The sequence below is a fragment of the Chromobacterium sp. Panama genome (assembly GCF_003052555.1).
Taxonomy (GTDB): Bacteria; Pseudomonadota; Gammaproteobacteria; order Burkholderiales; family Chromobacteriaceae; genus Chromobacterium.
In genome coordinates this window covers 4,471,831-4,528,118 of sequence record NZ_QARX01000001.1, presented here as the reverse complement: position 1 = coordinate 4,528,118, position 56,288 = coordinate 4,471,831, and the positions used below count along the sequence as shown (strand labels likewise).

Sequence of the window (56,288 nt, the reverse complement as noted above, 5' to 3'; positions counted from 1 at the left end):
GAACACCATAATCATGCCGAAGCCGAACACCACGGCGGAAGAACCGCTGGTGGATTTCTCCTGGAAGGCGGAACCGGTCCACGCCAGGGTGTAGCCGTCGGGCAAGGTGTCCTTGGCCACGGCTTCCAGCACGTTCAACGCCTCGCCGGAGCTGAAGCCGGGCGCGGGACCGCCCACCAGCTTGGCCGCCGGGAAGATGTTGAAACGCTCCAGGCTTTCCGGACCGGTGGTGTGCTTGATGGTCACCAGCGCCGTTAGCGGGATCATATTGCCGTCCTGCGAACGCACATAGATGTTGCGCAGGTCTTCAACCCGGGTGCGGAAATCCGCCTCCGATTGCAGCTGCACGCGGAAGGTGCGGCCGAACTTGTTGAAGTCGTTGACGTACAGCGCGCCGAAGGTGCTCTGCATGGTGTCGAACACGGTGTTGACCGGCACGCCCAGAGACTTGGCCTTGGCCCGATCCAGCTTGACGTAGATCTGCGGCACGCTGGCGGAGAAGGTGGTTTGCACCCCTTTCAGTTCCGGGCGTTTGGCGGCCGCGGCCACCAGTTTCTTGGTGACTTCGCCCAGTTCCACGGAGCTGGCGCCGCCGCGGCTTTGTACATAGGCCTCGAAACCGCCGGTGTTGGACATGCCGGAGATCGGCGGCGGGTTGAAGGCCAGCACGATGCCGTCGGTGATGCCCATCATGCCCTTGGCGAAGGTGTCGCCCACCACGGCCTGAGACGACAGGTTGGGCGTTTTGCGCTCATCCCACGGTTTCAGGGTGATGAAGGACACGCCGGCGTTGGTCTTGTTGCCGCCGGTCAGGATGTCGAAGCCGGCGAAGCTCATCACGTCCTGGACCGCCGGGTTCTTGCTGGTCATCGCGTCCAGTTTGGTCATGGTGGCCGAGGTACGCTGCATCGACGCGCCGTCCGGCAGGAAGGCGGCGGCGATGATGTAGCCCTGGTCCTCGTCCGGCGCCAGGCTGGACGGGATGATGCGGAACAGGCCAACGCAGATGGCGATCAGGCCGGCGAACAGCAGGATGCCCACCGCGCTGCGCTTGATCAGGAACACCACGCCGCGGGAATAACCCTGGGTCAGGCGATCGAACCAGTTGTTGAACCAGACGAAGAAGCGGGCCGGATGCTGATGGCCTTCCTTCAACAGCAGCGCGCACAGCGCCGGGGTCAGGGTCAGGGCCACCAGGCCGGAAATCGACACCGACACCGCGATGGTGATGGCGAACTGCTTGTACATCTGGCCGGCGATGCCGCCGAGGAAGGCCACCGGGATGAACACCGAGCACAGCACCAGCACGATGGCCACCAGCGCGCCGGACACTTCATCCATCGCCTTGAAGCTGGCTTGCAGCGGCGACAGCTTTTCCTGGGTCATCAGGCGTTCGACGTTTTCCAGCACCACGATGGCGTCGTCCACCACGATGCCGATGGCCAGCACCAGGCCGAACAGCGTCAGGGTGTTGATGGTGAAGCCGAAGGCGTACATGCCGGCGAAGGTGCCGATGATGGAGACGGGCACCGCCAGGCAGGGAATCAGGGTTGCGCGCCAGTTCTGCAGGAACAGGAACACCACCAGGAATACCAGCACCATGGCTTCGGCCAGCGTGGAGTACACCTCTTTGATCGACACTTCCACGAACTTGGTGGTGTCGTAAGGGATGGCGTAGTTCAGGCCTTTGGGGAAGCTCACCGCCAGTTTCTGCATCGTCTGTTCCACGGCTTGCGCGGTGGCCAGCTGGTTGGCGCCGGGCGCCAGGAAGATGCCGATCGGGATGGTGGGCCGGCCGTTGTGCGTGCCGGTGAAGTCATAGGACAAGGCGCCCAGTTCCACGCGTGCCACGTCCTTCAGCCGCACGGCGGAGCCGTCCGGGTTGGAGCGCACGATGATGTTCTCGAACTCTTCCGGTTCGGACAGGCGGCCCTGGGTGGTCACGGTGTAGGTGAAGTCCTGCTTGCCTTTGACCGGCTCCGCGCCCACCTTGCCGGCGGCGAACTGAGCGTTCTGCTCGCGGATGGCGGCGGCCACGTCGCTGGGCGTCAGCTTGAGCTGGGCCAGGCGATCGGGCTTCAGCCAGACGCGCATCGAGTAGTCCTGGCCGGCGAAGTTGATCACGTCGCCCACGCCCGGCACCCGCTTGAGCTCGTCCACCACGTTCAACAGCGCGTAGTTGCTGATGAACAGGGTGTCGTAGGTCTTGTCCGGCGAGAACAGCGAAATCACCTGCAGGAAGGCCGAGGATTTCTTGGTCACGTTGACGCCCTGCCGGCGCACTTCTTCCGGCAGCTGCGACAACACCGACTGCACGCGGTTGTTGACGTTGATGGTGGCCTGGTCGGCGTCGGTGCCGATCTTGAAGGTCACGCTCAACGACAGCTTGCCGCTGGAGGAGCTGGTGGACTGCACATAGAGCATGTCGTCCACGCCGTTGATCGCCTGTTCCAGCGGCGAAGCGACGGTGTTGGCGATCACCTCGGCGGAGGCGCCCGGGTAGCTCGCGCTCACCGAGATCATCGGCGGCACGATTTCCGGGTACTGCTCAATGGGCAATGCCTTGAGGGCGGCCAAGCCGGCCAGCGTGATCACGATGGAGATCACGCTGGCGAAGATGGGCCGCCTGATGAAAAAGGCGGAAAACATGAATGGTTACCCCTTTGCCTTATTGTTTGGGCGCGGCGGCGGGCGCGCTGGCGTCGGCCTTGAACGGATGCGGCTTCACATCGGCGCCCGGGCGCAGCTTGATGATGTTGTCCACCACCACTTTGTCGCCGGCTTTCAGGCCGCTTTCCACCAACACGTTCAGACCCACGTCCTGGGACACGGTGATGGGACGCGGCTGCACCTTGTTGTCGGCGCCGACGACCCAGACCATCTTGCCCTGCTGCGAGGTCAGCACCGCGCGCTGCGGCACGGCGATGGCGTTGCTGCGTTGGGCGCCTTGCAGGATCACGCGCACGAACTGGCCGGGCAGAATGCTGCCGTCCGGGTTGGCGAAGGTGGCCCGCGAACGGATGGTGCCGGTGCTGGCGTCCACCAGGCTGTCGGTGAAGTTCAGCCGGCCGCTCTTGCCGTAGGTGGAGCCGTCGGTCAGCTTCAGCTGCACGTTGAAGTGGCCGTTGGAGGCCAGCTTCAATTGGCCGGAGTCCTGCATCTTGCGCAGATTCATCATGTCGCTGTCGGACATGCTGAAATTGACGTAGACCGGGTCCAGCTGGGACACCTTGGTCAGCAGGCTGCCGTCGGCGCTGGTGGACACCAGGCTGCCTTCGGAACGGGTTTCCTGGCTGGTCATGCCGGAAATCGGCGCGGTGACGCGGGCGTAGCCAAGATTGATCTTGGCCTGCTGCACCTGGGCCTGGGCGGCGGCGACGGAAGCCTTGGCGGCTTCATAAGCGCTGACCGCGTCGTCGCGGTCTTTCTGGCTGACCGCGTTCTCTTTGAACAGCGGGCTGATGCGGTCGAAGTCCTGCTTGGTGCGCACCAGCTGAGCCTGTTGCACTTGCAGATTGCCCTGGGCCTGGTCCAGCGTCGCCTTCAACGGCTCCGGATCGATCTGGAACAACAAGTCGCCCTGTTTGACCGGCTTGCCTTCGGTATAGGCGCGCTTGAGCAGAATGCCGCCCACACGGGCGCGTACTTCCACTTCTCGCGAGCCTGCCGCCTGGCCGACGAATTCGAAGGAGACCGGCACATCGCTAGGGGTGATTTCAATCACGCCTACCGGCACCGGCGGCATGGCGCCGGCGTGCTGGTCGTTTTTTTGACCGCAGGCCATCAGGCTGGCGGCCAGAGCGGTGAGCAACAGCCAGTGCCCGCCTTTCTGGGCGAAGGTGTTTCCTTGCATCTTCATGGGATGTCCTCAGGAATGTGGGGGTATGAGTGTTATAAGTAAAAGGTACTGCAATTTTTCTTTGATAGTGGGAATTGATCGATCTTGAGTCGCGACATTTTACATACATGCGTGTACGTATGTAAAATGCTTCCAGCGACGCATTGTGTTATGGTGCGGGCTTCCGACAGACCCCTTTGATCAGCGATACGTTCAACATGGCACGCAAAACCCGGGAAGAAGCCGAACAAACGCGGCATCTGCTGCTGGATACGGCGGAGCAGCTTTTTAGCGAGAAGGGTGTCTCTAAAACGACACTGGCAGACATCGCCAGCGCGGCGGGATTGACGCGCGGCGCGGTGTATTGGCATTTCCAGAACAAGCTGGACTTGTACCGGGCGATGCTGGACAGGATGGGCGGGCAGTTTGATGACATCTGCGAGCAATTGTTGAGAACGGCACACTCGAGTCCGGCTCTGGCCTTGTGGAACCATAGCCACCGGCTGCTGACCATGATTGGGGAGAACCAACAGGTTCGTCGTATATTACTCATTCTGTTTATGCGTAGCGAGCATGTCGGCGAACTGGCTCCCATTCACGACGAGTGTGTTGCGCATATGCAAGAAACCCGCGAGCAATTGACCCTGGTGGTGCAGATGGCGGTGGATGCCGGCCAGACCTTGCCCTACGTGACGCCGGAGACGGTGGCCGAGGTGTTGCAGTCCATGCATCACGGTCTGATCAACCGCTGGCTGGCGGACGGCAGCCAGACCAATCTGGGCGAGAATGCCACGCAACTGTTGCAATATGTCTACCGTGGAATATTCCTGCCGGAAGTGATGGAAGAACTCTCCCCCTCAAGCGTAGCCCAGCGCTATAATTGACCTTTTTTGTCAAACCATTAGCGCCGTTGGCGGCTTTAGCCGCGCGGCGTTGTCGGTGTTACCTCTCTCATGCCCCAGGCTATTGAAATTCAGGCGGTGAGCAAGCGCTATGGCCAGCTGCAGGCGCTGGACCAGGTCGGCTTTACCGTTGCCCCCGGCGAATTCTTCGCCCTGCTCGGCCCCAACGGGGCCGGCAAGACCACGCTGATTTCCGCGATGGCAGGTTTGTCGCGGCCGGACAGCGGCAGCATCCGCATCATGGGCCACGACGTGGTCGGCGATTTCCGCGCCGCGCGCAAGGCGCTGGGCGTGGTGCCGCAGGAACTGGTGTTCGATCCCTTTCTGTCGGTGCGCGAAACGCTGCGCTTCCAGTCCGGCTACTTCGGCCTGGGCCGCAACGACGACTGGATCGACGAGTTGCTGTTCAAGCTGGGCCTGGCGGACAAGGCGCACAGCAATATGCGCGCCCTGTCCGGCGGCATGAAGCGCCGGGTGATGGTGGCCCAGGCGCTGGTGCACCGCCCGCCGGTCATCGTGTTGGATGAGCCCACCGCCGGCGTGGACGTGGAGCTGCGCCAGAGCCTGTGGGTGTTCGTGCAGGAACTGAACCGCGCCGGCCACACCATTGTGCTGACCACTCATTATCTGGAGGAGGCCGAGGCCTTGTGCTCGCGCATCGCCATGCTGAAGAAGGGCCGGCTGGTGGCGCTGGAGAACAAGGACAAGCTGCTGGCGCACAGCGCGCGCCGCGAAGTGGCCTTGCTGCTGTCCGGCGATTTGCCGGCGGCCTTGCTGCCTTTGAAGCTGCGCGACGAGGACCGCCGCGTGGTGTTGCAGCTGGAGCACCTGGGCCAGCTGGAAGCGGTGCTGACCGCGCTGCGCGAAGCGGCGGTGGAAGTGCGTGAACTGAACGTGGTGGAGACGGATCTGGAAAGCGTGTTCGTCAAGATGATGAATGGAGGGCCGCAGCCATGACCGGCTTCATGACCCTGTTCAAGAAAGAGTTGGTGCGCTTCTGGAAGGTGGCGTTCCAGACCGTGGCCGCGCCGGTGTTGACCGCGTTGATGTATCAACTGATCTTCGCCCATGTGTTGTCGCGCCATGTCGAGGCCTATCCGGGCATCAGCTACACCGCCTTCCTGATTCCGGGTCTGGCGATGATGTCGATGGCGCAGAACGCCTTCGCCAACAGTTCCAGCAGCCTGATCCAGTCCAAGATCACCGGCAACATCGTGTTCCTGCTGCTGCCGCCGTTGACCGCGCTGGAATTCTTCGGCGCCTATCTGCTGGCCTCCGTCGTGCGCGGCCTGGCCGTCGGCGCCGGGGTTTTGCTGATCACCGGCTGGTTCGGCCTGCCGCTGCCGGCTCAGCCGCTGTGGGCGCTGACCTTTGCCGTGCTGGGCTGCGGCGTGCTGGGCGCGCTGGGCATCCTGGCCGGCATCTGGGCGGAAAAGTTCGATCAACTGGCCGCCTTCCAGAACTTTCTGATCATGCCGCTGACTTTCCTGTCAGGCGTGTTCTATTCGATCAACAGCCTGCCGCCGTTCTGGTACGCCGCGTCTCATCTCAACCCGGTGTTCTACATGATAGACGGCTTCCGCTACGGCTTCTTCGGCCAGGCCGACGTCAGCCCCTGGCTGTCGGCCGGGGTGGTGGGCGGCAGCTTCGCCGTCTTGTCGGGCCTGACGCTCTGGCTGATCAAATCTGGCTATAAACTGCGCCATTGAGCGCATCCACGGGATTTCTCATGATTACTCCGCAACAAGTCAAACAGTACATCGAGGCCGGCCTGGCCTGTACCCATCTGGAAGTGGAAGGCGACGGCCACCACTTCTACGCCACCATCGTGTCGGCGGCTTTCGAGGGCAAGCGCCTGATCGACCGCCACCGCCTGGTCAAGGAGGTGATCGCCACCCGCCTGGCCAGCAATGAAATTCACGCTCTGTCCATCGTCAAGGCCGCCACGCCGGACGAATGGCAAAAACTGCAAGGCTGATCCGTCATGGATAAATTGAAAATCATCGGCAACGGTCCGATCAACGGCGAGATCCGCGTTTCCGGCGCCAAGAACGCCGCCCTGCCCATTCTGTGCGCCAGTCTGTTGACCGGCGACACCATGCGCTTCACCAATGTGCCGATGTTGCGCGACATCGCCACCACCCAGAAGCTGCTGCAAGGCATGGGGGTGCGGGTGATGACGGACAATGTGCACGAGATGGAAATCACCGCCGGCCATCTGGACAGCCTGGTGGCGCCGTACGATCTGGTGAAGACCATGCGCGCGTCCATCCTGGTGCTGGGCCCGACGCTGGCGCGCTTCGGCGAGGCCACGGTGTCCCTGCCGGGCGGCTGCGCCATCGGCAGCCGGCCGGTGGATCAGCACATCAAGGGCCTGGTGGCGATGGGCGCCGAGGTCAGCATCGAGCACGGCTACGTCAAGGCCAAGGCCCGCCGCCTGCGCGGCGCGCGCATCATCATGGACATGGTGACCGTGGGCGGCACCGAGAACCTGTTGATGGCGGCGACGCTGGCCGAGGGCACCACCGTGCTGGAAAACGCCGCGCGCGAACCGGAAGTGACCGATCTGGCCAACTGTCTGGTGGCCATGGGCGCCAAGATCAGCGGCATCGGCACGGACCGGCTGGTGATCGAGGGCGTGGAGCGTCTGCACGGCGCCGATTACGCGGTGATGCCGGACCGCATCGAGGCGGGCACCTTCCTGGTGGCCGGCGCGATGACGCGCGGCCACATCGTGCTGCGCAACGCCGCGCCCAAGAGCATGGAAGCGGTGCTGGACAAGCTGGCCGAAACCGGCGCGGTGGTGGAGTGCGGCGACGACTGGATCTCGCTGGACATGAAGCGCCGTCCGCAGGCGGTGAACTTCCGCACCTTGCCTTACCCGGCTTTCCCCACCGACATGCAGGCCCAGCTGATGACGCTGAACTGCGTGGCCGAGGGCGCCGGCGTGGTGACTGAAACCATTTTCGAAAACCGCTTCATGCACGTTCCCGAGCTGAACCGCATGGGCGCCAATATCGAAGTGGAAGGCAACACCGCCATCATCAAGGGCGTGGAGAAGCTGTCCGGCGCCACGGTGATGGCCACCGATCTGCGCGCGTCGGCCAGCCTGGTGATCGCCGGCCTGGTGGCCGAGGGCGAGACCATCGTCGATCGCATCTATCACCTGGACCGCGGCTACGAGCATATCGAGAAGAAGCTGGGCGCGGTGGGCGCGCTGATCGAACGGATCAGTTAAGAGTCTGTTTACGAGCTGCTGCGCGTCGGCGATACGGCGTTGAAACCGTCTTCGAAATGCTCATGTACCGAATGTACATTCCGCTTTCTCAGCCGCAACGCCTGGTCTCGCTCTAGCTCGCGAGATCGTAAACAGGCTCTAAGCGATAAGCTTGCTTTTGCAATGAAAAACGCCACGGCTCAGGCCGTGGCGTTTTGTTTTGAAGCGCGGAATTTACGCTTTCTTGACGAATTCGGACTTCAGGCTCATCGCGCCGATGCCGTCGATCTTGCAATCGATGTCGTGGTCGCCGTCGACCAGGCGGATGTTCTTCACCTTGGTGCCCACTTTCACCACCAGGGAGGAGCCTTTGACTTTCAGATCCTTGATCACGGTGACGCTGTCGCCGTCCTGCAGCACATTGCCGTTGGCGTCCTTGATCACGCGGGCTTCTTCGGACGGCGCGGCCTGCTCGTTCCATTCGTGCGCGCACTCCGGGCAGACATACATCGCGCCATCCTGATAGGTGTATTCGGATTTGCATTGCGGACAGGCTGGCAGATTGCTCATGGCGTTTCCTGTTGATAAGTAAAAAGGAAGGCCGCCGGCCAGTGGCCGGCGGCGGAGAGAGTGGCTTTACTGCGCGGCGGAGGCCGCTGTCTTGTCGCCGGGCGCCGTCGCGGCGGGCGAGTCGACCAGTTCATCCAGGCTGAAGGTGTCCGCCGGCTGGGTGGGGTTGGGCAGGCCCAGCTGCTGCGCGCGCAACTGCATATAGGCGTCGCGGGTGTAGCTGTACGGATCCAGCGCCGCGGTGCTGAGCATGGCTTCCACGCCCAGGTAGCGGGCGCGGGTGTTCACGCCGTACAGGCCGTAGAAGCCCACCGCCTGCCAGGTGGTGTCGTAGAACATTTTTTCCGGGCCCGGGCCGGCCAGCGAGGCGGTCAGGCCGGCGCCGTCGCGCACGGTGGAGGGGCCGAAGAAGGGCAGCACCAGATAGTTGCTGTCGTGCCAGCCCCAGGCGGCGAAGGTGTCGCCCAGCGTGGTCTTGTTGTTCTTCAGGCCGGCCTGGCTGGCGATGTCGATCAGGCCGAACAGGCCGAAGCCGGTGTTCATCGCCACTCGCATCACGTCGTTCAGCGCTTTTTCCGGCTCGGCGCGCAAGGCGTTGGACAGCGCGCTGTAGACGTCTTTGAGATTGTCGAAGAAATTGCTGACGCCGGTGCGCACCGGCGACGGCGTGACGGCCTTGTAGCCCTCGGCCACCGGCTTGATCACGTAGCGGTCGGCGGTGTCGTTGACTTGGTACATGGCGCGGTTATAGGGCTCGAAGCGGTCGTAAGGCACCGTCGGGTTGCTGGCGCAGCCGGCCAGCAGCAGCGAGAGCGCCAGGCCGGTCAGCGCGGGTTTCAGGGACGACATAAATCCTCTCCGCATATCAATCCGCCGCCGGGGCGGACAGCAGCTCCGCCAGCGAGTAAAGGTCCAGCAAGGCGCTGAGCCCGCTCGGCCAGTTTTCCAGCGACAGGGCGTGGCCGGCGGCGTCGGCGGCGCGGCGCGCGCCGAGCAGCAGGGCCAGCGCGGCCGAGTCGGCGCCGGTCACGCCGGACAGATCCAGGCGCAAGGGCGCTTCGCCGGCGAGCTTGGCCAGCGGCGCGGCGAAGGGGCCGCAGCTGTCCATGTTCAGTTGGCCGCTGAGCCGGGCCTGGCCGGGGGCGGTGCGTTCCAGCATCAGGCGTTGCCCTTGGCGGGCGCGGCGGCGGCCGGCGCCGCGTTCTTGTTCTGCAGCAACTTGATCAGGCCGTCCACGCCGCTTTTGCGCACTTCTTCGTTGAAGGAGTTGCGATAGACGGTGACCAGGCTGGCGCCTTCCACGCTAACGTTATAGATCTTCCAGCCTTGCGCGCCCTTGTTCAGCGAATAGTCCACCGCCACCGGGTTGGCGTTGCCCGGCAGGGTCACCGTGGTTTTCACGGTGGCGTCGCGGTCGCCGTTGCTCATCAGCGGGTTGGGCTTGACGTCGACCTGGGCGGTCTTGAAGCGGGTCATGGTCGCGGAATAGGTGCGCACCAGCAGGGTCTGGAATTGTTGGGTCAGTTGCGCGCGCTGTTCGGCGCTGGCCTGACGCCAGCCCAGGCCCACGGCCAGCGCGGTCATGCGCGGGAAGTCGAACATCGGCACCGCCACCGCTTCCGCCTGCAGGCGGATTTGCTTGGTGTTCTTGCCGTTGTCCTGTTTCAGCACTTCCAGCACCTGGCGGGAAGCGTCCTTGATCACGTCGGTGGGGGTGTCGCCGGCGGCTTGGGCCGCGGCGGACAGGCCGAACAGCAGACAGCAGAATGCGAGCAGTTTTTTCATCTTTTTTCCAATCGATTGCGAGTGAGCCGGCGGCGCGGGCAGCGCGCCGGCCGGCAGTGTGTTGCGGGGTACCCCGTCTTTGTGCCGCGCTATTTGTCAGCGCTCTTGTTGCTATCGGTAAAGCCCGTTATGAACTTGCCGATCAATTGTTCCAGCACCATGGCCGAGGAGGTGATGGTGATGGTGCCGCCCGGGGCCAGATTGGTTTCCGAGCCGCCTTGCAGCATGCCGATATATTGTTCGCCCAGCAGGCCGGCGGTTAGGATGGACGCGCTGGCGTCGTCGCTGATCTGATAAGTCTTGTCAATATTCAGAGTCACGCGGGCGCGATAAGTTTTCGGGTTGAGCCGGATGTCGGCCACGCGTCCGATCACCACGCCGGCTTCCTTGACCGGCGCTTTGACCTTCAGGCCGCCGACGTTGTCGAAGTCGGCGTAGAGCACATAGGTCTGGTTGGCGCTTTGCGGGACCAGATTGGCCACTTTCAGCGACAGAAAGGTGACGGCGGCAATGCCCAGCGCCACGAAAATGCCTACCCACAAGTCAATAGTAGAGCGTTTCATTCGGGTTTTTCCTAGAACATGAAGGCGGTCAGGATGAAATCCAGCGCCAGGATGACCAATGCGGAGGTGACCACGGTCCGGGTGGTGGCGGCGGACACGCCGCTGGCCGTCGGAGTGGCGTCATAGCCTTCGAACACGGCGATCAGGGTGACGGCGACGCCGAAGCACAGGCTCTTGATCAGTCCGTTGACCACATCGAAATGCAGATCGACGTTGGCCTGCATCTGCGACCAGAAGGTGCCGACGTCCAGGCCTATCATCACCACGCCCACCAGGTAGCCGCCGAAGATGCCGACCACGTTGAACAGCGCGGCCAGGATGGGCATGGAGATCACGCCGGCCCAGAAGCGCGGCGCCACGACGCGGGCGATCGGATCGACCGCCATCACGCTCATCGCGTCCAGTTGCTCCGTGGTTTTCATCAGGCCGATTTCGGCCGTCATCGCACTGCCGGCGCGGCTGGCGAACAAGAGCGCGGCCAGCACCGGGCCCAATTCGCGCAGCAGGGCCAGCGCCACCACCGCGCCCAGCGCGTCGGAGGAGCCGAATTTGGCGAGGGTGCTGTAGCCCTGCAGGCCCAGCACCATGCCGACGAAGAGGCCGGACACCAGGATGATGATCAAGGACATCACGCCGGCGAAGTAGACCTCGCGTATGGTCAGTTGCGGCCGCAGCAGGCTTTGGCCGCTGCCCCGCAGGATGGCCACCAGAAAGCGGCAGGCGAAGCCCAGCCGCCAGACGGCGTTGATGGCGAGATGGCCTAGTCTGCGCAAGGGCGCGGCGATCAGGTCAAGCATGGCGGCCTCCGTTGAGTCCCAGGTCGTCGGCGAGCGAGCGCTCCGCCGGATAGGCGTAATGCACCGGGCCGTCGGCCTCGCCCCAGATGAATTGGTGCACCCATGGCGAATCCGAATTGCGCACCTGGTCCGGCGTGCCCTGGGCGACGATTTCGCCGCCTGCGACGAAGAGCACGTGGTCCACGATCTCCAGCGATTTGTGCACGTCGTGGGTGACCATCACCGCGGTGGTGCCCAGCGCGTGGTTGAGCTTCTTGATCAGGTGGGCGATCACGCCCAGCGAGATCGGGTCCAGGCCGGTGAAGGGTTCGTCGTACAGCATCAGCTGCGGGTCCAGCGCGATGGCGCGCGCCAGCGCCACCCGGCGCGCCATGCCGCCGGACAGTTCGGCCGGCATCAGCTGCTGGGTGCCGCGCAGGCCGACCGCTTCCAGCTTCATGGTCACCAGGTCGCGAATCATGCTGTCCGGCAGCTTGGTGTGCTCGCGAATGGGGAAGGCGACGTTGTCGAACACCGACAGATCGGTGAACAGCGCGCCGAACTGGAACAACATGCCCATGCGGCGGCGGTGTTGATAAAGTTCGGCGGCGCTCATTTTGGCGACGCTTTTGCCGTCCACCAGCACCTCGCCGCTTTGCGGCCGGTTCTGGCCCGAGATCAGCCGCAGCAGCGTGGTCTTGCCGCTGCCGCTGCCGCCCATGACGGCCACCAGCTTGCCGCGCGGAATCGCGAGGTTGAGGTTTTTCAGAATGGGCCGTTCGCCATAGGCGAAGCTGACGTTTCTGAACTCGATGAAATTGTCAGAAGACACAAGTTTTCCAGATAGCATGCGTGAAGCCGCGGACGGCTTCGGTTGAAACGGCGGACCCGGAGCGGTGCGATGGCGGGCCGTTCAGGCAAAGCGGCTCTTGAAGCCCGTCGCCCAAGCCCTGGCGTTGCGCTGCGCCTTGGCTGGCGGCGCTTCGCGGCCTGGGCTGAGCGGTGCTTGGAGAGCGGCCGCTTTTTTGCCGACTCTTTTCGAACTGGAGATTTTATAGACTTGTCGTGGACTAGCCAAATTTCAACAGCATTCGCGATGCAAATATGCTGCATTGCAGTGCGGCCGGAGACGCCGAGAGGCGACGACGGAGGGGAGAAAAGGCGGACGGCGGGCGAGCCGACCGTCCGCCCGAGCCGGCGGACGGCGGGGCCTTACACGCCGCGCAGCAGCTCGTTGATGCTGGTCTTGCTGCGAGTCTGAGCGTCCACTTTCTTGACGATCACCGCGCAGTAAAGGCTGTGGCTGCCGTCCTTGCTGGGCAGGTTGCCGGACACCACCACCGAGCCCGGCGGCACGCGGCCGTAGCTGACTTCGCCGGTTTCGCGGTCGTAGATCTTGGTGGATTGGCCGATGTAGACGCCCATGGAGATCACCGAGCCTTCGCCTACGATCACGCCTTCGACGATTTCCGAACGCGCGCCGATGAAGCAGTTGTCTTCGATGATGGTGGGGTTGGCCTGCAGCGGTTCCAGCACGCCGCCGATGCCGACGCCGCCGGACAGGTGAACGTTCTTGCCGATCTGGGCGCAGGAGCCTACGGTGGCCCAGGTGTCCACCATCGCGCCTTCGTCGACGTAGGCGCCGATATTGACGTAGGACGGCATCAGCACGGTGTTCTTGGCGATGAAGCTACCCTTGCGCGCCACCGCGCCCGGCACCACGCGGAAACCGGCTTTCTGGAAGCGGGCCGGGTTCCAGTCGGCGAACTTGGTGTCGACCTTGTCGAAGTAGCGGTTGACGCCGTCGTCGGAGATTTCATTGTCGCGGATGCGGAAAGACAGCAGCACCGCCTTCTTCACCCACTGGTTCACCACCCAGTCGGCGCCCTGTTTTTCCGCCACGCGCAGGCGGCCGGCGTCCAGCTCGGCGATCACCTGGCCGATGGCGGCCTTCAGTTCGGTGGAGACGGTGGCGGGCGTGATCTCGGCGCGCTTCTCAAACGCTTCTTCGATCAGGGTCTGGATCGGATGCATGGTGTTCAGTCCTTTGGCAATGTGGATGGAAGTCGTCATTCAATTCGCTTTCAAGCGGCCGCGCCGGAGGCGGGCCGCGTGGATTCAGGGGGTCTGGCGTTGCCGGCGCTCGGCGAAGGCGACGATGCGCTCGACGCCGGCCACGCATTCCTCCAGCGTGGCCACCAGCGCGACGCGGACATAGCCGGCGCCGGGATTGACGCCGTGGGCCTCGCGCGCCAGGTAGCTGCCGGGCAGCACGGTGACGTGTTCTTCGGCGAACAGCGCCTTGGCGAAGTCTACATCATTCCCGTCCGGCACCTTGGCCCACAGGTAGAAACCGGCGTCCGGGCGGCGCACTTCCAGCCCCATCGCCAGCCGCGGGGTGACCGCGTCGAACTTGGCGATGTATTGCGCCCGGTTGGACTCGACGTGATCCTCGTCGTTCCAGGCCGCCACGCTGGCCGCCTGTATCGTCAGGCTCATCGCGCTGCCGTGGTAGGTGCGGTAGAGCAGGAATTTCGCCAGGAGCGCCGCGTCGCCGGCGACGAAGCCCGAGCGCATGCCGGGCACGTTGGAGCGCTTGGACAGGCTGGTGAACATCAGCAGCCGCTCAAAGCCGCGTCCCAGCTTGCTCGCCGCCTCCAGCCCGCCCAGCGGCGGCCGGCCGAAGTGGATTTCGGAATAGCACTCGTCGCTGGCGATGACGAAGCCGTAGCGGTCGGACAGCTGAAACAGGGTTTCCCAATCGGCCAGCGACATCACCGCGCCGGTGGGGTTGCCGGGGCTGCACACGATCACCAGCTGGGTGCGTGCCCACACCGACTCCGGCACCTGGCTCCAGTCCGGCTGGAAGCGCTGTTCGGCCAGGCAGTTGACATAGTGGGGCTCGGCGCCGGCCAACAGTGCCGCGCCTTCGTAAATCTGGTAAAAAGGATTCGGGGATATCACTACCGGCGCAGGCTCCGCGCTTGCGTCGATCACCGTCTGCACAAAAGCAAACAAGGCTTCACGGCTGCCGTTGACCGGCAGTATCTCGCTTTGCGCATCCAGGTTCAGATCATAACGCCGCCGCATCCAGGCGGCGCAGGCCTGGCGCAGCGCTTCGCTGCCCAGCGTGGCCGGGTATTGCGACAAGCCGCCCAGATTGGCTATCAGCGCCTGTTCCACCAGCGCCGGCGTCGGGTGCTTGGGTTCGCCTATCGACAGGTTGATGTGCGCCTTGTCCGCGGGTGGCGTCGTGCCGGCGAGCAGGGCGCGCAGGCGTTGAAACGGATAGGGCTGCAATTGGGCCAGGCGAGGGTTCACGGGTATCTCCAGGAAAGCGGGCGCAAGCAAACGAACAGCGAACATCTTAAGAACAGCAATGACACCTGTAAAACAAAAGTTTCTGGCCACCACCGGCATTCTGACCACCGCGCTGGTGTGGGGGCTGATGTGGTATCCCTTCCGCAGCCTCAATCAAAGCGGAGTCAGCGTGGCGATGACCTCGCTGGTGGTCTATCTGGTGGCCATCACCCTGGGCGTGATCATCTTTTTCGACGTCTACCGCCGCCAATTCCGGCTGCAGCCGGTGTTGCTGGTGCTGACCGCGGTGTTCGGCTGGTGCAACTACAGCTATACCTGGGCCGTGTCCGAGGGACAAGTGATGCGGGTCTTGCTGCTGTTCTACCTGTCGCCGCTGTGGACGGTGTTCCTGTCGCGGCTGATCCTGAAGGAGCGCCTGACCCGCAGCGGCTGGCTGGTGGTGGCCCTGTCGCTGCTCGGCTGCTTCATCTTCATCTATCGTCCCGGCCTGTTCGCCGGGGAGCTGCCGCTCAGCCATCGCTACGAATGGCTGGCCTTGTCCGGCGGCATGGCCTTCGCGCTGGGCAATGTGATCAGCCGCGGCGCCCAGTCCATTCCGGTGCCGGTCAAATCGGCGTCGATCTGGTTCGGCGTGGCGTCCATCGGCGCGATCAAGCTGGCGCTGGCCGGGCAGCTGGGCGGCATTTTGCAGATACCGCCGCAAAGCTGGCTGGTGCTGGGCATCCTGGGCGTCACCTTGCTGTGCACCAGCGTGATATCGCAGCACGGGGTTTCCATTCTGCCGGCGACGCAGACGATGACGTTGATGCTGATGGAGTTGTTGTTCGCGGCGGCGTCGGCCTATTTGCTGGCCGGCGAGGCGATGACGCCGCGCGAATGGGCGGGCGGCGCCTTGATCGCCAGCGCCAGCCTGTTGTCCGGACGTATGACCAGAAAGCCGGGGACGGCGCAATTGAAACAGGAGGCAGCATGATTACGATCAGACCGATGAACGACGACGATTTCGATCGTTTCTGGCCGGTGTTCCACGCAGTGGTGGCGGCCAGGGAAACCTACGCCTTCGATCCGGAGATGACGCGGGGGCAGGCGCGCGAGCTGTGGTTGCGGCTGCCTTTGCACACGCTGGTGGCGGAGGAGGACGGCGCGCTGCTGGGCTCGTATTTTCTCAAGCCCAACGCCGCCGGCCCGGGCGGCCATGTCTGCAACTGCGGCTATATGGTGGCCGAGGCGGCGCGCGGCAAGGGCGTGGCGCGGCTGATGTGCGAGCATTCGCAGCAATTGGCGCGCGACAGCGGTTTTCTGGCGATGCAGTTCAATTCCGTGGTGGCCAGCAATGAGGTGGCGGTGGCCTTGTGGCGCAAGCTGGGCTACGAGCAGGTGGGGCGTTTGCCGCGCGCCTATCGTCACGCGCGGCTGGGTCTGGTGGACTGTCTGGTGATGTACAAATGGTTGGGCGACGCCGCGCCGGACATGCCGGAACCGGCGCCGCTGATCGGCCGCAAGAATATCGAGGCGACGGTGTCGCGTCGCAAGGGCCACCGCTAGCGCCTGTTCCAAGCCTGCTGCGCATCGGCGGGATAATGAGATACAGGGTGTTGAAACCGCTTCGAAATACTTATGCGCCACGTGCGCATTCCGCTTTCTCAGCGGTTTTCGCCTGGTCTCGCCTTAGCTCGCGAGACGTTGAACCGCTTCTAAGCCGCCGCCAGCTCAATAATGCGGCGGAACCTCGTCGCGCAGGCTGAGGCCGGACGCGGCGTCGTCCGGCTGGGCCTGACGGAATTGCTGGTAGAGCAGACGCATCTGCTGTTGCAGCAACTCCATGTCTTTTTGCTGGCGCGCCACGGTGGCGTTCAGCGCGTCCAATAGTTCGTCCTGGAAGGCGAGCTTCACTTCCATTTCGGCCAGGCGGGCATCGATTTGATCATCCATGCCGGCCATTCTACAACACCATGGCCGCGATCCAGCCGGCCGCCAGCACAGGCAGGTTGTAGTGCAGGAAGGTGGGCAGCACGGTGTCGCGGATATGGTCGTGCTGGCCGTCCACGTTCAGACCCGAAGTCGGGCCCAGCGTGGAGTCAGAAGCCGGCGAGCCGGCGTCTCCCAGCGCGCCGGCGGTGCCGATGATGGCGACGGTGGCCAGCGGCGAGAAGCCCAGGTGCATGCACAGCGGCACGTAGATGGCGGTCAGGATGGGCACGGTGGAAAAGGACGAGCCTATGCCCAGGGTCACCACCAGGCCCACCAGCAGCATGGCGAAGGCGGCCACGCCCTGATTGCCGGCGAACAGGCCGGCGCTGGCGGTCACCAGCGCGCCCACCTGGCCGGTGGCTTTCAGTACCTCGGCGAAGCCCTGGGCGGTGATCATGGTGAAGCCTATCATCGCCATCATCTTCATTCCCTCGTTGAACAAACCGTCCGCGTCTTTCCATTTCACCACGCCGGTGGCGAGGAAGAGCAGAAAGCCCGCCAGCGCGCCCATGATCATCGAATCGGTATACAGCTGCACCGCGAAGGCCAGCGTGATCGCCAGCAGCGCGGTGGCCAGCGATTTGCGGCTGACCTTGGCGCGGGTGCGTTCGGCGTTTTCTATCTTGCCCAGCGCGTACTGGCGCGGTTTGCGGTAGCTGACCAGCACCGCCCACAGCAGGCCGGCCAGCATGCCCAGCGCCGGTATCGCCATCGCGTGCATCACATTGACGCCGCGCACGTCCATGCCGGATTTGGCGATGTTGCCGAGCAGGATCTGCTTCAGAAAGATATCGCCGAAGCCCACCGGGAACACCATATAGGGCGTGACCAGGCCGAAGGTGATCACGCAGGCGACCAGGCGGCGGTCCAGGTGCAGCCGCGCCATCACATAGAGCAGCGGCGGCACCAGCAGCGGGATGAAGGCGATGTGGATGGGAACCAGGTTCTGACTGGCGACGCTGACCAGGGCCAGCAACAGGATCAAGGCCCATTTCAGTTTGCCTTGCGCGCCGCCTCGTTCCAGCCGCTTGATCGCCAGATCCGCCATCGCGTGGGGCAGGCCGGATTTGGCGATGGCCAGCGCGAAGGCGCCCAGCAGGGCGTAGGACAAGGCCACCGCGGCGCCGCCGGTGATGCCGTTGTTGAAGGCTTCCAGCGTGCGGGACAGGGACAGGCCGCCGCTAAGGCCGCCGATCAAGGCGCCGAGCAGCAGGCTGATGACGACGTGGGTGCGCAAGAGCGCCAGCCCGAGCATGACGATGACGGCCAGAAGAACTGCGTTCATTTGTATATACAGATCAATAGGTTGGGCGGATAGGCCGAGGGCGCGCAGCGTAGCGGGTTTCGGTTTTTCTGTCGATAGTTTTGCTGGCAAGGACGGGGGGAGGGGCGCGAGATGACACCAGCCGCGGCGGCGGGGGCGGCGTCTTGTTTTACCTTGAGATTTCAAAGGTTTGCCGAGTCGTCGTCGCTGAGGATGACGCGATGGGACCGCTGCGGCATTTATATATTTATTGGAAATAAAAAACTAATTTTATATATCTTTACTGCGCCATTACATCGGCTTAGAGTGAGGACATGTCAAGGCGGCGTGCCGCGCCGCGCGAGAAGGAGGTGGCTGATGAACGCTCTGCTGATAGGCGCGGACAGCTTGGGGAATATTCCGGCGGTTCTGCAAAGCTACGATATCCGGATTTCCCGCCACATCTGCGGGCGCAACGTCGCGCATCAGCGCAAGGCGCCGCTGCCGGGCAAGCCGGATCTGTTGATCCTGCTCACCGATTTCCTGGGACACAATGTGATGCGCAATTACCGGGACAGCGCCCACGCGCTGGGCATTCCGGTGGTGGCCTGCCGCCGATCCGCCACCGCGGTGGAGCGGCGTTTGCAATATGAGGGCTGGAGGAAGCTGCCATGATTTTTTCAGGCAATGAAAATTGGTTGGACAGCCTGGCGCGCGCCGAGGGCTCGGCGCTGCCGCTGCGCGAGGATTCCGTCACGGTGGAATGGGCCGGATTGGCGCCGCCGCCCTTGCCGCCGCCCTTGGCGGCCCAGGCCTCGCCGCCGGCTTGATCCGCCAGCGTCCGTCTATTCGCGATGGTAGGGGTGGTTGTTGAGAATGGAATAGGCGCGGTAGATCTGCTCGGCCAACATCACCCGGACCATGCCGTGCGGCAGCGTCATCGCGGACAGTTGCAGCAGCACGTCGGCGCGTTGTTTCAATTCCGCGGCCAGGCCGTCGGCGCCGCCGATGATGAAGGCCACATCGTCGCCGCCGGCCATCCATTCCTTCAGGCCTTCGGCCAGCCGCACCGAGGTCCAGTTCTTGCCGCGCTCGTCCATCACCACCAGCCGCGCGCGCGACGGAAGGGCGGCGAGCAGCCGCTCGTGTTCGGCGGCGATGCCTTTTTCGGCGGTGACGCCGCCGCCGCGTTTCTCCGGCTTGATTTCCTTCAGTTCCAGCGTGATGTCGCGGCCAAAGCGCTTGGCGTAATCGCCGTAGGCTTCGTCGACCCAGCGCGGCATCTTGGTGCCGACGGCGAGAATAGTGATTTTCATCGTGTGTGAGCCAGGAAGTAAAACGCAAACGGGGACTTGCGTCCCCGTTCTTGATGGCGGCTTAGCGCAGCCGGATCAGGTCGCCGACCACGGACGGCCGCCGGCCGGCAGGAAGCTGGGCTTCTGACCGCCCCACAGCGCTTCGATGTCGTAGTAGTCGCGCACCGCGGGCAGCATCACGTGCACCACCACGTCGCCGGCGTCCACCAGCACCCATTCGCCGCTTTCGTGGCCTTCGCTGCCGACGATGTCCACGCCGGCTTCCTTCAGCTTCACGTGCACGCTGTTGGCCAGCGCCTTGACCTGGCGGTTGGAGTCGCCGGTGGCCACGATCATGCACTGGAACAGCGAGGTCAGCTTGCTGGTGTCCAGTTCGATGATGTCCTTGCCCTTGACGTCTTCCAGGGCTTCGATCGCCAGCTTGGCAATGTCTTGCACTTCCATAATGTCCTTTTCCTATGCGGGGTCCGCGTCGGCCAGAGCCGGCGCAAAGCGGCCGCAAAATGGCGGGCGGGCCGGCGCGCGCAAGCGGCCGGCAGACCCGCCGTATTGCTTTTAAAGTGAATCGCTGCCGGCCGTCTGCTGACGGCCTGGCGGAAAGTGGCCGGACACGGCGGCTACACTGTCTGGTATAGCCGGTGTTGGCGGATATAGGCCAGCACCGCGGGCGGCAGCACATCGTCCACCGCGTCGCCGCGCGCCAGGCGCTGGCGGATGTCGGTGGCCGCGATGTCCACCGGCGGCAAGGCCAAGGGGCGGATTGTACCGGATGCGGTTCGATTTGAAAAATCAGAGACTTGCCGGGCGCGCCACAAGGGCCGCACCGGCGCGGGCAGCGAGGCGGGATCGAAGCCGGGGCGCAAGGCTACGGCCAGGTTGGCGAAACGCAACAGTTCGTCCCAGCGCTTCCAGGTGTGCAGCGCGGCTAGCGAGTCGCCGCCGATCAAAAACCACAATTCGGCGGCGGGGCCCAGCTCGGCGCGCAGTTCTTCCAGGGTGTCTATGGTGTAGGCCGCGCCGGGGCGGCGCACTTCGCGCTCGTCCACCGTCAGCCGCGGATGATCCGCCGCCGCCAGCTCCGCCATGGCGAGGCGCTGGGCCGGCGCGGCGTACGGGCCGTGGCTGCGATGATAGGGCCGGCCGGCCGGAATCAGCCTGACCTCGTCCAGCGCCAGCTCCGCGGCGAAGGCGTCGGCCATGCGCAGGTGGGCGTTGTGGATGGGGTCGAAGGTGCCGCCGAACAGGCCCAGACGCACCGGCTTACTCCGGAGCGTCGTCGTTCTGGTAGCCGTCGACGATGACTTCCAGCCGGCCGGTGGACGGATGGATCACCATGCCGTGCACCGGAACGTCCTTGGGCATCAGCGGATGGTTGCGGATGGTGTGCACGGTGTGGCGCACGCTGTCGGACACGTTGTCGAAGCCCTTCAGCCAGCCGTCCAGGTCGATGCCGGCCGCGCGCAGCGTGGCGATGGTGTCTTCCGACACGCCGCGTTCCATCGCATGGTCCAGCACGCGCTGCGGATCGACCGCGCGCATGCCGCAGTCGCGGTGAGCGACCACGCAGATCTCGTCGGCGCGCAGTTCGTATACGGCCATGATCAGGCTGCGCATCACCGAACCCCACGGGTGGGTGATCAGCGCGCCGGCGTTCTTGATCAGCTTGGCGTCGCCGTTCTTCAGGCCCATGGCCTTGGGCAGCAGTTCCACCAGCCGGGCGTCCATACAGGCCAGGACGGCCAGGCCTTTGCCGGGGAATTTGTCGGTCTTGAACTGCTCGTATTCGCGGTTTTCCACGAAGTGGCGGTTGTGTTCGAGCAGAGCGCTTAATCTATCCATGATGGCAATCTCCTACTGAGAGTCTGTTCATGAGCGTTCTGGCGCGGAGACGCAAAAGGATCATGGACAGGCTCTGACGCTGCATTGGGTCGTTTAGAGAAAATACTCGGTTGCGGGCGCATCCTACCACTGTTGTTCCGGCCGGTCTTGTGTTTTCGCAAACCAGGGATTTCCCTGACTACAGCAGGGAATTTCGATGAACTCCAGACAATGGCGGCGAATGGGCGCTGGCGCGCCGCATCGAGCGGGCTACGCTCACCAACGCGACAGATGGTCCTCGGTCACGCCGAGCAAGTCGTCGACCACATGGACGGCGCCGTCGTCCGGGTCGCGGATCTGGCCGTTGAAGCGGCCGATAGGCTGCACATAGCGGCTGGCGGCGATCAGCAGATTCTTGTCTTCGCGGCGCGCCCCCTCAGGGGCGAAGCTCAGGTCCAGCAAGCCGTTGTCGCTCTGCATGCGCCAGCCCAGCAGCGGATCCTCCGGCTGGTAGTCGAAGCGCACCGGCCCCAGCCGGATCAGTTTGCCGCGCAGCCAGGCGGCGTTCTCGGTGTCGCCCATATAGCCTTGCTGCAGATTGAAGCCCAGTTCCAGTGAATGCGCGCTGGCCCAGCGCCAGCGGGTTTCCCGCGCCAGCAGGCCGTTGGAATAGTCGAGCGCCGCCACCGCGCCGTCCAGCGAGTAGCGCCGGTCCTGGCAGTCGGCGAAGCCGCTGATCCTGAGGCCGCCGCTTTTATGGGTGGAGTGGGCCAGCCAGTTGGCCGGCGCGATCACCGCCAGCACCGGCGGCATGTCCGTCAATTGAATGTGCGCGGCCAGTTTCAACTGCGGCGAGTCCACCGCCAGTTCCAGCCGCTCGCCGTCGCGGCGGAAGCTCAGCCGGCAGCGGCCGGCCTGGAAGGCGGCGTCGCCGAAGGCGCGGTCTTCGATTCGCGTGGACAGGCCGGGCAGGCCGTTGGCGCTGGCGGCGGCGATGACTTCGCCGCTCTTGCGGTCGAACAGATAGGCGAAGGCGGTGCCGGTCCAGCCGACGTCGACGATGGCGACGCCGATGAAAAAGGCCGGATGGGCGATGGCCGCGTATTGCCAGCGCTTGTGATGCAGCCGGCGCGTCAGTCTTTGGTAAGGCGTGGTTTTCAGCGCGCGCCAGTCCAGCCGCTCGATGATGCCCTGGTACACGCCGAAGGCGGGAATGCCGCGCTCGTGCACCAGTTGCCTGGGGGCGGGCGGGAGGAGGGTGGAGGCCATGGCGGTGCTGGGCCGGGCCGGCGCCGCGGCTGGAAATAGGTTCATGGCCTTGAGTCTACAACAGTTTTTCCCGGCGCGATGGTGACTGATAGGCCATGTGGCGACGGGCGGACAGTGTGGCGCGGCGGTAACAGTTAGTTGATTTACATTATATTATAAAACATAATGTTTGCGACGCCGGATCGCGGCGGCGGGAGAACGAAATATGAATTTGAACATGCTGCGCGCCAATGCCGGCCGCGCCGCCTTATTGTTGAAGGGCCTGGCCAACGAGGACAGGCTGCTGCTGCTGTGCCAGCTGGTGGACGGCGAGAAATCGGTGTCGGAGCTGGAGTGTCTGACCGGCATCCGTCAGCCCTCCTTGTCGCAGCAGTTGGGCGTATTGCGCAATGAGGGCCTGGTGGCGACGCGGCGCGAAGGCAAATGGGTGTATTACAGCGTGGCCAGCGCCGACGCCCTGGCCTTGCTGAACGCCTTGCACGCGCTGTTCTGCGCCGACCAGCCGGCAGGGGCGGCGTGATGGCCGTGGATTGGGCGGCGTTCACGCCGTGGTCCGCCCTGTCGGGCGGGGTGTTGATAGGCGCGGCGGCGGGCTGGCTGGCTCTGTCGCACGGCCGCGTCGCCGGCATCAGCGGCATGGTGGCCGGCCTGCTGGGACGGCGGGCGGACTGGCGCGCGCGCTTGGCCTTTCTTCTGGGCCTGACGGCCGCGCCGGCGCTGTGGTGGCTGGCGGCGGGCGAATTGCCCGTCGTCAAGATCGAGGCCGGCGGCTTGCGCTTGCTGGCCGCCGGCTTGCTGGTGGGCCTCGGTGCGGGCCTGGGCTCCGGCTGCACCAGCGGCCACGGCGTTTGCGGGCTGGCGCGCATGTCGCCGCGCTCCTTGGCGGCGACGGCGGCCTTTATGTTCGCCGGCTTCGTGGCGGTGGCCGTGTTCAGACATTGGGGGGCGTGAAGATGGCGGCGGAGTGGAAGCGCTTATTGTCGATGGCGGGCGCGGGCCTGTTGTTCGGCCTGGGGCTGTTGCTGTCCGGCATGGCCAATCCGGCCAAGGTGCTGGCCTTTCTGGATCTGGGCGGCGCCTGGGACCCCAGCCTGGCGTTGGTGATGGCCGGCGCCGTCGTCGCGGCCTGGCCGGCTTTCCGTCTGGCCGAGCGCCGCCCGCGCGCGTTCTTGGGCGAGCCGGCGTCTTGGCCGGCCAAGACGCCGCTGACGCGCCGGCTGATAGGCGGCAGCCTGTTGTTCGGCATTGGCTGGGGCCTGGCCGGCATCTGTCCGGGGCCGGCCTTGTTGCTGGGCGGCATGTTGTCGCCGCAGAGCGCTTGGTTTTTGCCGGCGATGGCGGCCGGCCTGTGGCTGGCCGGACGATGGGAGCGGCGCGGATGAGGCTTTGGTTGCCTGCCTGGCTGCGCGGCTACCGGCGCGCTTACTTGCCGGGCGATCTGGGCGCGGGCCTGGTGGTGACCCTGTTGCTGGCGCCGCAAGGGCTGGCTTACGCGCTGGTGGCCGGCTTGCCGGCGCAGGCGGGTTTGTACGCCAGCATCGCGCCCTTGCTGATTTACGCGCTGGCCGGCCGCAGCCACGCGCAGTCGGTGGGGCCGATGGCGATGACTTCCTTATTGGTGGCGGCCACGCTGTCGCGGCTGGCCGAGCCGGGTTCGGGAGATTATCTGGCGCTGGCCATCGGCCTGGCGCTGTTGTCCGGCGCGATGCTGGCGGCGCTGGGCCTGCTGAGGCTGGGCTTCGTCGCCGATCTCTTGTCCGAGCCGGTGCTGGCGGCCTTCACTTCGGCGTCGGCCTTGCTGATCGTGTTGTCGCAGCTGGGGCCCTTGCTGGGCGTGCAGGCCGGCGGCGCGTCCTTGCCGCAGCTGCTGGCCGGGCTGTGGCGAGCGGCCGAAGGGTTCAATTCCGCCGCGCTCTTGCTCGGCGCTCCGGCCTTGGCCTTGCTGCTGCTGGCGCGTTGGCTGGGCGAACCGCTGCTGCGCCGCTGCGGCCTGAGCGCGCCGGCGCGGCAATTATGGCTGCGGCTGGCGCCGCTATTGGCGGTGCTGCTTGGCATGGGGCTGGTGGCCGGCCTGGATTTGCGCTCCGCCTTACCGGTGGTGGGCGAGATCCCGCCGGGCCTGCCGGCACCGACCTGGCCGGGGCTGAGCCTGGAGCAGTGGTCGCAGCTGGCGCTGCCGGCTTTTTTCATCGCGCTGATCAATTACGTGCAGAGCCTGGCGGTGGCTCAGGCGCTGGCGCAGCGCCGCGGCGACGAGGTAGATCCGGACCGGGAGCTGTTGGCGCTGGGCCTGTGCAATATCGGCGCCGGCCTGTCCGGCGGCTTCCCGGTCACCGGCGGGCTGACCCGCTCCATGGTCAACGCCGAGGCCGGGGCCCAGACTCAACTGGCCTCGGTGATCGCCGCCCTGGGCCTCATGCTGCTGGCCGGCTTCGCCGCCGCGGCGCTGGCCTTGCTGCCGCTGTCGGTATTGGCGGCGATGATCATCGCCTCGGTCAGCGCCATGATACGTTTCGACAGCCTGCGCCTGGCCTGGCGCGTCGATCGCGCCGATGCGGCGGCGTTCGGGCTGACCTTTGTTCTGGTGCTGTGGCTGGGGGTGGACTCCGGCATCGTCGCCGGCGTGCTGATGTCGTTGGCGGCCATGTTGTGGCGCAGCAGCCGGCCGCATATCGCCGAACTGGGCCGGCTGCCGGGCAGTCATCATTTCCGCAATCGGCTGCGTTTCGCGGTGGAGCGCCTGCCCGGCGCGCTGTTTCTGCGCGTGGACGAAAGCCTGTTCTTCGGCAACGCCCGCCAAGTGCGCGGCGAGACGCTGCGCCGGCTGGCCGCCCAGGCCGGAACCACGCGATTGGTGCTGATCATGAGCGCGGTCAATCGCGTGGATACCAGCGCCTTGCTGATGCTGGCGCGGTTGGACGCGGAGCTGGCGGCGCGCGGCGTGACGCTGCACCTGGCCGAGATCAAGGGGCCGGTGGCGCAGCGGATGGAGGGCGGCGGCCTGCTGGCCGGTTTCAACGGCCGCGTGCACTTGAGCGCGCAAGCGGCGTGGGAGGCGCTGACCGCGCCGCGGCGGGACGGCGGGGAAGCTCATACTCTTTGACAGTTGATGTTGCGCCGCCTCATGCAACTTGTGGGCGAACCTGGCTATCATAGCCGGATGACCAAACAGACCCTGCTGGCCGGCGTGCTGGCGCTGAGCTTGTTGCACCCGTCCGTCAGCTATGCCGATTTGCCCGATCTGGGCGAGGTGTCGGACGCCTCGCTGACGCTGGCGGATGAAAACCGCATCGGCCGCCAGGCCTGGCGCGCCATGCTGGAGGCGGGAGACATCGTCGACGATCAGGAGGTCAACGATTACCTCAACGATATCGGCGGCCGGCTCTCCAGCGGCGTCAAGCTGCCCGGCGTCGGTTTCACCTATTTCTGCGTCAACGACAGCGGCATCAACGCCTTCGCCATGCCCGGCGGCTATATCGGCATCAATATCGGACTGCTGCTGGCGACCCAGAGCGAAGGCGAGCTCGCCTCGGTGCTGGGGCATGAAACCGCCCACGTCGCCCAGCGCCACATCGCGCGGATGAAGGCGGCCAGCAGCGCCACCAGCCCCTTGCTGTTGTTGGGCACCATCATCGCCGCCGCGCTGGCGGCCAAGGCCGGCAGCGGCCAGGGCGCGATGGGCGTGGTGTCCGCCGGCATGGGGCTGTCGATTTCCAACCAACTGGCGTTTTCGCGCGATTTCGAACGCGAAGCCGACCGCGTCGGCATGCAATACATGAGCCAGGCCGGCTTCGACGTGCGCAGCATGCCGGCTTTCTTTCAGCGGCTGCAGCTGAACGAGCGTTACAGCGACAACGCGGCGCTGGCCTTCCTGCGCACCCACCCGGTGACGCTGGAGCGCATCAGCGAAGCGGAAAACCGAGCGCTGGACTACCCGGTGAAGATGCGCGCCGACAGCGTCGACTACCTGCTGGTGCGAGAGAAACTACGCGCCGCGACGCTGACGCCGGACGAAGGGGAGCGCTATTACGAGGCGGCGCTGGACCGCGGCCTGTACCTGAACGAGGGCGCGCAGTGGTATGGTCTGGCCCAGGTCAAGCTGCGTCAGCGCGATATCGCCGGCGCGCGCCAGGCGCTGGCCAAGGCGCGGACCAAGCTGCCGGACCACCCGATGCTGCGGGGCCTGGACGTGGCGATAGAGCGCGAACGCAAGGACTGGCCGGCCGCCCGCAACGCGGCGCGCGCCGGGCTGGCCCGTTTTCCGCAGAGCCTGTCGCTGCAGTTGCTGGACATCGACGTCGCCATCGCCAGCGGCGACAGCCAGGGCGCGCTGGCCCTGATCAAGACCCAGCTGAGCCGCCATCCGGACAATCCGGGGCTGTATCGGCGCCAGGCCAGCTTGTACGCCGACCGCGACCCGCTGCGTTACCACGCGGCCTTGGGCAACGCCTTCTATCATGAACAGCGCTACCAGCCGGCGATGGAGCAGTTTCAACTGGCCGGCAAGGCCAAGGGCGACGATTTCTACCTGCGCTCCTCAATCGAAGCGCGCATCCGCGAACTGGACCGGCTCGTCCGGGACGAGAGAAAGAAGTAAGCGCGCAACTGAAACGAATGTTTCAATTTGCGACAGTAAATCGCAAAAAAACAACATGGTGCGGCGCAATAACCGCTGTTTTCCGCCCCGAAACAAGCGTTAGTACGCTTGACCTATTCCTTTGTGAAAGCCGGAAGACGTACACTTGCTCAAGATACGGCGCTCTTTTCGCAAATGAACATTTTTATTTGCGATTGCGTTCGTTTATAATCTGAAGCTAATAAATAGGTTCGAATTCGAGCCGATTGCAATAACGCGGGGCCGCGCAGTGCTACATACGGCCCCCGATCCACCTTGCTGTGAGGACCAGAGATGGCTGCAACTTTCCCTGACGATATCGATCCGTTGGAAACCCAGGAATGGACTGAAGCGCTGGAGTCGGTGCTGGATGCCGAAGGCCCGGAACGCGCGCATTACCTGTTGGAGAAACTGGTCGAGCGCACCCGCCGCCGCGGCGCCCATCTGCCGTTTGACGCCACCACCGCATACCAGAACAGCATTCCGCTCGGCAAAGAAATGAAGTCGCCGGGCAACCACGAGATGGAGCATCGCATCCGCTCGATCAACCGCTGGAACGCCGCCGCTTTGGTGCTGCGCGCCGGCAAGAAGGATCTGGAGCTGGGCGGCCACATCGCCTCCTTCCAATCCTCCGCCACCCTGTACGACGTGGGCTTCAACCACTTCTGGCGCGCCCAGAACGATGAGCAAGACGGCGATCTGATCTACTTCCAAGGCCACATTTCCCCGGGCGTGTACGCACGCGCCTTCATGGAAGGCCGCCTGTCCGCCGAGCAGCTGGACAGCTTCCGCCAGGAAGTGGACGGCAACGGCCTGTCCTCCTACCCGCACCCGTGGCTGATGAAGGACTTCTGGCAGTTCCCGACCGTGTCGATGGGCCTGGGCCCCTTGATGGCCATCTACCAAGCCCGCTTCCTCAAGTACCTGGAAAGCCGCGGTCTGGCCAAGACCCACGGCCGCAAAGTCTGGTGTTTCTGCGGCGACGGCGAGATGGACGAGCCGGAATCCCTGGGCGCCATCTCCATGGCCGCCCGCGAAGGCCTGGACAACCTGATCTTCGTGGTCAACTGCAACCTGCAGCGTCTGGACGGCCCGGTGCGCGGCAACGGCAAGATCATTCAGGAACTGGAAGGCGACTTCCGCGGTTCCGGCTGGAACGTGCTGAAAGTGATCTGGGGCTCGCGTTGGGACCCGCTGCTGGCGATGGACAGCAAGGGCCTGCTGAAGAAGCGCATGGACGAGTGCGTGGACGGCGACTATCAGACCTTCAAATCCAAGGACGGCGCTTACGTTCGCGAACACTTCTTCGGCAAGTACCCGGAGCTGCGCGAAATGGTCGCCAATATGTCCGACGACGAGATCTGGGCGCTGAACCGCGGCGGCCATGACCCGCACAAGGTGTACGCCGCCTACCACGAGGCGTCCAACAGCGCCAACGGCCGTCCGACCGTGATCCTGGCCAAGACCATCAAGGGTTACGGCATGGGCGCGTCCGGCGAAGCCAAGAACATCGCGCACCAGGCCAAGAAAATGGATCTGGATTCGCTGCGCAAATTCCGCGACCGCTTCGGCATTCCGGTGTCCGACGAGGACCTGGCGAACGTGCCGTACTACCTGCCGGCCGAAGACAGCCCGGAAATGAAGTACATGCGCGAACGCCGCGCCGCGCTGGGCGGCTATCTGCCGGCCCGCAAGCCGGTGACCACCGCGCTGCAAACGCCGGAACTGTCCGTGTTCGACGCGCAGCTGCAAGCGTCCGGCGACCGCGAGTTCTCCACCACCATGGCCTTCGTCCGCATGCTGGGCACCATCATGAAGGACAAGAACATCGGTCAGCGCGTAGTGCCCATCGTGCCGGACGAGTCCCGCACCTTCGGCATGGAAGGCATGTTCCGCCAGTACGGCATCTGGTCCACCCAGGGTCAGAACTACGTGCCGCAGGATCATGACCAGCTGATGTTCTACAAGGAATCCAAGGACGGCCAGATCCTGCAGGAAGGCATCAACGAGCCGGGCGCGATGGCCGACTGGATCGCCGCGGCGACCAGCTACGCCAACAGCAGCCAGCAGATGATTCCGTTCTACATCTACTACTCGATGTTCGGCTTCCAGCGCATCGGCGACCTGGCCTGGGCCGCCGGCGACATGCGCGCCCGCGGCTTCCTGCTGGGCGGCACCGCCGGCCGCACCACGCTGAACGGCGAAGGCCTGCAGCACGAAGACGGCCACAGCCACATCCAGGCCGGCCTGATCCCGAACTGCATCAGCTACGACCCGACCTTCGCTTACGAACTGGCGGTGATCGTGCAGGACGGTCTGCGCCGCATGTACGCGGAGCAGGAAGACGTCTTCTACTACCTGACCCTGATGAACGAAAACTACGTTCACCCGGCCATGCCGGCGGGCGCGGAAGAGGGCATCCTGAAAGGCATGTATCTGCTGCAGGACGGCGGCGACGCCCAGGTGAAAGTGCAGCTGATGGGCTCCGGCACCATTCTGCGCGAAGTGATGGCCGCGGCCGATCTGCTGAAGGCCGACTTCGGCATCGGCGCCGATATCTGGAGCGTGACCTCCTTCAACCAGCTGCGCCGCGACGGCATGGAAGCCGAGCGTCACAACCTGCTGAACCCGACCGCCGAAGCGCGGGCCTCCTACGTGGCCCAGCAGTTGTCCGGCCGTCAGGGTCCGGTGGTGGCCGCGACCGACTACATCCGCAACTACGCCGACCAGATCCGCGAATACGTTCCGGGCCGTTACGTGGTGCTGGGCACCGACGGCTTCGGCCGTTCCGACAGCCGCGCCAACCTGCGTTCCTTCTTCGAGGTGGATCGCTACCACGTGGCGCTGGCGGCCTTGTCCGCACTGGCGCGCGACGGCAAGATCGAAGCGTCCAAGGTGGCCGAGGCGATCGCCAAGTACGGCATCAAGACCGACAAGCTGCCTAGCTGGAAGGTGTAATCGCAGAGCGGAAGCCCCGGTTCAGGCCGGGGTCTTCCGCCTTTGCATGGCAAGCGAATCTGTAGCGGATATCCGGCGGCAAGCCCCGACAGGGGCTTCCGCCTTACGAATGGAAAGCTCATGAGCAATCTGATCGAATTGAAAGTGCCCGACATCGGCGGTCACAGCAATGTAGACATCATCGAAGTATTCATCGTCCCGGGCCAGACCGTGTCCGTGGACGATTCCCTGATCACGCTGGAAACCGACAAGGCCACCATGGAAGTGCCGGCGGAAACCGCGGGCGTGATCAAGGAAGTCAAAGCCGTCGTCGGCGGCAAGATCTCCGAAGGCGACGTGATCGCCATCCTGGAAGTGGGCGCCGCAGCGTCCGCGCCGGCCCCGGCCGCCGCCGCCCCGGCCGCGGCTCCGGCTCCGGTTGCAGCCGCTCCCGCCGCCGCGCCTGCCGCGCCGGCGGCTTCCGGCCGCAGCGAAATCCGCGTGCCGGACATCGGCGGCCATAACGGCGTCGACGTGATCGAAGTGACCGTCAAGGTCGGCGATGAGATCGCCGTCGACGACAGCCTGATCACGCTGGAAACCGACAAGGCCACCATGGAAGTGCCGGCCTCCGCCGCCGGCCGCGTGGTGGAAGTCAAAGTGAAAGTGGGCGACAAGGTCTGCGAAGGCGATCTGATCGTGGTGGTCGAAGGCGCCGTTGCCGCCGCCGCCGCTCCGGCAGCCGCAGCTGTCGCCGCCCCGGCTCCTGCCGCCGCCTCGGCTGCTCCGGCCCCGGTGGCCGCCGCGCCCGCCGCCGCTCCTGCCAAGGCCGCCGCCGCCATCGACGAAGCCTCCTTCTCCAAAGCCCACGCCGGTCCGTCGGTGCGCCGTCTGGCGCGCGAACTGGGCGTGGACCTGGGCAAGGTCAAGGGCAACGGCCGCAAGGGCCGCATTACCGAAGAAGACGTCAAAGCCTTCGTCAAGGGCGTGATGCAGAACCCGGCGGCGCTGGCCCCGGCCGCCGCGGCCTCCTCCGGCGGCGGTCTGGATCTGCTGCCGTGGCCGAAAGTCGATTTCGCCAAGTTCGGCCCGATCGAAACCAAGCCGCTGTCCCGCATCCAGAAGATTTCCGGCGCCAATCTGTCGCGCAACTGGGTGATGATCCCGCACGTAACCTTCAACGACGAGTGCGACATCACCGAGCTGGAAGACTTCCGCAAGACCGTGGGCAAGGAATGGGAAAAGTCCGGCCTGAAGATCAGCCCGCTGGCCTTCATCATCAAGGCCGCCGCCGAGGCGCTGAAAGCTTTCCCGAACTTCAACAGCTCGCTGGACGGCGACAATCTGGTGCTGAAGCAGTACTACCACATCGGCTTCGCCGCCGACACGCCTAACGGCCTGGTGGTGCCGGTGATCAAGGACGCGGACAAGAAGGGCCTGCGCCAGATCGCCCAGGAACTGACCGATCTGTCCAAGCTGGCGCGCGAAGGCAAGCTCAAGCCCACCGACATGCAGGGCGCCACCTTCACCATCTCCAGCCTGGGCGGCATTGGCGGCACCAGCTTCACGCCCATCGTCAACGCGCCGGAAGTGGCCATCCTCGGCGTCTGCAAATCGCAGATCAAGCCGGTGTGGAACGGCAAGGAATTCGCGCCGCGCCTGATGTGCCCGCTGTCGCTGTCCTTCGATCACCGCGTGATCGACGGCGCCGCCGCCGCGCGCTTCACCGTGCATCTGGGCAAACTGCTGTCCGATGTGCGCCGCCTGATTCTGTAATCGCCAGCCGGGCGGACGCCCCGGCCTGGCCGGAGCGCGCCGCCCAAGCGAACGACTCTGCTGAATAGCGGCGGGGGCCCCCGGGCTTCCGCCTTACGTTGCGGATGGAAAACCATGAGCAATCTGATTGAACTGAAAGTCCCGGACATCGGCGGCCACAACAACGTGGACGTGATCGAAGTCTTCGTCAAGCCGGGCGACGTGATCGAGAAAGAAGCCAGCCTGATCACGCTGGAAACCGACAAGGCCACGATGGAAGTGCCGGCGGAAACCGCCGGCGTGGTAAAAGAAGTCAAGATCGCCGTCGGCGGCAAAGTGTCCGAAGGCGATGTGATCGTGATCGTTGAAGCCGCCGGCGCCGCCGCGGCTCCGGCCGCGCCCAAACCGGTGGAAACCACCGGCGTCGCGTCCGCCACCACCCAGGCGGGTTTCGCGCCGCAAGCCGCTCCGGTGGCCGCCAGCCATAGCGGCGGCGCCGACATCGAGTGCGACGTGATGGTGTTGGGCGGCGGTCCCGGCGGTTATTCCGCCGCCTTCCGCGCGGCCGACCTGGGCCTGAAAGTGGTCATCGTCGAGCGCTACGCCACCCTGGGCGGCGTCTGCCTGAACGTGGGCTGCATCCCGTCCAAGGCGCTGCTGCACAATGCGGCGGTGATCGACGAAGTCAGCCATCTGGCCGCCAACGGCATCAAGTTCGGCAAGCCGGAAGTGGACATCGACATGCTGCGCGGTTACAAGGAAAAAGTAATCGCCAAGCTGACCGGCGGCCTCGCCGGCATGGCCAAGGCGCGCAAGGTGGAAGTCGTGCGCGGCAACGGCCATTTCATCGATCCGCATCATATCGAAGTGTCCGCCACTACCGGCAAGGGACGCGAAGAGAGCGGCGAGAAGAAGATCGTCAAATTCAAGAACGCCATCATCGCCGCCGGTTCCCGCGTGGTGAAGCTGCCCTTCATCCCGGACGATCCGCGCGTGGTGGATTCCACCGGCGCGCTGGAGCTGAAGGGCGTGGCCAACCGCATGCTGATCATCGGCGGCGGCATCATCGGCCTGGAAATGGGCACCGTCTACTCCACGCTGGGCGCGCGCCTGGACGTGGTGGAAATGATGGACGGCCTGATGCAGGGCGCGGACCGCGACCTGGTCAAAGTGTGGCAGAAGTGGAATGCCCACCGTTTCGACAACATCATGCTCAACACCAAGACCGTGGCCGTGGAGCCTAAGGACGACGGCGTGTGGGTGACTTTCGAGGGCGATCAAGCGCCGAAAGAGCCGCAGCGCTACGACCTGGTGTTGTACGCCACCGGCCGCGCGCCCAACGGCAAGCTGCTGGGCGCCGAGAACGCCGGCATCGCGGTGACCGACCGCGGCTTCATCCCGGTGGACAAGCAGCAGCGCACCAATGTGCCGCACATCTTCGCCATCGGCGACATCGTCGGCCAGCCGATGCTGGCGCACAAGGGCGTGCATGAAGGCCATGTGGCGGCGGAAAACTGCGCCGGCCAGAAGTCCTACTTCGACGCGCGCGTGATTCCGGGCGTGGCTTACACCGATCCGGAAGTGGCTTGGGTCGGCGTCACCGAGGACGAGGCCAAGAAGCAGGGTCTGAAGATCGAGAAGGGCGTGTTCCCGTGGGCCGCCTCCGGCCGCGCCATCGCCAACGGCCGCGACGAAGGCTTCACCAAGCTGATCTTCGACGCCGAAAGCCACCAGATCATCGGCGGCGGCATTGTCGGCCCGCACGCGGGCGACATGATAGGCGAAGTCTGCCTGGCCATCGAAATGGGCTGCGACGCCACCGACATCGGCAAGACCATTCACCCGCACCCGACCATGGGCGAGTCCATCGGCATGGCGGCGGAAGTGGCGCACGGCACTTGCACCGATTTGCCGCCGCAGCGCAAGAAGTAAGCGCGGCGCGGTAAGGATGAGGGGCGGACTTTCGGGTCCGCCCTTTTTTATGCGCATCGTCTTAAATGACGGGGCGGCAAAACTATTGCCGATTTCGCCTGTCACACCGCCCTGCGCCCGTAATCGGCGCGCGTGAGCGGCCGCCATGAGGAAAACGTATGGCTGTCGCGTGTGAATCTGAATTACGGTTGAATATAAATTAAGCTTTTGGTTTAAGAAAACGCCGGTCTGTTCCCGCGATTTTGAAGCCGCCCCGCCGCTTCTCGCCAGCCGCCGCAAGTTTCGTTACCATGGCCTCGACACCAAACGAATCGGACCATGCCAAGCTCCCGCCTGCTTATTTCATTGATCTTATTGCTGTCGGCGACGCCCGTCTGGGCCAAGCTCGATTACAGCGTGCGCGTCGACGCGCCTTCCGGCCTGGCCGGCTTGCTGCAAGACAATCTGGAATTGGTCACCAGCCGTCTGGAAGAAGAAATGGACGAGACGCTGTTGACCGAGTTGGTGCGCAGCACCCCGGAGGACGCGCGCAAGCTGCTGGAGACCGAGGGTTATTTCGACGCGCGCGTCAATGTGCGCGAAGAAAGCGCCCGGCAGTACGTGGTCGAGGTCAAGCCCGGCGAGCCCACGCTGATAGACGACGTGGTCATCCGCCTCAACGGGCCGATACGCGACGAAGGCGACTTCCAGCAACGCTTCGCCGCGGTGCTGGAGGCCTGGTCGCTGCCCATGGGCGCGCCTTACCGGCAGTCCGATTGGGACGGCAGCAAGCGCGCGGTGATGCGGCTCATCACCGCCGATCGCTTCCCCAAGGCGCAGATCAGCAAGAGCGCGGCGGAAATCGATCCGGCCACCCGTCGCGCGCAATTGCTGGTGGACATCGACAGCGGGCCGGTGATTCTGTTCGGCGAGATCACCGTCAAAGGCATGAAGCGTTATCCGGAGAAGATCGCCACCGGTCTGGCCGACTTCTCCCCCGGCACCGCCTACCGGCTGCAGAAGATCTTCGATTACCAGTCGGCGCTGGAGCAGGCGCCGCATTTCTCCAATGTGGTGGTCAGCCCCGACATGGCCCATATCGACCCGGACACCCATCGGGTGCCGGTGGAGGTGGACGTCACCGAGATGCCGCGCCAGAAGCTGGAGCTGGGTTTGATCTACGACTCCGGCGACGGCCCCGGCCTGCGCGTCGGCTACGACCATTACAATATTTTCCGCCGCGGCTACACCGGCTCCTTGGTGACCAACTGGAAGAAAAACCAGCAATCGCTGTCGCTGGGCCTGGGCTTTCCGCGCCAGTCCGACGGCTATTCCCATTCCATCACCAGCGCTTTCAAGACCGACGACGTGCAGGGCCTGAAAACCCGCAGCAGCGACGTGGGCGGCTGGCGCACCCGCACCCGCGGCAATATCGAGGCCCGTCTCGGCCTGCAATACCTGCTGGAAAGCGAAGAGGCCGGCGGCGTGTCCAATAAGGACACCCGCGCCTTGCAGCTGGTCTACGGCTGGACCCAGCGCGCGGTGGACGATTTGATGCGGCCGCGCTCCGGCGTTTTGCTGGACTTCCAGCTCTCCGGCACCGTAGGCAGCGCCCTGTCCTCCACCTCCTATGTGCGCGGCTACGCCCGCACCATCGGATACTGGTCGCCGTTTCCCAAGTACGGCACCTTCGTCGGCCGGCTGGAACTGGGCCAGGTGTGGGCCAACGACAAGGACGCGGTGCCGTCCTCCATCCTGTTCCGCGCCGGCGGCGCCAACAGCGTGCGCGGCTACGATTACCAGAGCCTGGGCCTGCCGGGCCCCAACGGCTCGGTGCTGGGCGGCCGCGTGGTGGCCACCGGCAGCCTGGAGTACCAAATCCCGATCAAGCCGGACTGGTATCTGGCGCTGTTCACCGACGCCGGCAACGCCAGCCAGAGCTGGAAAGGCTTCCAAGTGGAGCGCGCCAACGGCGTCGGCGTGCGCTGGATGAGCCCGGTGGCTCCGCTGGCCTTCGACTTCGCCAAGGCGGAGCGCGACGGCAAGATCCGCTGGAACCTCAGCCTGGGCCTGGCTTTCTGACCCGAATGCATTCATGAGCGAAACCGACACTCCCCAAACTCCCGACTCCGCGCCGCCGCCGCCGGCCAAGCCCAAGCGCCGCCGCTGGCGCTGGCTGCTGTGGCTGCCTTTGTTGCTGATCGCGCTCTTGCTGGCCGCCAGCGCCTGGCTGACCGGCAGCCGCGCCGGCTTCGCCTGGCTGATGCAGTCGCTGGGCGGCCTCAGCGGCAACGCCGTCAGCGTCAAGCAAGCCGAAGGCACGCTGTGGGACGGCTTCAAACTGAGCGAGGTGCGCGTGCGCAGCGCCGGCAGCGACGTGGACATCGAGTCCGTGCAGCTGGACTGGCGGCCGAGCGCCTTGTGGCAGCGCCAATTGTGGGTGAGGCAATTGGCGGTGGGCCACGTCAAGGTGGCGGTCAAGCCGACGCCGGCCGCCCCGCCCAGCGGCGCGCCGGAATCGCTGGCCTTGCCCCTGGGCGTCCGCCTGGACCGGCTGAGCGTGGCCAGCGTGACGCTGGAACCGGCCAAGCTGCGGCTCTACGGCCTGGAAGCCGGCTACGTTTACGACGGCCGGCGCCACGATCTCAAGCTCAAGCGCCTGGGCTCGCCCTGGGGCGAGGCCGCGGCGGCGCTGCAATTGGCCGACGCCAAGCCCTTCGCGCTGCAGGGCAAGCTCAGCGCCGACGGCGAGCTGGACAAGATTCCCTATCAGGCGCGGCTGGCGCTGGGCGGCGATCTGCTGCACCTGAGCTTTGACGGCGAGTTGTCCGGCAAAGACCTGGTGGCCGACGTCAAGGGCGGCCTGCTGCCCTTCGCCAGCAATCCCTTCAACAGTTTCACCCGGCTGGACGCGCGCATGGCCGGCATCAATCCGCAGGCCATCCTGCCGGAATGGCCGCGCGCCAAGCTCAGCCTGGCGGTGTTCGCCGAGCCGGACGCCGGCCAGCGCGTCAAGGGCGGCTTGACTCTGCTCAATGAGCTGGCCGGCCCCTTGTCCGAGCAGCGGCTGCCGCTGTCCTTGCTGGCCGGCGAGTTCCGCGCCGACGACAAGGCGCTGGAGCTGTTCAATACCCACGCCCGGATCGCCGGCGGCGAAATCGGCCTGGCCGGCCAGCTGCGGCCGGATAGGCTCAAGCTGGCGCTGGATGTCTCCAAGCTGGGCCTGAGGCAATTGCACGCGGACGCGCCGGACGACAGCCTGGACGGCCGGGTAACGCTGGACGGCCCCTTGAGCGGGCCGAACATCCTCGCCCAACTCAAGGGCAAAACCCTGCAAGCCAAGGCCGATGTCGGTTTCGCGACGGCGCCGCATCCGGCGCTGCTGATCCGGCAGGCGGAGTTGACCGCCGGCGTCGGCACCCTGGCGCTGGCCGGTCAACTGGGCCTGGACGGCAAGCAGCTGTTCGATTTCAACGGCAAGCTCAATCGCGCCGACCCGTCCAAACTCAAGCCGGGCCTGCCCAGCGGCGACCTCAACGCCAGCTTGCAGGCCAAGGGCCAGCTGGCCAGCCCGCTGAGCGTGGCGGCCAAGCTGCAATTCGCGCCCAGCAAGCTGTCCGGCGCGCCGCTCAGCGGCGGGGCCGATCTGCAGCTGCAGGGCGAACGCTTGAAGTCGCTCAGCGCCGATCTGAAGCTGGCGCAGAACCGGCTGCAGGCCAACGGCGCTTACGGCGCCGCCGGCGACAAGCTCAAACTCTTGATCGACGCGCCCAATCTCGGCCTGATCGGTCCCGGTTTCTCCGGCGTGGTCAAGGGCCAGGGCGAGTTGGCGGGCACGCCCAAGGCGCCGTTGATCAGCGCCAATCTGCAAGCCGACCGACTGAAGCTGCCGGGCAATATCGCCGTGCAGAGCATGCAATTCAGCGGCAACGTCAAGGCCGACCAGAACAGCCCGTTCCAACTCAGGCTGGACGTGGCCGCGCTGCAAGCCGGCGGTTTCCGCGCCGAGCAGCTGCGCGCCAGCGCCAACGGCACGCGCGCGCGCCACGGCCTGCAACTGGACGGCCGTTTCCGCCTGGCCGACCACCCTTACGCGCTGCAATTGGCGGCCAGCGGCGGCCTGCGCGGCGAGGCCGGGCCCTGGGCCGGCACCCTGAGCAAGCTGGAGTTGAGCGGCCGTCCCGGCCTTAGCCTGCTGGCGCCGGTGGCGCTGGAGCTGGGCGAGCAGATCAAGGTGGGCAACGCCCGGCTGTCGGCCCTGGGCGGCAGCATCACCCTGGCCGAACTCAACCGCGGCGCCAACGGCGCGCTCAGCACCCGCGGCTCCGCGCGCGGCTTGCGGCTGGCGGAGCTGGGGCCCTTGCTCAGCCTGCCGGTGAAGCAGGATCTGAGCTTCGATTCCGACTGGAACCTGAATCTGGCGGCCAACGCCAAGGGCCAGTTCACGCTGCGTCGCGCCGGCGGCGACGTGCAGCTGCCGGGCGACAAGGGCAAGGACGTGGCCTTGGGTCTGAAGACCGCCGCCGTCACCCTGACGCTGGACGGCGGGCGCGCGCTGTTCGACCTGAATCTGGACAGCCGCTACGCCCAAGCGCAAGGCAAGGGTTCGGTGCCGTGGAACGGCGGCGCCATCGACGCCAAGACCCCGCTCAACGCCACGGTCAGCGCCAGCGTGCCTTCGCTGGCGACGCTGGCCAGCTTCGCCGGCCCTTCTTTGGAGCTGGGCGGCCAGATCAGCGCCAATCTGGCTTTGACCGGCGCCTTGAGCCAGCCTATGGCCCAAGGGACGATACGCGGCGACAAATTATTGCTGGCCGACCGCCGCACCGGCATCCGCCTGGGCGACGGCAGCCTGCTGGCGCGGCTGGACGGCCGCAAGCTGGTGCTGGACCGTTTGCGCTTCGCCGGCGGCGAAGGCGAGGTGGCGGCCAGCGGCGCGCTGGATCTCAGCGGCGACACCCCGGACGCGCGGGTGGCGGTGGAATTGCGCAAGTTCGGCGTGTTCGACCGGCCCAATCGCCGCCTGGTGGTGTCCGGCCGCACGGAGCTGGCGATGGTGGCCGGCAAATTGTCGCTGACCGGCCATATCCGCGCCGACCAGGGCCGTATCGGCCTGCCCAAGTTCGGCGCGCCCAGCCTGGGCGACGATGTGATGGTCAAGGGCCGGCCGGGGCCGGAGCCGTCGGCCTTCGCCAGCATGCCGCTGACGGTGGCGCTGGATCTGGACCTGGGCGAGCACTTCCGCTTCTCCGGCCAGGGCCTGAACGTGGATCTGACCGGCTCGGTGCGCGTCAGCGCCAATCCGGGCGAAGCGCCGGGCGCCAAGGGCCAGGTGCGGGTGGTCAAAGGGCGTTACAAGGCCTATGGCCAGGATCTGGACATCGAGTACGGCGCCATCACCTTCAACGGCCCCTTGGACAACCCCCTGCTCAATGTGCGCGCCAAGCGCCGGCTGTCGCCGGTGGGCGCCGGGGTGGAAGTCAGCGGTTCGGTGTCGGTGCCCAAAGTGCGGTTGATCGCCGACGAGCCGATGTCGGAAAAGGACAAGCTGGCCTGGCTGGTCTTGGGCCGGGCGGCCAGCGGCGAGCGCGACGACAACGATCTGGCGGCCTCCGCCGGCATGATGCTGGCCGGCTCGCTCAACGATCAGATCGGCCTGTTCGACGATCTGGGCGTGTCCAGCCGCAAGGAAAAGACCTTGGCCAACGGCACGGTGAGCCCGGCGGAGCAGGTGGTGACGGTGGGCCGCCAGCTGACCCGCGAACTGTATCTGGGCTACGAATACGGCGTGACCAGCGCGAACCAGGCGGTGAAGCTGGCGTATCAGCTGAGCAGGGGCTGGTCGGTGGTGTTGCGGGCCGGCACCGACGCCTCGGTGGAGTCGCGCTACACCTTGCGCTTCGATTGAGCGCGACGCGGCGTCGCCGAAGCGCGCAGGCTTTGAACGGCCTCTAAAACCGCAGCGTCAGCATCCGCGCCAGGGCCCGGTCCTCCGGCCGGGCCGAGCGCATGCGCTGGCGCAGCGTCTGCCGCAGGCAGTCGATGAAGCAGCGGGCGGCGTAGCCGTGGGCCTGCCCCTGCAGGCTGATTACGCCGATGACGATATCCTCCATGTCTTCCCGCAGCGACAAGGCCTGGGTCTTGCCGGCGAATTCCGGGCACAGCAGCAAGGGCTCCGGCCCGTAGCTGAGCATGCCGGCCTGGACCAGGCCGGCCAGCAGCGCCATCGACTGCGCGCAGATCAGCCGTTCCGGCGCGATAAGCAGGCCGTGGCGGGTGAATAGCCGGTCCAGCACGTGGCGATAGCTGGAGGGGCTGTAATTGACCACCCAATCCTGTTCCAGCAGCTCGGACAAGGACTGCGCGCGCAGCGCCGGATGGCCGTTGCGGGCGAACACCCGGCCGCCGTGGCTGAACAGCGGCTGGCAATGGAATTCCTGAGCCAGCGGGTCGAACAGCGGGCTGATGGCGAAATCCATCTGGCCGTCGCGCAGCCGCGGCAGCGCCACCGCCAGCAGGCCTTCGAACAATTCCAGCCGGATCGCCGGCAGCCGTTGGCGAAAGCGCAACACCACCTCGGGCAATAGCGTGGGCACCAGCCAGGGGGTGACGCCTATGCACAGCCTGGCGTCGCGCTGGCCGCGCAGCGCCTCTAATTCGTCATGAGCGCGCTCCAGCTGCATCGCCACCTGGCGCGCGTGGATCAGCAAGGCCCGGCCGGCCTCGGTCAGCCGCGCGCCGCTGGCGTGCCGTTGCAGCAGGGGCAGCCGCTGTTCTTCCTCCAGTTCGCGCAGCGTTTTGCTGACCGCCGCCTGCGACAGGTCCAACATGCGCGCGGCGGCGCGAATGCCGCCGCCGTCGGCCAGCGCGATCAGCGCTTGCAGTTGCTGCAGTTTCATCTCTTCTCCAAACCGACAACCAGAAGTGTTCTCGATCACCGTTCTGCGGCTATTCACCTATTAACTATTGCCGCTAGTCTGGGATCGCAGTCGCGGCGCCGCGTCCGTCGTCGCCACGACAGTGTGCGACAAGAGCGTGATAGACACCAAGGAGACGACGCCATGAACGCCCCCATTCTGCCCGGCATCCGCGATATCGCCCCGGCGATGATCGCGCTGCGCCACGATATCCACGCCCACCCCGAACTGGGCTTCGAGGAGGTGGAGACCCGCCGCCATGTGATCCGCTGCCTGCGCGACTGGGGCTACGAGATCCACGAAGGACTGGGCGTGACCGGCGTGGTCGGCACCCTGCGCCGCGGCGCGGGGCCGAGCATAGGCCTGCGCGCCGATATGGACGCGCTGCCCATCCAGGAAACCACCGGCCTGCCGTGGGCCAGCCGCGTGGAGGGAAAAATGCACGCCTGCGGCCACGACGGCCATACCGCGATGCTGTTGGCGGCGGCTTGCGAGCTGGCGCGGCGCGACAGCTTCAGCGGCACCGTGCATCTGATTTTCCAGCCGGCGGAAGAGGGCAAGGGCGGCGCCAAGCGCATGCTGGACGACGGCCTGTTCCGGCTCTTTCCCTGCGACGCCATTTTCGCCATGCACAATATGCCGGGTTTCCCGGTGGGCCAGCTGGGCTTCCGGCCCGGCCCCTTCATGGCTTCCGCCGACACCGCGGTGATCCGCATCCGCGCCACCGGCGGCCACGGAGCGGTGCCGGACAAGGCGGTGGACCCGGTGGTGGTGGCCGCGTCGCTGGTGATGGCGCTGCAAAGCGTGGTGGCGCGCAATGTGTCGCCGCTGGACATGGCGGTGGTGACGGTGGGGGCCATCCTGGCCGGGGAGGCCCCCAATGTGATTCCGGAGAGCGCGGAAATGCGGCTGAGCATACGCGCTTTGCGGCCGCAGGTGCGCGCCTTGCTGCGCCAACGCATCGAGACGCTGGCCGCGGCCCAGGCCGCCGGCTTCGGCGCGCGCGCCGAGGTGGATTACCAGGACGGTTATCCGGTGCTGGTCAACGACGCGGCGGCCACCGCGCTGGCGCGGCAGGTGGCCGTGGACTGGCTGGGCGAGGGCGGGGTGGTGGCGGAGATGCCGCCGCTGACCGGCAGCGAGGATTTCGCCTTCTGGCTGGAGCGGGTGCCGGGCTGTTATCTGATCATAGGCAATGGCGACGGCGAGGGCGGCTGCATGGTGCACAACCCCGGCTACGACTTCAACGACCAGGCCTTGCCGGTGGGCGCCAGCTACTGGGTCAAGCTGGTGGAGCGCTATCTGGGCGGCGCGGCCGGAGGCGGGCAATGACGGCCGCCCAGTTGTTGGCGGGGCGGCCGGCCGCGCCCAGCCGGCGCGCGATCACCGCCATCACCGTGGGCAATGCGCTGGAGTTCTACGACTTCATCGTCTACAGCGCGCTGGCCACCTTGATGGGGCGCTTGTTCTTTCCGTTCAGCGACGAGCCGCTGCTGCAGCTGATGCTGTCCTTCGCGGTGTTCGGCACCGGCTTCATCAGCCGGCCGATAGGCGGCATCGTCATCGGCCTGTACGCGGACCGGAAGGGACGCAAGCCGGCGCTGCGGCTGAGCCTGTGGCTGATGGCGATAGGCTCCATGCTGTTCGTGGTGGCGCCCACCTACGCCCAGGCCGGCCTGCTCGGTCCGGCGCTGGTGGTGCTGGGACGGCTGGTGCAGGGCTTCGCCGTCGGCGGCCAGGTGGGGGCGGCCACCTCGATGTTGATGGAGTACGCCGACGACAAGTCGCGCGGCTACTATTGCAGCTGGCAGCTGTTCAGCCAGGGCCTGGGGGTGTTGGCCGGCACGCTGACGGTGAGCTTGCTGAGCGCGCTGTTGCCGGCGGCGGCGATGGAGGCCTGGGGCTGGCGGCTGGTGTTCGCCATCGGGGTGCTGGCGATTCCGGTGGGCGAGTATATCCGCAGCCAGCTGGACGAGACCGCGGCCTCGGCGGTGGCGCCGCAGGCGACGACGGAACCGGCCGGGCCCTTGCTGCGCCGGCACGGGCGGCAGATATTGGCCGGGGTATTGCTGACCATAGGCGGCACCGGGCCCAACTTTATCATCGCCCACTATCTGGCCAATCACGCGGTGACGGTGCTGGGCATGCCGCTGGCGGTGGCGATCTGGGCGGCGTCGACCGCGGCTCTGTTGCAAGTGCTGCTGTCGGTGGCGGCCGGACGCTGGAGCGACCGCGTCGGCCGTCGCCGTTCCATTCTGTGGCCGCGCTTGGTCTTGCTGCTCTTGCTGTATCCGGGCTTCATGCTGTTGAACGCCGCGCCCGGCCTGCCGACGCTGCTCTTGGTCGTGGTGCTGCTGACGGTGCCGCTGGTGTTGACCGCGGTGCCGAGCATCGCGGTGCTGCCGGAGTTGTTTCCGCGCCGCATCCGCGCCAGCGGCATGTCCATCGTCTACTGCGTGGGCGTGATGATTTTCGGCGGCTTCGCCCAGTTCTTCGCCGCCGGCCTGATCCGGCTGACCGGCGATCCCAACGCGCCGGCGCTGTACGCGGTGTTGTGCATCCTGGTGTCGATGATAGGGCTGGCGATGGTGCCTGAGACGGCGAACCGGCCGCTGGACTGAGCTTGCCGGCCCGGCGATGCCGGGCCGGATTCAGACGGACAGCCGTTGCCGCAGCGCGTCCATTCTTTGCTCCATCGCCTCCGCGGACAGCGGCGCGCCCAGCAGATAACCCTGCATCGCTGAGCAGCCGAGCTTGCCCAGGTAGTCCTGCTGCTGCGGATGCTCGACGCCCTCGGCCAGGGTATCCATGCCCAGCGCGTTGGCCAGGTGGACGATGGCGGAGACGATGGCGGCGTTTTCCTCGTCCTGCGGCAGGTCGATGATGAAGGAGCGGTCTATCTTGATGGTGTCCGGCGCGAAGCGTTTCAGATAGGCCAGGCTGGAATAACCGGTGCCGAAGTCGTCGATGGACAGCCGCACCCCCATCGCCTTGATCACCGCCAGCTGGCGCGCGGCGAAGTCCGCGTCCTCCATCAGCGTGCTTTCGGTGACTTCGATCTCCAGGCAGTAGCCTGGCAGGCCGCTGCTTTGCAGCGCGTCGCGCACATCGTCGACGAAGTCCGGCCGCGTCAGCTGCCGCGCCGAGACATTGACCGCCATACGCACCGGGCGCAGGCCGCTGTCGTACCATTGCGCCGCCTGGCGGCAGGCTTCGCCCAGCACCCAGCGCCCCAGCGGCACCACCAGGCCGGTGTCCTCGGCGATGGGGATGAAGCGCGAAGGCATGATCAGGCCGTGTTCCGGATCGCGCCAGCGCACCAGCGCCTCGCAGCCCAGCAGGCGTTCGCCGCTCATATTGAATTGCGGCTGATAAACCAGGTAGAGCTCGCCGTGTTCGATGGCGCGGCGCAGCCGGGTTTCCAGATGCAGCCTTTCGGCCACTTCCACGTTCATTTCCCGGGTGTAGAAGCGGAAGGTGCTGCGGCCGTGCGCCTTGGCGTGGTACATGGCGAGATCGGCGTTCATCAGCAGGTTCTGCAGATCGCGGCCGTCGTCCGGCATCAGGCTGATGCCTATGCTGCAGCTGACGTTGAGTTGATGGGCGCCGATGTCGAAGGGCCGCTGCATCGCTGCCAGCACGCGTTCGGCCACTTGCGCGGCCTCGCCGGGCTGGTCGATGGACGGCAGGATCAGCACGAACTCGTCGCCGCCGGTGCGGCCGACGGTGTCCAGCGCGCCCACGGCGGCGCTTAGGCGGCCGGCCGCCTGTTTCAGCAATTCGTCGCCCAGGCCGTGGCCCAGGGTGTCGTTGATGTTCTTGAAGTGGTCCAGATCGACGAAGAGCACCGCCAGCTGGCCCTGGCGCAACTCGGCCTGACGGATGGCCTGCTGCAGCCGGTCGTTGATCAGCACGCGGTTGGGCAGATCGGTCAGCGCGTCGTATTCGGCCAGGTGCTGCACCCGCGCTTCCTGCTCCTTGCGTTCGGAGATGTCGGTAAACAGCGCCACATAGTGGCTGATCTCGCCCTGTTCGTTCTGCAGCACGCTGATGTTCAGCCATTCCGGGAAGATGTCGCCGTTCTTGCGACGGTTCCAGATCTCGCCGGACCACTGGCCGCGCTGGGTCAGCTGCTGCCACATGTTTTCGAAGAAGGCCGGTTCGTGACGGCCGGAGGCGAGCAGGGCGGGAGTCTGGCCCAGCGCCTCGGCCTCCTCGTAGCCGGTGATCGCGCAGAAGGCGCGGTTGACCGCCAGGATGCGGTTGTCCGGGTCGGTGACCAGGATGGCCTCGTTGCTGGATTCGAACACCTTGGCGGCCAGGCGCAGCTGGCGGTCGGTCTGGCGGCGCGCGGTGATGTCCCGGCCGGTGGCGCACAGATAGTCTTCGCCCTGGTAGTTGAGCGGACTGACGGTGACTTCCAGCCATTGCTCCTCGCCGCAGCACTGCAGCCGGGCGTCGAAGGTGTGGGGCAGGGCGTCCGCGGCCGGGCGGAACAGCGCGCGGGTCAGCGTCGCGGCGTCGCAACCGCAATCCAGCCGTTGGCGCGCCGCCTGGTTGCAGTAGACGATGTCGCCGGCGGCGTTGCGCAGCGCGATCAGATCGGTGGCGTTGTCCACCATGAAATGGCTGAGGCGCAGATCGCGCGAGCGCTGTTCCAGCGAGAGGTGGCTTTGCTGCAAGTCCTGGCGGTAGCGCTGCACCAGCGCGTTGAGCCAGCGCAGGAAGAACCAGCAGAAGGCGGCGGCGACCAAGAGGGCGGCCAGGGTCAGCAGCAGGGTGGCGACGATGCGTTCGCGCAGACTGCGCTCCAGTTCCTGGCGCGCTCGCTGGCTGCTGTCTTCTATGGACTGCACGCGCAGGCTGGTGACCAGGGTCCAGTCCCAGCCGGGCAGCTGGCGCGCGTAGGACAGATAGCGTTCGCCTTGCGGCGCGTCCAGGCTGCTGATCAGGTATTCCATGAAGCCGCCTTGCTTGCCGCGGCGGATCAGTTCGGCGATGCGGCCGCGGTCGGCGCCGGGCAGGGCGGAGTAGTGCTTGCCGTTCATCGCCGGATTGGACGGGTCCAGCAGGATCACGCCGTGGCGGTCTATGATCATGAAGTCGCCGCTGTCGTGGCCGAAGCGCATGCGCGCCAGCATCTCCAGGCCTTGCTTCTGCATGTCGGTTTCGACATTGTTGAGGTATTCGCCGCTGCCTATCAGCCAGTTGTAGGGGCCGAAGCGGCGGGCGTAGGCGACTTTCTCGCTCATCTCGCCGCGGCCCGGCTGGTACCAGCGGTAGGAGCTGAAGCCGCGCTGTTGCGGGTTGTCCACCGATTCGATCAGCGTGCGCATGATGTAGCGGCCCTGATCGTCGCGGTTGGCCAGCAGCGAGCCGCCCTCCAACTGCGGCGCGGTGGGCAGCAGCACGCAGCGGCCGTCCAGGCCGTCGATGAAGAAATAGCCGCGGCCGTCGAAGTAGCGCAGCGGCCGCAGCGCCTCCGCGATCAGCCGCTGCACCTGATGCGGCGGGCGGCGCAGGCGTTCCTGGCGCCAGATGGCGTCGGCGAGGTTCCAGGCCTGGTCCACCTGTTCGCGCAGCCTTTGCTTCAGGGTGTCGTTGGTGCGTTCGCGCAGCGCGGACAGGGTTTGCGCGGCGTGGTCGGCGTAGGAGCGCAGGTAGTCGCGCGCGCGCGCGTAAGCGTCCTGGCGTATGGTGTGCTGGCGGGCCTGGAAATCGTTCCAGCTGCTCAGCAGGAAGTAGCTGGACAAGGTCAGCGCCAGCATGAACACAATGGCGAGCGTGCCAAACAATTGCAGACGGGACAGCTTGGCCTGATTCAACTCCATGTTTTTGTCGTTATCGCTCGATGGACCCGCCAGTATAAGGGATTATCGCGTTTGTCATGGCAAAATGTCGGGCCGGCCGGGGCGGAATCGGGTAGAATGGCGGCCGGAAGTTGGCCAGGCAGTCGCTGCGTTCGTTCGCAAGAACGGACGGGGAGGAAAGTCCGGGCTCCGCAGGGTAGAATGCCGGTTAACGGCCGGGCGTCGTGAGGCGATGGAAAGTGGCGCAGAGAGCTGAACCGCCGATGGCCGGAGGAAGCGTCCGCAAGGACGTGGACTCTTGATTTCGCCGCGCAAGCGGCGAGACGGATCAGGCAAGGGTGAAAAGGTGTACTGGCCGGGCGAGAGCCCGGTCGGACAGATAGGGTGTGGTGCCCTATTCTGCGGTAAGAGCGCACCGCGGACGTGGTAACACGGACGGCAGGCAAAACCCCATCCGGAGCAAGACCAAATAGGGGGAATTGACGTTGCTCGCGTATATCCCCGGGTAGGTCGCTTGAGCCTGTCGGTAACGGCAGGCCTAGAGGAATGACTGTCCAACGACAAGACCCGGCTTATCGGCCAACTTCCACCTCATCCCCGCGACCCCATGGCTTGACGCTATGGGGTTTGCTCAAAAAATAAGCAAAAAAAATCCACGTTCCTGGGAAAAAGCTTTACAATACCGGCCCTTCAGTCAGCTATCCCAGAGTTTCGCAAGCATGCGCATTGGTTCGTACACATTGAAAAACCGGCTGATCGTGGCGCCCATGGCCGGGGTGACGGATAGACCGTTCCGCATGCTGTGCAAGCAATTGGGCGCCGGCATGGCGGTATCGGAAATGATCACCTCCAACAAGGCGCTGTGGACCACGGCCAAGACCTTGCGTCGCGCCGACCACGCCGGCGAGGTGGAGCCGATCTCGGTGCAGATCGCCGGCTCCGATCCGGCGCAGATGGCCGAGGCGGCGCGGCTCAACGTGGAGCGCGGCGCGCAGATCATCGACATCAATATGGGCTGTCCGGCCAAGAAGGTGTGCAATGTGGCCGCCGGTTCGGCCTTGCTGCGCGACGAGGCGCTGGTGGGACGCATCCTGGAGGCGGTGGTCAAGGCGGTGGACGTGCCGGTGACGCTGAAGACGCGCACCGGCTGGAGCCCGGAACACCGCAACGCGCTGCGGGTGGCCAAGCTGGCCGAGGATTGCGGCATCGCCGCGCTGGCCTTGCACGGCCGCACTCGCGAGGACATGTATCGCGGCGCGGCCGAGTACGACACGATACGCGAGGTGAAGCGGCAGATCCGGATTCCGCTGATCGCCAACGGCGACATCGATACCCCGCAGAAAGCACAGTGGGTGCTGGAACATACCGGCGCCGATGCCATCATGATAGGACGGGCGGCCCAGGGCAGGCCGTGGATTTTCCGCGAAATCCAGCATTTTCTGGAGAGCGGCGAATGCCTGCCGCCGCCGGAAGTGAGCGAGATCCGCCAGCTCTTGCTGGGGCATCTGGATGAGCTATACCAGTTTTACGGCGAATATTCGGGCTGCCGCATCGCCCGCAAGCACATCGCCTGGTACACCAAGGGACTGCAGGGCGGCAACGCGTTCCGCCAGCAGATGTACCAACTCGAGTCCACGGCGGAGCAGCGCTTGGCCGTGGCGGCCTATTTCGACCGTTTGGCCGGGGACTCTGAACGGCTGGTGTATTTGGATGGCGCTGGGGAAGCGTTGGACCACGACTCGGAGACGGTGGTGGATGGCTAATTCCAATCAGACTTGGACAGAATAATAACCATGCAGAACAATGACCATATCTCGCAGTCGGTGCGGCTGGCGATGGAACAGTATTTCAGGGACCTGGATGGCGAGAACCCCTCCGCCATCTACGACATGGTGTTGGCTTGCGTGGAAAAGCCATTGCTCGAGGTGGTGCTGATACACACCCAGGGCAATCAGACCCGGGCGGCGGAGTTGCTGGGATTGAACCGCAACACCCTGCGTAAAAAGATGAAGTCTTATGATTTGATATGAAGACAAACCGGCCATACCGAATAGGGTGGCCGGTTTTTTTTGTGTTCCTTTTTAGTTAACGCGGTAGAGAACCATGAGCAAAATCGAACGCGCGCTGATCAGCGTCTCCGACAAGAGCGGCATTCTGGAATTCGCCCAGGCCCTGGCTTCCCAAGGGGTGCACATCCTGTCCACAGGCGGCACCGCCAAGCTGCTGGCCGACGCCGGCGTGCCGGTGACCGAGGTGTCCGACTACACCGGCTTTCCGGAAATGCTGGACGGCCGGGTCAAGACCCTGCATCCGAAAGTGCACGGCGGCATCCTGGGCCGCCGCGATCTGCCGGAGCATGTGGCCAAGATGGCCGAGCATGAGATCGGCAACATCGATCTGGTTTGCGTCAATCTCTACCCGTTCGAAGCCACCATCGCCAATCCGGACTGCGAACTGGAAGACGCGATCGAGAACATCGACATCGGCGGCCCGACCATGGTGCGTTCCGCCGCCAAGAACTGGGCGCACGTGGCCATCGTCACCGACGCGGCCGATTACGCGGCGCTGGCGGAGGAGATGCGCGCCAACGGCGGCGCGCTGTCCAAGGCCACCCGCTTCGAATTGGCCAAGAAGGCCTTCACCCACACCGCGGCCTACGACGGCGCGATTTCCAACTACCTGACCAGCCTGGCCGACGGCGCGCTGGCGGGCAAGCCGGAACGCGTGGCCTTCCCCAAGCGCCTCAACGCCCAGTTCGTCAAAGTGCAGGACATGCGTTACGGCGAGAACCCGCATCAGGCGGCCGCCTTCTATCGCGATCTGGACCCGGCCGCCGGCTCCATCGCCAATTACCGTCAGCTGCAGGGCAAGGAACTGTCCTATAACAACATCGCCGACGCCGACGCCGCCTGGGAAGCGGTGAAGACCTTCGACGACACCGCCTGCGTCATCGTCAAGCACGCCAACCCCTGCGGCGTGGCGGTGGCGGGCGACACCTTGAGCGCCTACCGGCTGGCTTTCGCCACCGACACCACCAGCGCCTTCGGCGGCATCATCGCCTTCAACCGCCCGGTGGACGCCGCCACGGTGGAAGCGGTGACCGGCCAGTTCCTGGAAGTGTTGATCGCGCCGGCTTTCACCGAGGAAGCCAAGGCCGTGATCGCCGCCAAGAAGAATGTGCGCGTGCTGGAAATCCCGCTGGAGATCGGCGCCAACCGCTTCGAACTGAAGCGCGTCGGCGGCGGCGTGCTGGTGCAGACGCCGGACATCCGCAATGTGGGCCTGGACGAATTGCGCGTGGTGACCCAGCGTCAACCGACGCCGCAGGAGCTGTCCGATCTGCTGTTCGCCTGGCGCGTGGCCAAATATGTGAAGTCGAATGCAATTGTTTTCTGTAAAAATGGTCAGACTGCCGGTATCGGCGCCGGCCAGATGAGCCGCGTCGATTCCACCCGCATCGCCGCGCGCAAGGCGGCCGACGCCGGCTTGAGCCTGCAGGGCGCGGTGGCGTCGTCCGACGCCTTCTTCCCCTTCCGCGACGGCATCGACGTGATCGCCGAGCAGGGGATCAAGGCCATCATTCAGCCGGGCGGTTCGATGCGCGACGAAGAAGTGTTCGCCGCCGCCGACGAGCACGGCATCGCGATGGTGCTGACCGGGGTGCGTCACTTCCGCCACTGAGCGGTTCCGATTAACCGGAGGAGGCCGGCATGCCGGCTTCTTTACATGGATTTGTTGTTTTTCCGATGAGAGCAATTGTTTGTTGGCTGGGCGCCGGCTTGTTGGCGTCCGCCAGCCTGGCGGCGCAGGCCGAAGAGACGGCCGCCGAGCCGCAAGGTTTCTGGCAACGCGGCCGCGCCAATATCGAAGCGACCTGGCGTTCCGACCAGTACGAGTTGTACGTGCCGGCGGTGACGTGGCACAACCGCGCCTTCTACGATAGAGAGAAGATCCGGCAATTCAACGAACGGCCGTGGGGCTTGGGCGCGGGACGTTATCGCTACGACGCCGACGGCGACTGGCACGCGGTGTACGCGATGGCCTTCCTGGACTCGCACAAGGATGTCGAGCCCTTCGTCGGCTACGCCTTCCAGAAAATATGGCGCCCATTGGACGGCTGGCGCTTGGGCGCGGGCTTCACCGCCGGCGTCACCGCGCGCTCGGACTACAGCTACGCGCCCTTGCCGGCGGCGCTGCCGCTGGTGTCGGTGGAATACCGCCGCCTGGCCTTGCAGGCCACTTATATCCCGGGCGGGCACAATAACGGCAATGTCTTGTTCGCCTGGCTGCGTTGGCAGTTGGGCTGAGTGAAGAATCCGGCGCGTTGCGACGCGCCGTAAAAACGAGTGGAGCATCGAACATGAAAGTACTGGTTATCGGCTCCGGCGGACGCGAGCACGCGCTGGCCTGGCGCATCGCCAAGTCGCGCCGGGTATCCAAGGTCTTCGTCGCGCCCGGCAACGCCGGCACCGCGCTGGACCCCAATCTGACCAACGTCGAGCTCGGCAGCGTGGCGGAGTGGGTGGCTTTCGCCAAGCAAGAGAAGATCGAACTGACGGTGGTGGGCCCGGAAGCGCCACTGGCGGCCGGCGTGGTCGACGCCTTCCGCGCGGAAGGACTGCGAATCTTCGGCCCCACCCAGTATTGCGCGCAGCTGGAAAGCTCCAAGGATTTCGCCAAGGCCTTCATGAAGCGCCACGGCATTCCCACCGCCGCGTACGAAACCTTTAGCGACGCCGCCGCCGCTCATGCCTATGTCGACGCCAAGGGCGCGCCCATCGTGATCAAGGCCGACGGCCTGGCCGCCGGCAAGGGCGTGGTGGTGGCGCTGACGCTGGACGAGGCGCACGCCGCCATCGACGATATGCTGGTGGGCAACAAGATGGGCAGCGCCGGCGCGCGCGTGGTGATCGAGGACTTCCTGCAGGGCGAGGAGGCCAGCTTCATCGTGATGGTGGACGGCGACCACGTGTTGCCGATGGCCACCAGCCAGGACCACAAGCGCTTGCTGGATCAGGATCAGGGCCCGAACACCGGCGGCATGGGCGCCTACAGCCCGGCGCCGGTGGTGACGCCGGCGGTGCACAACCGGGTGATGCGCGAAATCATCCTACCCACGGTGCTGGGCATGAAGAAGGACGGCCACAGCTATACCGGCTTCCTCTACGCCGGGCTGATGATAGACGCGCAGGGCAATCCTTACACCATCGAGTTCAACTGCCGCTTCGGCGATCCGGAAACCCAGCCCATCATGGCGCGTCTGAAGTCGGACTTCACCGTGTTGTTGGAAGCCGGCGTCAACGGCCGCCTGAACCAGGTGGAGGCGGAATGGGACCGGCGCGTGGCCTTGGGCGTGGTGCTGGCGGCCGAAGGCTATCCGGAAGCGCCGCGCAAGGGCGATCTGATCAGCGGCTTGCCGCCGGAGAGCGAGGACGGCATGGTGTTCCACGCCGGCGTCAGCCTGGACGCGGACAAGCAGCTGCGCAGCAACGGTGGCCGCGTGTTGTGCGCGGTGGGTCTGGGCGACAGCGTCAAGATGGCGCAGGGCAAGGCTTACGTGCTGGCCGACCAGATTCAGTTCGCCGGCAAGCAGATGCGCCGCGACATCGGCGCGCGCGCTATCGGCCGCAAACATTAGCGTCTTGCCGCTTGATAGAGAAACAGCGCCGCAAGCGGCGCTGTTTTCATTTCCGGGCTTGGATCCGGCTCAGCCCAGTTCGGCCTGGCGCAGGCTGGGCGCGGCGCCGTCCTTGGCCGACAGTTGCGGCTCGCCGTCCAGCGGCCAGGCAATGGCCAGCTCCGGATCGTTCCAGGCGATGGAACGCTCCAGCTCCTTGAACCAATAGTCGGTGGTCTTGTACAGGAACTCGGTGCTGTCCGACAGGGTGAGGAAGCCGTGAGCGAAACCGGGCGGCACCCAGAGCTGACGTTTATTGGCGGCGGACAGGTAGGTGCCCACCCACTGGCCGAAACTGGCGGAGCCGGGGCGGATGTCGACGGCGACGTCGAAGACTTCGCCGGCGATCACCCGCACCAGCTTGCCCTGGGCGTGAGGCGCCAGTTGATAGTGCAGGCCGCGCAGCACGCCCTTGGCCGAGCGGCTGTGATTGTCCTGGACGAAGGGCGCGGCGCAGCCGACGGCGGCTTCGAAACGCTGTTGATTGAAGCTTTCGAAAAAGAAGCCGCGTTCGTCGCCGAATACGGCGGGTTCGATGATTTTGACGTCGGGAATGCTGGTGTCGATGATGTTCATGTGTCGCTCGTCAAGATCAATAGACCGGCTGATCCAGCATTGCCAGCAGATAGCGGCCGTAGCCGGTCTTCTGCAGCGGTTTGGCCAGTAGGCGCACCTGCTCGTCGCCTATCCAGCCGGAACGGTAGGCCACTTCCTCCGGGCAGGCCACTTTCAGGCCCTGACGGCTTTCTATGGTGGCGATGAACTGGCTGGCTTCCAGCATGGTTTCATGGGTGCCGGTGTCCAGCCAGGCGTAGCCGCGGCCCATGGTCTGCACCGAGAGCTGGCCCTGCTGCAAATAGACGTTGTTGACGTCGGTGATCTCCAGCTCGCCGCGCGGCGAGGGCTTGATCGCCTTGGCGATGTCCACCACCTGCTCGTCGTAGAAGTACAGGCCGGTCACCGCGTAATTGGACTTGGGCTGCGCTGGTTTTTCCTCGATGGACAGCGCCTTGCCGTCGGCGTCGAAGGCCACCACGCCGTAGCGCTCCGGGTCGTTGACGCGGTAGGCGAACACGCTGGCGCCGCTGCGCTTGGCGTTGGCGTCTTGCAGCAAGGCGGAAAAGTCGTGGCCGTAATAAATGTTGTCGCCCAGCACCAGCGCCGACGGCGCGCCGGCCAGGAAGTCCTCGCCGATGATGAAGGCCTGGGCCAGGCCGTCCGGACTGGGCTGCACCGCGTATTGCAGCCGCAGCCCCCATTGGCTGCCGTCGCCCAGCAGTTGTTCGAAACGGGGCGTGTCCTGCGGGGTGGAGATGATCAGGATCTCGCGGATGCCGGCCAGCATCAGCGTGGTCAGCGGATAGTAGATCATCGGTTTGTCGTAGATGGGCAGCAATTGTTTGCTGACGGAAATGGTGGCCGGGTACAGCCGGGTGCCGGAGCCGCCGGCCAGGATGATGCCTTTGCGTGCCTGAGTCATTGAGTGTCTTTCTGTTGCGGCTGGGCGCTAAGTTCGGCCAGCACTTGTTTGACGCCGCTTTCCCAGGGCGGCAGCGCAAGGCCGAAGGTCTGCCGCAGCTTGGCGCAATCCAGCCGGGAGTTGGCGGGACGGGGCGCCGGCAATGGATAGTCGGCGGTGGTGATCGGCTCGATGTCGGCCGGCGACAGCCGCAGCGCATAGCCCAGTCTGCCGGCCTCGGCCACCAGGAAGCGGGCGTAGCCGTGCCAGCTGGTTTCGCCCTGCGCCGTCAGGTGATAGCTGCCGTAGGCGAAGCCGGCCGGGTCGCGCAGATAGTCGCGCAGCAGGGCCACGGTGACGTCGGCGATCAAGGCGGTGGAGGTGGGCGAGCCGATCTGATCCGCCACCACCTTCAGGCTGTCGCGTTCCTGCGCCAGGCGCAGAATGGTCTTCAAAAAGTTGCCGCCATGGTTGCCGAACACCCAGCTGGTGCGCAGAATCAAGTGCCGCGGCGCGGCGGCGCGCACCGCCTCCTCGCCCGCCCATTTGCTTTGGCCGTAGACCGAGCGCGGCCGGGCCGGGTCGTCCTCGCGCCAGGGCTGTTCGCCGGCGCCGTCGAATACGTAGTCGGTGGAGTAGTGCAGCAAGAGCGCCTGGTGCTGAGCCGCCCATTGCGCCAGCAGCGCCGGCGCGGCGGCGTTGACCGCATGCGCCTGTTCCGCCTCGCTCTCGGCGCGGTCCACCGCGGTGTAGGCGGCGGGATTGACGATGATGTCGGGCTGGTGGCGTTCCAGCGCCTGGCGGATGCTGTCTGCCCGGCTCAGGTCCAGTTCGGCCCGGCTGAGCGCGACGACCTCGCCCAGCGACGTCAGCGCGGTCCGCAACCGATGGCCGAGCTGGCCGTTGATCCCGGTCAGCAGAATGGTGGGTGAGCGCTCAGCCATAGTGCTGGTTCACCCAGTCGCGATAAGCGCCGCTGCTGACGTTGGCGACCCAATCCTGATGTTGCAGATACCAGGCCACGGTTTTGCGGATGCCGCTGTCGAAGGTTTCCTGCGGTTTCCAGCCCAATTCGCGCTCCAGCTTGCGCGCGTCTATCGCGTAGCGGCGGTCGTGGCCGGGGCGGTCGGCGACGAAGGCGATCTGTTCGGAGTAGCGGCGCGCCGGGTCGGCTTGAGGCGCCAACTCGTCCAGCAGCGCGCAGATCGCTTTGACCACGTCCAGATTGGTCTTCTCGTTCCAGCCGCCGACATTATAGGTTTCGCCGGGCACGCCGGCTTCCAGCACGCGGCGGATGGCGCTGCAATGGTCTTTGACGTAGAGCCAGTCGCGCACCTGGCTGCCGTCGCCGTAGATGGGCAGGGGCTTGCCGGCCAGGGCGTTGAGGATCACCAGCGGAATCAGCTTCTCCGGGAAGTGATAGGGGCCGTAGTTGTTGCTGCAATTGGTGGTCAGCACCGGCAGGCCGTAAGTGTGGTGCCAGGCGCGCACCAGGTGGTCGGACGCGGCCTTGGACGCCGAGTAGGGGCTGTTGGGCTCATAGCGGTGGCGCTCGGAGAAGGGCGCGTCGTCGGGTCCCAGCGTGCCGTAGACTTCGTCGGTGGAGACGTGCAGCAGGCGGAAGGCGGCGCGGTCCGCGTCCGCCAGCCCTGTCCAGTAGCCGCGCACGCTCTCCAGCAGATTGAAGGTGCCCACCACATTGGTCTGGATGAAGTCGCCGGGTCCGTGGATGGAGCGGTCGACATGGCTTTCCGCGGCGAAATTGAGCACCGCGCGCGGCTGGTGTTCGGCCAGCAGGGCGTCGAGCAGCGCGCGGTCGCCGATGTCGCCGCGCACGAAGACATGGCGCGGGTCCTGTCCCAGGGTTTTCAGGGTGTCGAGATTGCCGGCGTAGGTCAGCGCGTCGAGATTGATGATGCGCTCATCGCTCTGCGCCAGCCAGTCCAGCACGAAATTGCCGCCGATGAAGCCGGCGCCGCCAGTGACCAAAATGCTCATATTGTTCTTTCAATAGCTTGAATCAGAAAACTGGCTCATTGCGGCCGCGGGATGGTACGGCTGCAAGAGGATGACAAAAATATTTTATGGGTTCAATGAATAATATCGACAGCTTGGCTAGGTTCCAAATGCTTAAAAATATCGGAGCGGGGCGGTGAAGGAAAGGGGCAAATTTATGGCATTTTTACAGTTGGCATCGGAAATTCGACATTGACTTGATGCGGCTTCTCCTAGATTGGAGGTGAATGGCGAAGGCCGGCCTGCTTATAGGCCGGAGACCGAGCCTGATGTCGAGGAGAGTTCATCGTGAGTCGTATCGCATCGCCGGCAGAGCCGGAAGCCGGAGGCCGATGGCGCGGGATCGCGCATTTCCTGCGTCATGAGCGCCGCTGCTGGCGCCGGCTGGCGTATTGGTTGAAGCAATTTCGCAGCGACAGACCGCCGCTTCGCTGCTACGCCTGGCGGCCGGCGCCGGAGGATGTTGACGACGCGGCGTCGAAGCGCTAGGTCGCCGTCGTGGACAGCGGTACAATGCGGCTTTACTTTCGCATCGCCGTCCATCATGAAGTTCACGCCAGGCCAGGTGCGGCCCGTGCCCCGTCTGCCCGGCCGCGCCCTGC

General features: G+C 65.3%; 51 protein-coding genes and 1 other RNA gene (2 of these 52 only partly in view). 28 read left to right on the top strand and 24 right to left on the bottom strand.

Going from position 1 to position 56,288, the window contains the following annotated elements:
* Together DB032_RS20385 and DB032_RS20380 are read right to left on the bottom strand one after the other, a co-directional pair.
* Positions 1-2,649, bottom strand: partial view of an efflux RND transporter permease subunit gene (locus DB032_RS20385; RefSeq protein WP_107801063.1) — the 5' portion only. The gene continues 498 nt to the left of window position 1, outside the view; the window shows 2,649 of its 3,147 coding nt (coding positions 1-2,649); the start codon lies at positions 2,647-2,649; its stop codon lies off the left edge, out of view.
* A 19-nt stretch (positions 2,650-2,668) separates the two neighbouring features.
* Positions 2,669-3,859: an efflux RND transporter periplasmic adaptor subunit gene (locus DB032_RS20380; protein WP_227105658.1), complete on the bottom strand. Its 1,191-nt coding sequence runs from the start codon at positions 3,857-3,859 to the stop codon at positions 2,669-2,671.
* Positions 3,860-4,056: 197 nt separating this feature from the next.
* Between DB032_RS20380 and DB032_RS20375 the strand changes: the two genes are divergently transcribed.
* From DB032_RS20375 to murA, 5 genes are all read left to right on the top strand, one after another.
* Positions 4,057-4,722 carry a TetR family transcriptional regulator gene (locus DB032_RS20375; RefSeq protein WP_107801062.1) on the top strand — a complete coding sequence of 222 codons (666 nt, stop codon included), beginning with the start codon at positions 4,057-4,059 and terminating at the stop codon, positions 4,720-4,722.
* A 69-nt stretch (positions 4,723-4,791) separates the two neighbouring features.
* Complete coding sequence (locus tag DB032_RS20370; protein WP_107801061.1) at positions 4,792-5,697, top strand: ABC transporter ATP-binding protein; 906 nt, start codon at positions 4,792-4,794, stop codon at positions 5,695-5,697.
* The gene (locus DB032_RS20365) at positions 5,694-6,449 is read left to right on the top strand and encodes an ABC transporter permease (protein WP_107801060.1); all 756 of its coding nucleotides are present in this window, start codon (positions 5,694-5,696) and stop codon (positions 6,447-6,449) included. Before DB032_RS20370 ends, DB032_RS20365 begins: the two co-directional genes overlap by 4 nt.
* Before the next feature lie 20 nt (positions 6,450-6,469).
* On the top strand, positions 6,470-6,718 hold the full coding sequence (locus DB032_RS20360) for a BolA family protein (RefSeq protein ID WP_048407933.1): 249 nt from the start codon (positions 6,470-6,472) through the stop codon (positions 6,716-6,718).
* Between the two features lie 6 nt (positions 6,719-6,724).
* On the top strand, positions 6,725-7,978 hold the full coding sequence (murA, locus tag DB032_RS20355) for a UDP-N-acetylglucosamine 1-carboxyvinyltransferase (RefSeq protein ID WP_107801059.1): 1,254 nt from the start codon (positions 6,725-6,727) through the stop codon (positions 7,976-7,978).
* A gap of 213 nt (positions 7,979-8,191) precedes the next feature.
* Here murA and DB032_RS20350 read toward each other — a convergent pair whose 3' ends face one another.
* The 9 genes from DB032_RS20350 to dapC all read right to left on the bottom strand — a co-directional run bounded on the left by DB032_RS20350 (position 8,192) and on the right by dapC (position 14,972).
* Entirely contained in the window at positions 8,192-8,527 is a 336-nt protein-coding gene (locus DB032_RS20350) for a zinc ribbon domain-containing protein YjdM (protein ID WP_107801058.1), read from the bottom strand.
* Between the two features lie 66 nt (positions 8,528-8,593).
* Complete coding sequence (locus tag DB032_RS20345; protein WP_107801057.1) at positions 8,594-9,376, bottom strand: VacJ family lipoprotein; 783 nt, start codon at positions 9,374-9,376, stop codon at positions 8,594-8,596.
* A 16-nt stretch (positions 9,377-9,392) separates the two neighbouring features.
* A complete protein-coding gene (locus tag DB032_RS20340) occupies positions 9,393-9,686 on the bottom strand; it encodes an STAS domain-containing protein (RefSeq protein WP_107801056.1) in 294 nt (97 codons plus the stop codon).
* The gene (locus tag DB032_RS20335; RefSeq protein WP_107801055.1) at positions 9,686-10,312 is read right to left on the bottom strand and encodes a phospholipid-binding protein MlaC; all 627 of its coding nucleotides are present in this window, start codon (positions 10,310-10,312) and stop codon (positions 9,686-9,688) included. Before DB032_RS20335 ends, DB032_RS20340 begins: the two co-directional genes overlap by 1 nt.
* A gap of 89 nt (positions 10,313-10,401) precedes the next feature.
* On the bottom strand, positions 10,402-10,875 hold the full coding sequence (gene mlaD / locus DB032_RS20330) for an outer membrane lipid asymmetry maintenance protein MlaD (RefSeq protein ID WP_107801054.1): 474 nt from the start codon (positions 10,873-10,875) through the stop codon (positions 10,402-10,404).
* Positions 10,876-10,886: 11 nt separating this feature from the next.
* Complete coding sequence (gene mlaE / locus DB032_RS20325) at positions 10,887-11,672, bottom strand: lipid asymmetry maintenance ABC transporter permease subunit MlaE (protein ID WP_107801053.1); 786 nt, start codon at positions 11,670-11,672, stop codon at positions 10,887-10,889.
* Complete coding sequence (locus DB032_RS20320) at positions 11,665-12,483, bottom strand: ABC transporter ATP-binding protein (protein WP_199225948.1); 819 nt, start codon at positions 12,481-12,483, stop codon at positions 11,665-11,667. Before DB032_RS20320 ends, mlaE begins: the two co-directional genes overlap by 8 nt.
* 380 nt (positions 12,484-12,863) lie before the next feature.
* Positions 12,864-13,685, bottom strand: a complete 822-nt coding sequence (dapD, locus tag DB032_RS20315) for a 2,3,4,5-tetrahydropyridine-2,6-dicarboxylate N-succinyltransferase (RefSeq protein ID WP_107802048.1) — start codon at positions 13,683-13,685, stop codon at positions 12,864-12,866.
* Positions 13,686-13,769: 84 nt separating this feature from the next.
* Positions 13,770-14,972 carry a succinyldiaminopimelate transaminase gene (gene dapC, locus DB032_RS20310; RefSeq protein WP_107801051.1) on the bottom strand — a complete coding sequence of 401 codons (1,203 nt, stop codon included), beginning with the start codon at positions 14,970-14,972 and terminating at the stop codon, positions 13,770-13,772.
* A gap of 58 nt (positions 14,973-15,030) precedes the next feature.
* Here dapC and DB032_RS20305 point away from each other — a divergent pair, with 58 nt between their 5' ends.
* Positions 15,031-15,945: a DMT family transporter gene (locus DB032_RS20305; protein WP_107801050.1), complete on the top strand. Its 915-nt coding sequence runs from the start codon at positions 15,031-15,033 to the stop codon at positions 15,943-15,945.
* Positions 15,942-16,517, top strand: a complete 576-nt coding sequence (locus DB032_RS20300) for a GNAT family N-acetyltransferase (RefSeq protein ID WP_107801049.1) — start codon at positions 15,942-15,944, stop codon at positions 16,515-16,517. The genes DB032_RS20305 and DB032_RS20300 overlap by 4 nt, the downstream gene beginning before the upstream one ends.
* Before the next feature lie 165 nt (positions 16,518-16,682).
* On the opposite strand, the gene DB032_RS20295 is transcribed toward DB032_RS20300, so the two are convergent.
* Positions 16,683-16,904, bottom strand: coding sequence for a SlyX family protein (locus DB032_RS20295; protein ID WP_107802046.1), 222 nt, complete (start codon positions 16,902-16,904; stop codon positions 16,683-16,685).
* Between the two features lie 10 nt (positions 16,905-16,914).
* Complete coding sequence (locus tag DB032_RS20290) at positions 16,915-18,228, bottom strand: Na+/H+ antiporter family protein (protein ID WP_107801048.1); 1,314 nt, start codon at positions 18,226-18,228, stop codon at positions 16,915-16,917.
* Positions 18,229-18,564: 336 nt separating this feature from the next.
* On the opposite strand from DB032_RS20290, the gene DB032_RS20285 reads away from it, so the two are divergent.
* Both DB032_RS20285 and DB032_RS24250 read left to right on the top strand, forming a co-directional pair.
* Positions 18,565-18,861 carry a DUF2325 domain-containing protein gene (locus DB032_RS20285; protein ID WP_107801047.1) on the top strand — a complete coding sequence of 99 codons (297 nt, stop codon included), beginning with the start codon at positions 18,565-18,567 and terminating at the stop codon, positions 18,859-18,861.
* Positions 18,858-19,016 (top strand): hypothetical protein, encoded by a 159-nt coding sequence (locus DB032_RS24250; protein WP_158274379.1) that lies wholly within the window; start codon positions 18,858-18,860, stop codon positions 19,014-19,016. The genes DB032_RS20285 and DB032_RS24250 overlap by 4 nt, the downstream gene beginning before the upstream one ends.
* A gap of 15 nt (positions 19,017-19,031) precedes the next feature.
* Here the strand turns inward: DB032_RS24250 and rlmH are convergent, their stop codons facing one another.
* From rlmH to DB032_RS20260, 5 genes are all read right to left on the bottom strand, one after another.
* Complete coding sequence (gene rlmH, locus DB032_RS20280) at positions 19,032-19,502, bottom strand: 23S rRNA (pseudouridine(1915)-N(3))-methyltransferase RlmH (protein ID WP_107801046.1); 471 nt, start codon at positions 19,500-19,502, stop codon at positions 19,032-19,034.
* Between the two features lie 75 nt (positions 19,503-19,577).
* On the bottom strand, positions 19,578-19,946 hold the full coding sequence (gene rsfS / locus DB032_RS20275) for a ribosome silencing factor (protein WP_019101317.1): 369 nt from the start codon (positions 19,944-19,946) through the stop codon (positions 19,578-19,580).
* A 173-nt stretch (positions 19,947-20,119) separates the two neighbouring features.
* A complete protein-coding gene (nadD, locus tag DB032_RS20270) occupies positions 20,120-20,758 on the bottom strand; it encodes a nicotinate-nucleotide adenylyltransferase (protein WP_199225946.1) in 639 nt (212 codons plus the stop codon).
* A 4-nt stretch (positions 20,759-20,762) separates the two neighbouring features.
* Positions 20,763-21,341, bottom strand: coding sequence for a carbonic anhydrase (locus DB032_RS20265; RefSeq protein WP_107801045.1), 579 nt, complete (start codon positions 21,339-21,341; stop codon positions 20,763-20,765).
* 255 nt (positions 21,342-21,596) lie between these two features.
* Positions 21,597-22,634, bottom strand: coding sequence for a DUF2804 domain-containing protein (locus DB032_RS20260; RefSeq protein ID WP_233246751.1), 1,038 nt, complete (start codon positions 22,632-22,634; stop codon positions 21,597-21,599).
* Positions 22,635-22,794: 160 nt separating this feature from the next.
* On the opposite strand from DB032_RS20260, the gene DB032_RS20255 reads away from it, so the two are divergent.
* The 10 genes from DB032_RS20255 to DB032_RS20210 all read left to right on the top strand — a co-directional run bounded on the left by DB032_RS20255 (position 22,795) and on the right by DB032_RS20210 (position 39,715).
* Positions 22,795-23,109, top strand: coding sequence for a metalloregulator ArsR/SmtB family transcription factor (locus DB032_RS20255; RefSeq protein WP_107801044.1), 315 nt, complete (start codon positions 22,795-22,797; stop codon positions 23,107-23,109).
* Complete coding sequence (locus tag DB032_RS20250; RefSeq protein ID WP_107801043.1) at positions 23,109-23,540, top strand: YeeE/YedE family protein; 432 nt, start codon at positions 23,109-23,111, stop codon at positions 23,538-23,540. The genes DB032_RS20255 and DB032_RS20250 overlap by 1 nt, the downstream gene beginning before the upstream one ends.
* A gap of 2 nt (positions 23,541-23,542) precedes the next feature.
* Positions 23,543-23,971, top strand: coding sequence for a DUF6691 family protein (locus DB032_RS20245; protein WP_107801042.1), 429 nt, complete (start codon positions 23,543-23,545; stop codon positions 23,969-23,971).
* Positions 23,968-25,692, top strand: coding sequence for a SulP family inorganic anion transporter (locus DB032_RS20240; RefSeq protein WP_107801041.1), 1,725 nt, complete (start codon positions 23,968-23,970; stop codon positions 25,690-25,692). The genes DB032_RS20245 and DB032_RS20240 overlap by 4 nt, the downstream gene beginning before the upstream one ends.
* A gap of 57 nt (positions 25,693-25,749) precedes the next feature.
* A complete protein-coding gene (locus DB032_RS20235) occupies positions 25,750-27,186 on the top strand; it encodes a M48 family metalloprotease (protein WP_107801040.1) in 1,437 nt (478 codons plus the stop codon).
* 312 nt (positions 27,187-27,498) lie between these two features.
* Entirely contained in the window at positions 27,499-30,162 is a 2,664-nt protein-coding gene (aceE, locus tag DB032_RS20230) for a pyruvate dehydrogenase (acetyl-transferring), homodimeric type (RefSeq protein ID WP_107801039.1), read from the top strand.
* Positions 30,163-30,282: 120 nt separating this feature from the next.
* The gene (gene aceF, locus DB032_RS20225; RefSeq protein WP_107801038.1) at positions 30,283-31,917 is read left to right on the top strand and encodes a dihydrolipoyllysine-residue acetyltransferase; all 1,635 of its coding nucleotides are present in this window, start codon (positions 30,283-30,285) and stop codon (positions 31,915-31,917) included.
* Positions 31,918-32,031: 114 nt separating this feature from the next.
* Entirely contained in the window at positions 32,032-33,828 is a 1,797-nt protein-coding gene (lpdA, locus tag DB032_RS20220) for a dihydrolipoyl dehydrogenase (protein WP_107801037.1), read from the top strand.
* A gap of 318 nt (positions 33,829-34,146) precedes the next feature.
* Complete coding sequence (locus DB032_RS20215) at positions 34,147-35,889, top strand: autotransporter assembly complex family protein (protein ID WP_107801036.1); 1,743 nt, start codon at positions 34,147-34,149, stop codon at positions 35,887-35,889.
* Positions 35,890-35,902: 13 nt separating this feature from the next.
* Entirely contained in the window at positions 35,903-39,715 is a 3,813-nt protein-coding gene (locus DB032_RS20210; RefSeq protein ID WP_107801035.1) for a translocation/assembly module TamB domain-containing protein, read from the top strand.
* A gap of 43 nt (positions 39,716-39,758) precedes the next feature.
* On the opposite strand, the gene DB032_RS20205 is transcribed toward DB032_RS20210, so the two are convergent.
* Positions 39,759-40,706 carry a LysR substrate-binding domain-containing protein gene (locus tag DB032_RS20205; RefSeq protein ID WP_107801034.1) on the bottom strand — a complete coding sequence of 316 codons (948 nt, stop codon included), beginning with the start codon at positions 40,704-40,706 and terminating at the stop codon, positions 39,759-39,761.
* A 162-nt stretch (positions 40,707-40,868) separates the two neighbouring features.
* Between DB032_RS20205 and DB032_RS20200 the strand changes: the two genes are divergently transcribed.
* Positions 40,869-42,056: a M20 aminoacylase family protein gene (locus DB032_RS20200; protein ID WP_107801033.1), complete on the top strand. Its 1,188-nt coding sequence runs from the start codon at positions 40,869-40,871 to the stop codon at positions 42,054-42,056.
* Positions 42,053-43,345 (top strand): MFS transporter, encoded by a 1,293-nt coding sequence (locus DB032_RS20195; RefSeq protein ID WP_107801032.1) that lies wholly within the window; start codon positions 42,053-42,055, stop codon positions 43,343-43,345. Before DB032_RS20200 ends, DB032_RS20195 begins: the two co-directional genes overlap by 4 nt.
* A gap of 30 nt (positions 43,346-43,375) precedes the next feature.
* Here DB032_RS20195 and DB032_RS20190 read toward each other — a convergent pair whose 3' ends face one another.
* Positions 43,376-46,555, bottom strand: coding sequence for an EAL domain-containing protein (locus DB032_RS20190; RefSeq protein WP_107801031.1), 3,180 nt, complete (start codon positions 46,553-46,555; stop codon positions 43,376-43,378).
* Between the two features lie 106 nt (positions 46,556-46,661).
* On the opposite strand from DB032_RS20190, the gene rnpB reads away from it, so the two are divergent.
* From rnpB to purD, 6 genes are all read left to right on the top strand, one after another.
* An RNA gene (gene rnpB, locus DB032_RS20185) (RNase P RNA component class A) lies at positions 46,662-47,125 on the top strand.
* Positions 47,126-47,253: 128 nt separating this feature from the next.
* Complete coding sequence (gene dusB, locus DB032_RS20180; RefSeq protein WP_107801030.1) at positions 47,254-48,297, top strand: tRNA dihydrouridine synthase DusB; 1,044 nt, start codon at positions 47,254-47,256, stop codon at positions 48,295-48,297.
* A 30-nt stretch (positions 48,298-48,327) separates the two neighbouring features.
* Positions 48,328-48,564 (top strand): DNA-binding transcriptional regulator Fis, encoded by a 237-nt coding sequence (fis, locus tag DB032_RS20175; RefSeq protein ID WP_019100932.1) that lies wholly within the window; start codon positions 48,328-48,330, stop codon positions 48,562-48,564.
* Between the two features lie 73 nt (positions 48,565-48,637).
* Positions 48,638-50,215 (top strand): bifunctional phosphoribosylaminoimidazolecarboxamide formyltransferase/IMP cyclohydrolase, encoded by a 1,578-nt coding sequence (purH, locus tag DB032_RS20170; protein ID WP_107801029.1) that lies wholly within the window; start codon positions 48,638-48,640, stop codon positions 50,213-50,215.
* A gap of 65 nt (positions 50,216-50,280) precedes the next feature.
* On the top strand, positions 50,281-50,841 hold the full coding sequence (gene pagP / locus DB032_RS20165) for a lipid IV(A) palmitoyltransferase PagP (RefSeq protein ID WP_107801028.1): 561 nt from the start codon (positions 50,281-50,283) through the stop codon (positions 50,839-50,841).
* Between the two features lie 53 nt (positions 50,842-50,894).
* Complete coding sequence (gene purD, locus DB032_RS20160) at positions 50,895-52,172, top strand: phosphoribosylamine--glycine ligase (RefSeq protein ID WP_107801027.1); 1,278 nt, start codon at positions 50,895-50,897, stop codon at positions 52,170-52,172.
* 69 nt (positions 52,173-52,241) lie between these two features.
* Here purD and rfbC read toward each other — a convergent pair whose 3' ends face one another.
* From rfbC to rfbB, 4 genes are read right to left on the bottom strand one after another with little or no spacing between them, the layout of a single operon-like run.
* A complete protein-coding gene (gene rfbC / locus DB032_RS20155) occupies positions 52,242-52,787 on the bottom strand; it encodes a dTDP-4-dehydrorhamnose 3,5-epimerase (RefSeq protein WP_107801026.1) in 546 nt (181 codons plus the stop codon).
* A gap of 16 nt (positions 52,788-52,803) precedes the next feature.
* Complete coding sequence (gene rfbA / locus DB032_RS20150) at positions 52,804-53,691, bottom strand: glucose-1-phosphate thymidylyltransferase RfbA (protein WP_107801025.1); 888 nt, start codon at positions 53,689-53,691, stop codon at positions 52,804-52,806.
* Entirely contained in the window at positions 53,688-54,614 is a 927-nt protein-coding gene (gene rfbD / locus DB032_RS20145) for a dTDP-4-dehydrorhamnose reductase (RefSeq protein WP_107801024.1), read from the bottom strand. The genes rfbA and rfbD overlap by 4 nt, the downstream gene beginning before the upstream one ends.
* Positions 54,607-55,668 carry a dTDP-glucose 4,6-dehydratase gene (gene rfbB, locus DB032_RS20140; RefSeq protein WP_107801023.1) on the bottom strand — a complete coding sequence of 354 codons (1,062 nt, stop codon included), beginning with the start codon at positions 55,666-55,668 and terminating at the stop codon, positions 54,607-54,609. The genes rfbD and rfbB overlap by 8 nt, the downstream gene beginning before the upstream one ends.
* Positions 55,669-56,260: 592 nt before the next feature.
* Between rfbB and DB032_RS20135 the strand changes: the two genes are divergently transcribed.
* Positions 56,261-56,288 carry the start of an L-threonylcarbamoyladenylate synthase gene (locus DB032_RS20135; protein ID WP_227105591.1) on the top strand. It continues 533 nt past the right edge of the window, so 28 of the gene's 561 nt are visible here — the first part of the coding sequence; its start codon is at positions 56,261-56,263; its stop codon lies beyond the right edge, outside the window.

What these genes read in the sequence shown, in the direction of transcription:
- rfbB (WP_107801023.1), bottom strand. Translation starts at nt 55,668, where the DNA reads ATGAGCATTTTGGTCACTGGCGGCGCCGGCTTCATCGGCGGCAATTTC.
- lpdA (WP_107801037.1), top strand. Translation starts at nt 32,032, where the DNA reads ATGAGCAATCTGATTGAACTGAAAGTCCCGGACATCGGCGGCCACAAC.
- DB032_RS20305 (WP_107801050.1), top strand. Translation starts at nt 15,031, where the DNA reads ATGACACCTGTAAAACAAAAGTTTCTGGCCACCACCGGCATTCTGACC.
- DB032_RS20250 (WP_107801043.1), top strand. Translation starts at nt 23,109, where the DNA reads ATGGCCGTGGATTGGGCGGCGTTCACGCCGTGGTCCGCCCTGTCGGGC.
- DB032_RS20345 (WP_107801057.1), bottom strand. Translation starts at nt 9,376, where the DNA reads ATGTCGTCCCTGAAACCCGCGCTGACCGGCCTGGCGCTCTCGCTGCTG.
- rfbC (WP_107801026.1), bottom strand. Translation starts at nt 52,787, where the DNA reads ATGAACATCATCGACACCAGCATTCCCGACGTCAAAATCATCGAACCC.
- mlaD (WP_107801054.1), bottom strand. Translation starts at nt 10,875, where the DNA reads ATGAAACGCTCTACTATTGACTTGTGGGTAGGCATTTTCGTGGCGCTG.
- DB032_RS20260 (WP_233246751.1), bottom strand. Translation starts at nt 22,634, where the DNA reads ATGAACCTATTTCCAGCCGCGGCGCCGGCCCGGCCCAGCACCGCCATG.
- DB032_RS20190 (WP_107801031.1), bottom strand. Translation starts at nt 46,555, where the DNA reads ATGGAGTTGAATCAGGCCAAGCTGTCCCGTCTGCAATTGTTTGGCACG.
- DB032_RS24250 (WP_158274379.1), top strand. Translation starts at nt 18,858, where the DNA reads ATGATTTTTTCAGGCAATGAAAATTGGTTGGACAGCCTGGCGCGCGCC.
- DB032_RS20215 (WP_107801036.1), top strand. Translation starts at nt 34,147, where the DNA reads ATGCCAAGCTCCCGCCTGCTTATTTCATTGATCTTATTGCTGTCGGCG.
- pagP (WP_107801028.1), top strand. Translation starts at nt 50,281, where the DNA reads ATGAGAGCAATTGTTTGTTGGCTGGGCGCCGGCTTGTTGGCGTCCGCC.
- DB032_RS20335 (WP_107801055.1), bottom strand. Translation starts at nt 10,312, where the DNA reads ATGAAAAAACTGCTCGCATTCTGCTGTCTGCTGTTCGGCCTGTCCGCC.
- DB032_RS20245 (WP_107801042.1), top strand. Translation starts at nt 23,543, where the DNA reads ATGGCGGCGGAGTGGAAGCGCTTATTGTCGATGGCGGGCGCGGGCCTG.
- DB032_RS20205 (WP_107801034.1), bottom strand. Translation starts at nt 40,706, where the DNA reads ATGAAACTGCAGCAACTGCAAGCGCTGATCGCGCTGGCCGACGGCGGC.
- DB032_RS20265 (WP_107801045.1), bottom strand. Translation starts at nt 21,341, where the DNA reads ATGGATAGATTAAGCGCTCTGCTCGAACACAACCGCCACTTCGTGGAA.
- purD (WP_107801027.1), top strand. Translation starts at nt 50,895, where the DNA reads ATGAAAGTACTGGTTATCGGCTCCGGCGGACGCGAGCACGCGCTGGCC.
- DB032_RS20235 (WP_107801040.1), top strand. Translation starts at nt 25,750, where the DNA reads ATGACCAAACAGACCCTGCTGGCCGGCGTGCTGGCGCTGAGCTTGTTG.
- DB032_RS20285 (WP_107801047.1), top strand. Translation starts at nt 18,565, where the DNA reads ATGAACGCTCTGCTGATAGGCGCGGACAGCTTGGGGAATATTCCGGCG.
- DB032_RS20365 (WP_107801060.1), top strand. Translation starts at nt 5,694, where the DNA reads ATGACCGGCTTCATGACCCTGTTCAAGAAAGAGTTGGTGCGCTTCTGG.
- DB032_RS20300 (WP_107801049.1), top strand. Translation starts at nt 15,942, where the DNA reads ATGATTACGATCAGACCGATGAACGACGACGATTTCGATCGTTTCTGG.
- dusB (WP_107801030.1), top strand. Translation starts at nt 47,254, where the DNA reads ATGCGCATTGGTTCGTACACATTGAAAAACCGGCTGATCGTGGCGCCC.
- aceF (WP_107801038.1), top strand. Translation starts at nt 30,283, where the DNA reads ATGAGCAATCTGATCGAATTGAAAGTGCCCGACATCGGCGGTCACAGC.
- DB032_RS20375 (WP_107801062.1), top strand. Translation starts at nt 4,057, where the DNA reads ATGGCACGCAAAACCCGGGAAGAAGCCGAACAAACGCGGCATCTGCTG.
- DB032_RS20340 (WP_107801056.1), bottom strand. Translation starts at nt 9,686, where the DNA reads ATGCTGGAACGCACCGCCCCCGGCCAGGCCCGGCTCAGCGGCCAACTG.
- murA (WP_107801059.1), top strand. Translation starts at nt 6,725, where the DNA reads ATGGATAAATTGAAAATCATCGGCAACGGTCCGATCAACGGCGAGATC.
- DB032_RS20240 (WP_107801041.1), top strand. Translation starts at nt 23,968, where the DNA reads ATGAGGCTTTGGTTGCCTGCCTGGCTGCGCGGCTACCGGCGCGCTTAC.
- rfbD (WP_107801024.1), bottom strand. Translation starts at nt 54,614, where the DNA reads ATGGCTGAGCGCTCACCCACCATTCTGCTGACCGGGATCAACGGCCAG.
- rlmH (WP_107801046.1), bottom strand. Translation starts at nt 19,502, where the DNA reads ATGAAAATCACTATTCTCGCCGTCGGCACCAAGATGCCGCGCTGGGTC.
- DB032_RS20290 (WP_107801048.1), bottom strand. Translation starts at nt 18,228, where the DNA reads ATGAACGCAGTTCTTCTGGCCGTCATCGTCATGCTCGGGCTGGCGCTC.
- aceE (WP_107801039.1), top strand. Translation starts at nt 27,499, where the DNA reads ATGGCTGCAACTTTCCCTGACGATATCGATCCGTTGGAAACCCAGGAA.
- rsfS (WP_019101317.1), bottom strand. Translation starts at nt 19,946, where the DNA reads ATGGAAGTGCAAGACATTGCCAAGCTGGCGATCGAAGCCCTGGAAGAC.
- DB032_RS20255 (WP_107801044.1), top strand. Translation starts at nt 22,795, where the DNA reads ATGAATTTGAACATGCTGCGCGCCAATGCCGGCCGCGCCGCCTTATTG.
- purH (WP_107801029.1), top strand. Translation starts at nt 48,638, where the DNA reads ATGAGCAAAATCGAACGCGCGCTGATCAGCGTCTCCGACAAGAGCGGC.
- DB032_RS20210 (WP_107801035.1), top strand. Translation starts at nt 35,903, where the DNA reads ATGAGCGAAACCGACACTCCCCAAACTCCCGACTCCGCGCCGCCGCCG.
- DB032_RS20350 (WP_107801058.1), bottom strand. Translation starts at nt 8,527, where the DNA reads ATGAGCAATCTGCCAGCCTGTCCGCAATGCAAATCCGAATACACCTAT.
- DB032_RS20380 (WP_227105658.1), bottom strand. Translation starts at nt 3,859, where the DNA reads ATGAAGATGCAAGGAAACACCTTCGCCCAGAAAGGCGGGCACTGGCTG.
- DB032_RS20295 (WP_107802046.1), bottom strand. Translation starts at nt 16,904, where the DNA reads ATGGATGATCAAATCGATGCCCGCCTGGCCGAAATGGAAGTGAAGCTC.
- DB032_RS20370 (WP_107801061.1), top strand. Translation starts at nt 4,792, where the DNA reads ATGCCCCAGGCTATTGAAATTCAGGCGGTGAGCAAGCGCTATGGCCAG.
- fis (WP_019100932.1), top strand. Translation starts at nt 48,328, where the DNA reads ATGCAGAACAATGACCATATCTCGCAGTCGGTGCGGCTGGCGATGGAA.
- rfbA (WP_107801025.1), bottom strand. Translation starts at nt 53,691, where the DNA reads ATGACTCAGGCACGCAAAGGCATCATCCTGGCCGGCGGCTCCGGCACC.
- DB032_RS20360 (WP_048407933.1), top strand. Translation starts at nt 6,470, where the DNA reads ATGATTACTCCGCAACAAGTCAAACAGTACATCGAGGCCGGCCTGGCC.
- DB032_RS20195 (WP_107801032.1), top strand. Translation starts at nt 42,053, where the DNA reads ATGACGGCCGCCCAGTTGTTGGCGGGGCGGCCGGCCGCGCCCAGCCGG.
- dapD (WP_107802048.1), bottom strand. Translation starts at nt 13,685, where the DNA reads ATGCATCCGATCCAGACCCTGATCGAAGAAGCGTTTGAGAAGCGCGCC.
- mlaE (WP_107801053.1), bottom strand. Translation starts at nt 11,672, where the DNA reads ATGCTTGACCTGATCGCCGCGCCCTTGCGCAGACTAGGCCATCTCGCC.
- DB032_RS20200 (WP_107801033.1), top strand. Translation starts at nt 40,869, where the DNA reads ATGAACGCCCCCATTCTGCCCGGCATCCGCGATATCGCCCCGGCGATG.